General features: G+C 71.9%; 46 protein-coding genes (1 of these 46 running past the window's edge). 33 read left to right on the forward strand and 13 right to left on the reverse strand.

The window, feature by feature from the left end:
- The first annotated feature begins 119 nt into the window (after positions 1-119).
- The 16 genes from AB0L34_RS09020 (at position 120) to AB0L34_RS09095 (ending at position 14,470) form a co-directional block, all read left to right on the forward strand.
- A complete protein-coding gene (locus AB0L34_RS09020; RefSeq protein ID WP_350681930.1) occupies positions 120-464 on the forward strand; it encodes a hypothetical protein in 345 nt (114 codons plus the stop codon).
- 11 nt (positions 465-475) lie between these two features.
- Positions 476-1,084 (forward strand): glycine zipper family protein, encoded by a 609-nt coding sequence (locus AB0L34_RS09025; protein ID WP_363703227.1) that lies wholly within the window; start codon positions 476-478, stop codon positions 1,082-1,084.
- On the forward strand, positions 1,081-1,776 hold the full coding sequence (locus tag AB0L34_RS09030; protein ID WP_363703229.1) for a carboxypeptidase-like regulatory domain-containing protein: 696 nt from the start codon (positions 1,081-1,083) through the stop codon (positions 1,774-1,776). The genes AB0L34_RS09025 and AB0L34_RS09030 overlap by 4 nt, the downstream gene beginning before the upstream one ends.
- Positions 1,777-1,832: 56 nt before the next feature.
- Positions 1,833-3,110 (forward strand): phage tail sheath subtilisin-like domain-containing protein, encoded by a 1,278-nt coding sequence (locus AB0L34_RS09035; RefSeq protein ID WP_363703231.1) that lies wholly within the window; start codon positions 1,833-1,835, stop codon positions 3,108-3,110.
- A 1-nt stretch (position 3,111) separates the two neighbouring features.
- Complete coding sequence (locus AB0L34_RS09040) at positions 3,112-3,594, forward strand: phage tail protein (protein ID WP_350707380.1); 483 nt, start codon at positions 3,112-3,114, stop codon at positions 3,592-3,594.
- Between the two features lie 1,447 nt (positions 3,595-5,041).
- Positions 5,042-5,227, forward strand: coding sequence for a hypothetical protein (locus AB0L34_RS09045; protein WP_363703233.1), 186 nt, complete (start codon positions 5,042-5,044; stop codon positions 5,225-5,227).
- Entirely contained in the window at positions 5,227-5,970 is a 744-nt protein-coding gene (locus AB0L34_RS09050; RefSeq protein WP_363703235.1) for a hypothetical protein, read from the forward strand. Before AB0L34_RS09045 ends, AB0L34_RS09050 begins: the two co-directional genes overlap by 1 nt.
- Positions 5,967-7,556, forward strand: a complete 1,590-nt coding sequence (locus tag AB0L34_RS09055; protein WP_363703237.1) for a contractile injection system protein, VgrG/Pvc8 family — start codon at positions 5,967-5,969, stop codon at positions 7,554-7,556. Before AB0L34_RS09050 ends, AB0L34_RS09055 begins: the two co-directional genes overlap by 4 nt.
- Positions 7,556-7,894: a hypothetical protein gene (locus AB0L34_RS09060; RefSeq protein WP_363703239.1), complete on the forward strand. Its 339-nt coding sequence runs from the start codon at positions 7,556-7,558 to the stop codon at positions 7,892-7,894. Before AB0L34_RS09055 ends, AB0L34_RS09060 begins: the two co-directional genes overlap by 1 nt.
- The gene (locus tag AB0L34_RS09065) at positions 7,891-8,391 is read left to right on the forward strand and encodes a GPW/gp25 family protein (protein ID WP_363703241.1); all 501 of its coding nucleotides are present in this window, start codon (positions 7,891-7,893) and stop codon (positions 8,389-8,391) included. Before AB0L34_RS09060 ends, AB0L34_RS09065 begins: the two co-directional genes overlap by 4 nt.
- Complete coding sequence (locus tag AB0L34_RS09070) at positions 8,388-10,982, forward strand: putative baseplate assembly protein (protein ID WP_363703243.1); 2,595 nt, start codon at positions 8,388-8,390, stop codon at positions 10,980-10,982. Before AB0L34_RS09065 ends, AB0L34_RS09070 begins: the two co-directional genes overlap by 4 nt.
- Entirely contained in the window at positions 10,963-11,478 is a 516-nt protein-coding gene (locus tag AB0L34_RS09075) for a phage tail protein (RefSeq protein WP_363703245.1), read from the forward strand. The genes AB0L34_RS09070 and AB0L34_RS09075 overlap by 20 nt, the downstream gene beginning before the upstream one ends.
- Entirely contained in the window at positions 11,475-12,404 is a 930-nt protein-coding gene (locus tag AB0L34_RS09080) for a hypothetical protein (protein WP_363703247.1), read from the forward strand. Before AB0L34_RS09075 ends, AB0L34_RS09080 begins: the two co-directional genes overlap by 4 nt.
- Positions 12,401-12,859, forward strand: coding sequence for a hypothetical protein (locus AB0L34_RS09085; RefSeq protein ID WP_363703249.1), 459 nt, complete (start codon positions 12,401-12,403; stop codon positions 12,857-12,859). Before AB0L34_RS09080 ends, AB0L34_RS09085 begins: the two co-directional genes overlap by 4 nt.
- An 18-nt stretch (positions 12,860-12,877) precedes the next feature.
- Positions 12,878-13,651, forward strand: a complete 774-nt coding sequence (locus AB0L34_RS09090) for a hypothetical protein (protein ID WP_363703251.1) — start codon at positions 12,878-12,880, stop codon at positions 13,649-13,651.
- Between the two features lie 90 nt (positions 13,652-13,741).
- The gene (locus tag AB0L34_RS09095) at positions 13,742-14,470 is read left to right on the forward strand and encodes an HD domain-containing protein (RefSeq protein ID WP_363703253.1); all 729 of its coding nucleotides are present in this window, start codon (positions 13,742-13,744) and stop codon (positions 14,468-14,470) included.
- Positions 14,471-14,570: 100 nt separating this feature from the next.
- On the opposite strand, the gene AB0L34_RS09100 is transcribed toward AB0L34_RS09095, so the two are convergent.
- A complete protein-coding gene (locus AB0L34_RS09100) occupies positions 14,571-15,587 on the reverse strand; it encodes a DUF559 domain-containing protein (RefSeq protein WP_363703255.1) in 1,017 nt (338 codons plus the stop codon).
- A 524-nt stretch (positions 15,588-16,111) separates the two neighbouring features.
- Between AB0L34_RS09100 and AB0L34_RS09105 the strand changes: the two genes are divergently transcribed.
- Positions 16,112-17,041 (forward strand): hypothetical protein, encoded by a 930-nt coding sequence (locus tag AB0L34_RS09105; RefSeq protein ID WP_363703257.1) that lies wholly within the window; start codon positions 16,112-16,114, stop codon positions 17,039-17,041.
- Between the two features lie 163 nt (positions 17,042-17,204).
- Positions 17,205-17,681, forward strand: a complete 477-nt coding sequence (locus AB0L34_RS09110; RefSeq protein WP_363703259.1) for a hypothetical protein — start codon at positions 17,205-17,207, stop codon at positions 17,679-17,681.
- Positions 17,682-17,918: 237 nt separating this feature from the next.
- On the opposite strand, the gene AB0L34_RS09115 is transcribed toward AB0L34_RS09110, so the two are convergent.
- From AB0L34_RS09115 to AB0L34_RS09130, 4 genes are read right to left on the reverse strand one after another with little or no spacing between them, the layout of a single operon-like run.
- The gene (locus AB0L34_RS09115; RefSeq protein ID WP_363703261.1) at positions 17,919-20,054 is read right to left on the reverse strand and encodes a DEAD/DEAH box helicase; all 2,136 of its coding nucleotides are present in this window, start codon (positions 20,052-20,054) and stop codon (positions 17,919-17,921) included.
- 10 nt (positions 20,055-20,064) lie between these two features.
- Positions 20,065-21,378, reverse strand: coding sequence for a BREX system ATP-binding protein BrxD (gene brxD / locus AB0L34_RS09120; RefSeq protein ID WP_363703263.1), 1,314 nt, complete (start codon positions 21,376-21,378; stop codon positions 20,065-20,067).
- Entirely contained in the window at positions 21,375-24,116 is a 2,742-nt protein-coding gene (gene pglZ, locus AB0L34_RS09125) for a BREX-2 system phosphatase PglZ (RefSeq protein ID WP_363703264.1), read from the reverse strand. Before pglZ ends, brxD begins: the two co-directional genes overlap by 4 nt.
- The gene (locus tag AB0L34_RS09130; protein ID WP_363703266.1) at positions 24,113-27,865 is read right to left on the reverse strand and encodes a hypothetical protein; all 3,753 of its coding nucleotides are present in this window, start codon (positions 27,863-27,865) and stop codon (positions 24,113-24,115) included. Before AB0L34_RS09130 ends, pglZ begins: the two co-directional genes overlap by 4 nt.
- Positions 27,866-28,131: 266 nt before the next feature.
- Between AB0L34_RS09130 and AB0L34_RS09135 the strand changes: the two genes are divergently transcribed.
- The 3 genes from AB0L34_RS09135 to AB0L34_RS09145 all read left to right on the forward strand — a co-directional run bounded on the left by AB0L34_RS09135 (position 28,132) and on the right by AB0L34_RS09145 (position 32,752).
- On the forward strand, positions 28,132-29,967 hold the full coding sequence (locus AB0L34_RS09135; RefSeq protein WP_363703268.1) for a DUF262 domain-containing protein: 1,836 nt from the start codon (positions 28,132-28,134) through the stop codon (positions 29,965-29,967).
- 9 nt (positions 29,968-29,976) lie between these two features.
- The gene (locus AB0L34_RS09140) at positions 29,977-31,857 is read left to right on the forward strand and encodes a hypothetical protein (protein ID WP_363703270.1); all 1,881 of its coding nucleotides are present in this window, start codon (positions 29,977-29,979) and stop codon (positions 31,855-31,857) included.
- A 322-nt stretch (positions 31,858-32,179) separates the two neighbouring features.
- Positions 32,180-32,752 carry a hypothetical protein gene (locus AB0L34_RS09145; RefSeq protein WP_363703272.1) on the forward strand — a complete coding sequence of 191 codons (573 nt, stop codon included), beginning with the start codon at positions 32,180-32,182 and terminating at the stop codon, positions 32,750-32,752.
- A 16-nt stretch (positions 32,753-32,768) separates the two neighbouring features.
- Here AB0L34_RS09145 and AB0L34_RS09150 read toward each other — a convergent pair whose 3' ends face one another.
- The 4 genes from AB0L34_RS09150 to AB0L34_RS09165 form a co-directional block, all read right to left on the reverse strand.
- Positions 32,769-33,758, reverse strand: coding sequence for a hypothetical protein (locus AB0L34_RS09150; protein WP_363703274.1), 990 nt, complete (start codon positions 33,756-33,758; stop codon positions 32,769-32,771).
- Positions 33,713-37,297, reverse strand: a complete 3,585-nt coding sequence (gene pglX / locus AB0L34_RS09155) for a BREX-2 system adenine-specific DNA-methyltransferase PglX (protein WP_363703276.1) — start codon at positions 37,295-37,297, stop codon at positions 33,713-33,715. Before pglX ends, AB0L34_RS09150 begins: the two co-directional genes overlap by 46 nt.
- Positions 37,298-37,936: 639 nt before the next feature.
- Positions 37,937-38,479, reverse strand: coding sequence for a restriction endonuclease (locus AB0L34_RS09160; RefSeq protein WP_363703278.1), 543 nt, complete (start codon positions 38,477-38,479; stop codon positions 37,937-37,939).
- A gap of 307 nt (positions 38,480-38,786) precedes the next feature.
- Positions 38,787-39,026 carry a winged helix-turn-helix domain-containing protein gene (locus tag AB0L34_RS09165; RefSeq protein WP_357097455.1) on the reverse strand — a complete coding sequence of 80 codons (240 nt, stop codon included), beginning with the start codon at positions 39,024-39,026 and terminating at the stop codon, positions 38,787-38,789.
- A gap of 327 nt (positions 39,027-39,353) precedes the next feature.
- Here AB0L34_RS09165 and AB0L34_RS09170 point away from each other — a divergent pair, with 327 nt between their 5' ends.
- Positions 39,354-39,638, forward strand: coding sequence for a DivIVA domain-containing protein (locus AB0L34_RS09170; protein WP_363703314.1), 285 nt, complete (start codon positions 39,354-39,356; stop codon positions 39,636-39,638).
- On the forward strand, positions 39,635-39,985 hold the full coding sequence (locus tag AB0L34_RS09175; protein WP_363703280.1) for a hypothetical protein: 351 nt from the start codon (positions 39,635-39,637) through the stop codon (positions 39,983-39,985). Before AB0L34_RS09170 ends, AB0L34_RS09175 begins: the two co-directional genes overlap by 4 nt.
- Before the next feature lie 77 nt (positions 39,986-40,062).
- On the opposite strand, the gene AB0L34_RS09180 is transcribed toward AB0L34_RS09175, so the two are convergent.
- Positions 40,063-40,995: a hypothetical protein gene (locus AB0L34_RS09180; RefSeq protein WP_363703282.1), complete on the reverse strand. Its 933-nt coding sequence runs from the start codon at positions 40,993-40,995 to the stop codon at positions 40,063-40,065.
- A gap of 60 nt (positions 40,996-41,055) precedes the next feature.
- On the opposite strand from AB0L34_RS09180, the gene AB0L34_RS09185 reads away from it, so the two are divergent.
- From AB0L34_RS09185 to AB0L34_RS09205, 5 genes are all read left to right on the forward strand, one after another.
- Positions 41,056-41,583 (forward strand): hypothetical protein, encoded by a 528-nt coding sequence (locus tag AB0L34_RS09185; RefSeq protein ID WP_363703284.1) that lies wholly within the window; start codon positions 41,056-41,058, stop codon positions 41,581-41,583.
- 290 nt (positions 41,584-41,873) lie between these two features.
- Positions 41,874-42,302 (forward strand): hypothetical protein, encoded by a 429-nt coding sequence (locus tag AB0L34_RS09190; RefSeq protein WP_363703286.1) that lies wholly within the window; start codon positions 41,874-41,876, stop codon positions 42,300-42,302.
- A gap of 7 nt (positions 42,303-42,309) precedes the next feature.
- Positions 42,310-43,482, forward strand: a complete 1,173-nt coding sequence (locus tag AB0L34_RS09195; protein ID WP_363703288.1) for a hypothetical protein — start codon at positions 42,310-42,312, stop codon at positions 43,480-43,482.
- Positions 43,483-43,556: 74 nt separating this feature from the next.
- Entirely contained in the window at positions 43,557-44,084 is a 528-nt protein-coding gene (locus AB0L34_RS09200; RefSeq protein WP_363703290.1) for a hypothetical protein, read from the forward strand.
- Positions 44,081-45,043 (forward strand): hypothetical protein, encoded by a 963-nt coding sequence (locus tag AB0L34_RS09205; RefSeq protein ID WP_363703292.1) that lies wholly within the window; start codon positions 44,081-44,083, stop codon positions 45,041-45,043. Before AB0L34_RS09200 ends, AB0L34_RS09205 begins: the two co-directional genes overlap by 4 nt.
- Here the strand turns inward: AB0L34_RS09205 and pglW are convergent.
- Positions 44,993-49,384, reverse strand: a complete 4,392-nt coding sequence (pglW, locus tag AB0L34_RS09210; RefSeq protein ID WP_363703294.1) for a BREX system serine/threonine kinase PglW — start codon at positions 49,382-49,384, stop codon at positions 44,993-44,995. The genes AB0L34_RS09205 and pglW overlap by 51 nt on opposite strands.
- A gap of 55 nt (positions 49,385-49,439) precedes the next feature.
- On the reverse strand, positions 49,440-51,776 hold the full coding sequence (locus tag AB0L34_RS09215; RefSeq protein WP_363703296.1) for a hypothetical protein: 2,337 nt from the start codon (positions 51,774-51,776) through the stop codon (positions 49,440-49,442).
- Positions 51,777-51,983: 207 nt separating this feature from the next.
- On the opposite strand from AB0L34_RS09215, the gene AB0L34_RS09220 reads away from it, so the two are divergent.
- Genes AB0L34_RS09220 through AB0L34_RS09240 form a run of 5 tightly spaced genes read left to right on the forward strand, consistent with a single transcriptional unit; the run spans position 51,984 to position 56,986 of the window.
- Positions 51,984-52,715 carry an FCD domain-containing protein gene (locus tag AB0L34_RS09220; RefSeq protein WP_363703298.1) on the forward strand — a complete coding sequence of 244 codons (732 nt, stop codon included), beginning with the start codon at positions 51,984-51,986 and terminating at the stop codon, positions 52,713-52,715.
- Between the two features lie 51 nt (positions 52,716-52,766).
- Positions 52,767-53,741, forward strand: a complete 975-nt coding sequence (locus tag AB0L34_RS09225; protein ID WP_363703300.1) for an NAD(P)-dependent oxidoreductase — start codon at positions 52,767-52,769, stop codon at positions 53,739-53,741.
- Positions 53,742-53,758: 17 nt separating this feature from the next.
- Entirely contained in the window at positions 53,759-55,081 is a 1,323-nt protein-coding gene (locus tag AB0L34_RS09230) for an MFS transporter (RefSeq protein ID WP_363703302.1), read from the forward strand.
- 19 nt (positions 55,082-55,100) lie between these two features.
- Positions 55,101-55,994 (forward strand): transketolase, encoded by an 894-nt coding sequence (locus AB0L34_RS09235; RefSeq protein ID WP_363703304.1) that lies wholly within the window; start codon positions 55,101-55,103, stop codon positions 55,992-55,994.
- A complete protein-coding gene (locus AB0L34_RS09240; RefSeq protein ID WP_363703306.1) occupies positions 55,991-56,986 on the forward strand; it encodes a transketolase C-terminal domain-containing protein in 996 nt (331 codons plus the stop codon). Before AB0L34_RS09235 ends, AB0L34_RS09240 begins: the two co-directional genes overlap by 4 nt.
- Before the next feature lie 108 nt (positions 56,987-57,094).
- Here AB0L34_RS09240 and AB0L34_RS09245 read toward each other — a convergent pair whose 3' ends face one another.
- Positions 57,095-57,671: the 3' portion of an anibiotic ABC transporter gene (locus AB0L34_RS09245; RefSeq protein WP_363703308.1), read on the reverse strand. It continues 1,049 nt past the right edge of the window; the window shows 577 of its 1,626 coding nt (coding positions 1,050-1,626); its start codon lies beyond the right edge, outside the window; the stop codon is at positions 57,095-57,097.

The raw sequence follows: 57,671 nt of genomic DNA on the forward strand, positions 1-57,671 counted from the left end.
CCCCTCCCGCCCGCCGCCCGCCGGCGGCGGACCGGGCCCGTCGGAGACTCCCCGGAGCCGCCGGCCTCACCACCACCACACCCCGGTCGCACCACCGCACAACCGAAGGGAGATCGGCGATGAACGATCTCTTCACCTGGGCCGCCCTGGGCAGCCTCACCGGCGCGAGCGCCGCGACGCTGCTCGCCACCAACGTCATCGGCGGGCTGATCGGCCCGAGCGGCGACAAGGCCCGCAAGTGGATCGCGCTGGGCATCGCGCTCGCGCTGTCCTACCTCACCGCGGCGTTCGCCACGGACGCCGGCGCCGAGAAGTGGATCATCGCGTTCTTCAACGGGCTGGTCATCTTCTCCGCCGCGCTGGGCATCAACCAGCTCCCGCCCGGCAACCGGCAGGCGACCCAGGCGTCGCCGACCCAGCTCGCGCAGGGACGCGAGCCCCGCATCCTCCGCTCCTGGGTATGAGGTGAGCCGTCATGATCTACGGAATCCTCAGCACCGTCGCACACGTGGTCACCGGCGCGGTCCTCGGCCAACTGGCCGGCGGCACCGTCGGGCTGCTCATCGGCGCGGTCGCCGGCCTGCTCGTCGGCGGGATCTTCGGCTGGGCGGTCGCCTCGGCCCGGGTCTACGGCCCGGACCCGAAGGGCGTCCTCCTGTTCGTCGTCGACCACACCTGGAGCCTGCTCAACACCGTCGTCGGCGCGGTCTACCTGGCCGCGCACGTGCTCGTCGGTCACTCGCTGGACCGGCCCACCTCCCAGCACAGCTGCCGGGTCAACGTGGTCGAGGGCGTCTCCCCCCGGTACGCCACCACCATCGGCACGGTCTGCGCCGGCTCCGGGCCCGGCATCCAGCGGCACGAGGACGTGCACATCCTCCAGGCGCGCGTCCTCGGCCCGCTCTACATCCCGCTGGTGCTCGCCAACTACGTGCTGTTCACCATCGCCCCGGTCTGGCTGCTCTACCACGACCACACCAACGCACCCATCAACCGATTCACCCGGTACTTCGAGATCGGCGTCTACCCGCACGTGTGGAACGAGGCCATCGCGTACCGCGTCCAGGGGACGCCGCCGCGATGACCACGCCGGGGCGCGGCCCGATCGAGACGGCCACCGCCGAACTGGCCGCCTGGCTGGCCGGGGCGGCGGGGGAAGCCGTCCCGGTCGGTCCGCCGCGCCCCGACGACGACCCCGCCCGGCTCACGCTCTGGCCCATGGAGCTGCGCCCGGCCCGGCAGACCCGGGGCAGCGGCGGCCGCGAGCCGTACCGCTTCACCGTCCGCTACCTGCTCTGCGCCGGCGGGCCGGCGGCGCTGCCCGGGTTGGACCGGGTGCTCGCCGCCGCGACCGCCGGCGGGGAGCGCGCCGTCGTGCTGGAGGCCGGCGACCCGCGGCTCTGGGCGGCGTTCGGCACCGGACCCCGCCCGGCCCTGCTCATCGACGTGCCGGCCCAGGTCGCCCACCCGACGCCGCCGGCGCCGCCGGTGCTGCGGCCGCTGCGGCTGCGGCAGCTGGAGATGCTGGCCTTCGACGGCCGCGTGGTCGGGCCCGAGCAGCAGCCCCTCGCGGCCGTGCGGATCGAGGTCGTCGGCACGGCGTGCGCCACCACGACCGACCCCGCCGGCCGGTTCCGCGTCGCCGGGGTGCCGCACGACCCCGACCGCCCCGGTCCGGTACGGCTGCGGCTCACCGGCCGGGGGCGGGTCCTCACCGCCGAGGTCGACCCGACCGAGCCCGACATCGTCATCGTCTGCGCACCCCCGCCCCGCTGACCCCCGTTCCGGCGGACGTCCCGCGCCGCCGGCCGCGAACCGCACCGGGAGGACCGATGCCCACCTACTTCTCGCCCGGCATCTACGTCGAGGAGGTCCCCGGCGGCGCCCGCCCGATCGGACCGGCCAGCACCAGCACGGCCGCCTTCGTCGGGGTCGCCCCGGACCCCGCCGCGCAGCTCGGCAGAGCCGTCGCGGTCAACAACTGGACGGAGTTCCTGCGGCTCTACGCCGACGGGGACCGCCTGGAGAGCACCCCGCTGGCCCGGGCCGTCTTCGGCTTCCTCGACAACGGCGGCAGCCGCTGCTGGGTCGTCAACGTCGGCGCGGACGGCGAGATCACCGGCACCGGGAAGCGGCGCGGCGGCCTGCAACTGTTGGAGGCCGTCGACGAGGTCTCCATCCTGGCCGCACCCGGCTTCCACGACCCGGTCTCGCACGAGGCGCTGCTCAGCATGGCGGAGCGGACCCGCACGATGGTGGCGATCTGCGACCCGCCCCCGGACGTCACGGACATCTCGGCGCTGACCAGGGTGGCGACGCCGTCCACCGGCAAGCCGCCCAAGCCGGCCGAGGGCTCCGGCGGATCCGGTGGGTCCGGCTCGGCGGGCTCCGGCGGCCCGGGGTCCGGCTCCGGCGGGTCCGCGTCGGAGGACGAGGCGCCGACGGCGTGCCGGCCCCGGCAGTCCGACTTCGGCGCGCTCTACCATCCCTGGCTGCGGGTACGCGACCCGCTCAGCGGCGAGCTGGTGCTCACCCCGCCGAGCGGGCACATGGCCGGCATCTGGGCCCGCACGGACGCCCTGCGCGGGGTGCACAAGGCGCCGGCCAACGAGCCCGTACGCGGCGCCGTCGACCTCGCCCACCTGGTCACCCGGCCCGAGCACGACGTGCTCAACCCCAAGGGCGTCAACGTGATCCGCTACTTCCCGGGCGAGGGCATCCGGGTCTGGGGCGCCCGCACCCTCGCCGCCGAGGCCAGCGAATGGCGCTACCTCAACGTCCGCCGGCTCTGCATCGCCATCGAGCAGGCGATCGCCAACGGCACCCGGTGGATGGTCTTCGAGCCGAACGACTTCACCCTCTGGCGGTCCATCCGCCGCGACATCGGCGCCTTCCTGACCCGGGTCTGGCGCGACGGCGCGCTGCTGGGGCGTACGCCCGAGGAGGCGTTCTTCGTCAAGTGCGACGAGGAGACCAACCCGGCGGACGTCCGCGACGCGGGCATGGTCGTCGCCCACATCGGCATCGCGGTGGTCAAGCCGGCGGAGTTCGTGGTCTTCAAGCTGAGCCAGTGGGCCGGCGGCGCCGAGACCGAGACGATCGGAGGCTGACATGCCGACCACCGCCACCCCGCAGCCGGGCGCCCCGGTCGACCCGTACCGGGCCTACAACTTCAAGCTCCTCGTCAACGGCGTGACCAACGGCCACTTCACCGAGGTCAGCGGCCTGGAGATGACCATTCCCGGCGTGCCGTACCGGGAACAGGGCAACGACCGCATCCGGATGGTCCCCGGCCAGGTGGAGTACGCGCCGGTGACCCTGCACTTCGGGCTCACCGCCTCCCGGGAGCTGTGGGACTGGACGTACGCGGTGGCCCGGGGCACGGTGAGCCGGCGCAACGTCTCGATCGTGCTGCTGGACGCGGCCGGCACGGCGGAGGTGCTGCGCTGGAACCTGATCAACGCCTGGCCGACGAGGTGGCGTGGCGCCCACCTGAACACCCTCGGCCAGGAGCTGGCGATCGCGGCGCTCACCCTGCGGTACGAGAGCCTGGAACTGGAGACCGGCGGTGCCGCCGCGCCGACCACCGCGTAGCTGGCTGGCCGCCCGGCTGCGCGCGACGGCCACGGCGGTCGACGAACTGGCCCGGCTGGTCGACTCCGCCGGACCGGCCGCCCCGCCCACCCCCACCGAGCGCGACCAGCTCACCCGCCTGCTCGCATCCGGCCCGCCGTCCCCGCCCGAGGACCGGTCCCCGGCTGAGGACCGGTCCCCGCCCGGCCGACCGCCGGCCGCGGCGACGGGGACGGCGGCGCCGGCACGCCGGCCCGGCCAGCCCCCGGAGCACTGGCTGCGGGTGGTGTCCGCGCACGCCCCCGGCCTGCTGCGCGACCTCGACCTGGACCTCGGCCCGACCGGCCCCGCTCCCCCGCCGCCCGTCGACGCCGACCACGGCCCGAGCCGCACCGTCTGGCCGGACCACGGCCCGAGCCGCCCCGTTGGACCGGACCACGGCCCGAGCCGCCCCGTTGACGCCGACCACGGCGCGAGCCGCCCGGCCGGCGCGGGCCACCGCGCGACTCGCCCCGCTGACGATCCGCCGGGCGACGGACCGCCCTGGACGGCCGGTCCACGACCGCCCGCCGCCGGACCCGGGTGGGGATCGACGCGGGCTACCGTGACCCGCCCGTACCCGTCGACGTCGGGCCGCCGGGACGAGGACGCCCGGCCGGCAGAAGGCAGTTGGCGGGGCGGCGGCCGACGGCCGATCGGAGGCGCCTGGCCGGGCGGAGGCGTCCCGTCGAGCGGGCAGGGCTGGCCGGGAGACCCGTCGGCAACCGGCGGCCGGGCAGGTGGGCCAGGGGGTGGATCGGTCGGCCGACCGTCGGCGGTGGCCGACCGGCCCGTGCTCCGGCCGGCGGTTCCCCCGCGCGGGGCCGTGACGCACCCCGGCACACCGGCCGCCACCAGCCCCGCCGTCGGCAGCACGGGCCGGTGGTCGGCCGGCGACCGGGACGCCCACGGCCCGGCGGGCGCGGCACCCGACCGGGAGACGACGTGGGGCGCGGCGGGCGTGACGCCGGCCCGGCGCGCCTCGGGCGCGGCGGAAACGTCAGGAAGCCGGCCCCTGCCGAACGCCACGGACACGGCACCGCCCGGCTACCCGCGATCGGACGCGCCTGACCGCACGACGGCTGCGCACGCCGCTCCGTCCCACCCTCGCACCGCCCGGTCAGGCGACGCGGACGAACTGTCGCCCGAGATCCTGGTACGGAACGGGCGCTGGAGAAGCCGTCACGTACCAGGACCTGCGGCGTCCGGAGACGCGACCGGGGCGGGGTTGACGTGGCCGGGCGGACTGGGCGGGGCGTGGGCGGACCCACCGGCCGGGCCCGGCGCGGCCCGAGCGGGGACGGGAGCAGGAGCGGCAGCGGACGCACGAACGGGGGCGGGAACAGGAGCGGGGGCGTGCGGCGGGACGGGATGCCCGGGCGCCGACCGGCCAGGACCCGCACCCGGGCGTCCGCACCAGCGGCCGGACGTGACCGCGCCCTGGCCGGCACTGCCCGACGCCGACGGTGCGGGACCAGCGCGCGCCGGCGGGTCGGAGCGGGTCGACGGGCCGTGGCCGACGCTGCCGGACGACCGGCCGCTGTGGACGGTGCCCCCGCCCGCCCTCGACGACGAGCGCGTCCGCCGGCTGGACCGGGAACAGGCGGGTGGCTGATGGAACGGGTCGCCTTCCTCATCGACGCCACCGGCGAGCGGGTGGACTGCCTGCTCAACCCGGAGACGGTGCAGGTGACCCGGCTGGCCGGAGTGCGCCACCGGGGCGCCGCGGGCAGGCAGCTCACCGGGGCCGGGCTCGCCGACGACCCGCTGGTCTTCACCGGCGGGGGCCGCACCGAACTGGTGCTGGACCTGCTGTTCGACGTGGACTTCGCCGAGGGTCAGGTCCGACCGACCGACGTGCGGGCACTCACCCGCCCGCTGTGGATGCTCGCCGAGAACTCCGCCACCGAGCACGGCTGGCTCCGGCCGCCGCTGGTGCGGCTGGTCTGGGGCAAGACCTGGAACGTGCCGGGCGTCGTCGTCGCGGTGGCCGAGCGCTTCGACGCGTTCACCGCGACCGGCTCGCCGCACCGGTCCTGGCTGCGGCTGAAGCTGGTCCGGGTCGCCGAGGACGCCGACCGGGCGCGGGAGGGCTTCGCGGAGGAACTCGCCGCGGCGAGCACCCCGACCGCCGCGCCGGGCAGCGCCGTGGTGGCCGCCGGCGACGGCGCGACCGGGCCCGACCACTCGGGCGTACGCTTCGACCTGCTCGCCCACGACGCGCTCGGCTCGCCGCTGCGGTGGCGGCTGCTGGCCGAGCACAACCGGATCACCGACCCGCTCACCGTGCCACCCGGTACGCCGCTGGCGGTGCCGCCGCAGCCGGCCCCGGCCGCCCACCCGGCGGGTGCGCCGTGACCGCCCCGCGCGCGCTCGCCGTGCTGCTCGACGGGGCTCCGCTGCCGGACGGGGCGGCCCGCCGGCTGGTGTCGGCCCGGGTGGCGGCCCGGCTCGACCGACCGACGCAGTGCGAGGTGGCGCTGACCACCGCGCCCGGCACCGCCGCGCTCACCCCGCCGGTGCGCACCGGGGCGAGCCTGGAGCTACGCCTGGACGGTCATCCCGACGCCCTCTTCGCCGGCGAGGTCACCTGCGTCGAGGTCGAGTACGCGGCCGACGGCGTGGCGCTGCTGCGGGTGCGGGCGTACGACGCGCTGCACCGGCTGCGCCGGCGGCAGCGGCTGCGGGTGTTCGAGGCGGTGACCGCCGCCGACCTGGCCCGCGAGCTGTGCGGGGACGTCGGGCTGACCGTGCACGCCGAGGCCGACGGCCCCCGGCTGGAGCGGCTGTCGCAGCACCGGCACAGCGACCTGGAGCTGCTGCGGGAGGTGACCGGGCGGGCCGGCCTGCACGTGGTCGCCGACGGTGACCGGCTGCGTCTGCTGACCCTGGAGGGCCACGGCGAGCCGGTCGGCCTGGAGCTGGGCCGGGGGCTGCACTCGCTGCGGCTGTCGACCAACCTCGACACGGCCGGCGGGGAGAGCAGCGCGCTGGGCTGGCACCCGCAGCGGGCCGAGCCGATCAGCCAGCAGGTGGGCACGGCCCGCAGCGGCCGGCGGATCGTCGCCGACCCCGACCCGGCAGACGTGGGCGCGGAGGGCGTACGGACCGCCGTGGACCAGCCCGGGCGGGGCGACGACGAGTTGGCCGCGCTCGCCCAGGCGCGGCTGGACGCGCGGGTCGCCGCCCTGGTCACCGCCGAGGGAGTGGCCGACGTCGACCCCGCGCTGCGGCCCGGCCGGCGGATCGCGCTCACCGGCGTGCCCGCCACCGTCGAGGGGACGTACGTGCTGACCGAGGTGGTACACACCGTCGACGCCGCCGGCCAGCTGAGCCGGTTCTCCACCGCCCCTCCCCCGGCCCCGCCGGCCGGGCCGCCCGCCCCGGCCGTGGTCACCCTCGGCCGGGTCACCGACGTGGCCGACCCCGAGGAGCTGGGCCGGGCCCGGGTCGAGCTGCCCGCGTACGGGGGGCTCGACGCCGGGTGGCTGGCCGTGCTCTGCCCGGGTGCCGGCCCCGGCAAGGGCCTCGTGGCGCTGCCCGACCCCGAGGACGCCGTGCTGGTGGTGCTGCCCGGGGGCGAGCCGGCGTCCGGGATCGTGCTCGGCGCGCTGTTCGGCGCCGCCGGCGCGTACGACGCGGGGGTCGACGACGGGCGGGCGCGGCGCTGGTCGCTGCGGACGGCGCGCGGCCAGTCGATCGTGGTCGACGACGCCGCGCGGAGCCTGCGGCTGGCCACCGAGGGCGGCAGCTGGCTGGAGCTGACCCCCGAACTGGCCACCCTGCACGCCGCGACCGACCTGGTGCTCTCCGCGCCCGGCCGGGCCATGGTCGTGCGCGCCCGCAGCGTGGACTTCCTGCACGCGGAGGCGGCCGAGGACCCGGCGACCGCCGCGCAGCGGGCCCGGACGCTGGCCCGCGCCCACCACGAAGGAGGCGGCTGATGCGCTGGATCCACCGCGACTCGGTGATCAGGTGCGACCACGACGGGCGGGTCGGCAACCGGGCCTCGCAGGACTGGGTGACCGTCGCCGGCGTGCCGGTGCTGGTGGACGACGACCCGGAGGGCCGGGAGATCACCGCCTGCCCGAACTACGGGCCGACGATCAAGCCGTGCGGGAGGACCCTGCGGGTGCGGGTCGGCTACAGCGACTGGGTGCGCGTCGCCGGCCGTCGGGTGGTCCTGTCCCACCTCGACGGGTTCACCGACGGCACCCCGCCCGGCCTGGTGCACCACCGGGTACGCGACCCCCGGCAGGGCTTCCTGGGGGCGGACCGGTGAGGGCCTTCCGGTTCGTCGGCGCCGGCTTCGAGCCCGGGCGGGGCGGCGGGCTCGCGCTGACCGCCGCCGGCGGCCTCGCCATGACCGAGGGCGACGAGACCGTACGCCAGGCGTTGTTCCTGCTGCTGTCCACGACCCCGGGCGAGCGGCTGATGCGTCCCGGGTACGGCTCCCGGCTGCACCGCCTCGTCTTCGCGCCGAACGACGACACCACCGCCGGGCTGGCCATCCACTACGTCCGGGCGGCTGTCGCCCGGTGGGAGCCCCGGGTGGAGGTCCTCGACGTCGACGCCGGCCCCGACCCCGACGACCCGTGGCGGCTGGTAATCCGGCTCGACTACCGGATCCGGGCGAGCCTCGCGCCGGGGCAGTTGGTGTTCTCCGTCGACCTGCTGCCCGCCGACGACCCGGAGCGGGACGCCGCCGACGCCGGTCACCGCCCGGCCGGCGGCCCGCCACCGCCCGGCCGGGTGCCGCCGGAGGGAGAAACGTCATGACCCTGCCCGTGCCGCACCTGGACGACCGCGCCTTCCTGGACCTCGTCACCGAGGCCCGGGAGCGGATCCGGCAGTCCTGCCCGGGCTGGACCGACCTGTCCGCGCACGACCCGGGCATCGCGCTGCTGGAGGCGTTCGCGCACCTCACCGAGGTGATGATCTACCGGCTCAACCAGTTGCCCGAGAAGGCGTACGTGGCGTTCCTGAACCTGCTCGGGGTGACCCGGCACGCCCCGACGGTGGCCTGGGCGGACGTCCGGTTCACCCGGTCCGGCGGCGACCGCGGGCCGGTCCGGATCCCGGCCGGCACCCGGGTGGCCGCCGCGCGCGGGGCCGACCCCCGGCCGGTCGTCTTCGTCACCACCGAGCCGGCGCTGCTGCCGGCCGGGCAGGACGAGGTCACCGTCCGGATGCACCACTGCGAGCCGGTGGAGGCGGAACTGCTCGGGGTGGGCACCGGCCAGCCCGGTCAGGTGCTGCGCGCCGCCCGGGCGCCGCTGGCGCGCACCGCCGAGCCGCTGGACCTGCTGCTCGGCGTCGAGGTGCCGGCCGGGACGGTGGAGCTGGGCGCCGCCGCGCGGGAGCACGACGGCCGCACGTTCGAGATCTGGCGGCCGGTGGACAGCTTCGCCGGGCTCGGCCCGCAGGACAGGGTCTACCTGGTCGACCGCTGCTCCGGCACGGTCACCTTCGCCCCCGCCCTGGACCTGCGCGACCCCGCCGACCCGGCGAAGGGTCCGGTGACCGTCGCCGCCGTGCCGCCGGCCGGGCGGCAGGTGCGGCTGTGGTACCGGGCCGGCGGTGGGCCGGCGGGCAACGTGGCGGCCGGCACGCTGACCAGCCTGCGCGACCCGCTGCCCGGGGTCCGCGTCGACAACCCCGCGCCGGCGGCCGGCGGGCGGGAGACGGAGTCCATGGAGTCGGCGCTGCTGCGCGGCCCGTACGAGTTCTTCGCCCAGCAGCGGGCGGTCACCGCGCGGGACTTCGAGGTGCTCGCCACCGGCTCCGGGGCCGTGGCCCGGGCGCGGGCCTTCACCCGCGCCGCCGTCTACAGCTTCGCCCGGCCCGGCGAGGTGGAGGTGGTGCTGGTGCCGTACGTGCCGGAGGCGGCCCGGCCGGGTGGGCGGCTGCCGGTGGCGGTGCTGCGGGAGCACGAGGTGGACCAGGCCCGGGCCCGGGTCGAGGCGGACCTGGAGCGCCGCCGCGCCCTGGGCACCTCCTGCCGGGCGACCTGGGCCCGCTACAAGGCGGTGTCGGTCCGCGCCCGGGTGGTGGTGCGCCGGGAGGAGGACGTCGAGGCGGTCCGGCGGCGCATCCACGACCGGCTGCACTCCACGCTCAGCCCGCTGCCGACCCCGCTCAACCCGGCCGGCTGGGCGTTCGGCGAGCCGCTGCGCGCGTCCAACGTGTACCGGCTGCTGGAGCATGCCGAGCCGGGGGTGCGCTACGTCGAGTCGGTCCGGTTCGTCGTCGACGAGGTGCCCGACGCCCAGGTGCGTACCCTCGCCGTGGACCAGTACCAGCCGCGGACCTGGTACGCCGGGCGCGGTCCGGTGCTGTTCCGCTCCACCAACGCGGGCGCCGGCTGGGAGCCGGCCGGCCGGTTCGCCGACGGCGAGACGGTGCTGCGGGTGACGCCCGCCCCCGCCCCGGTGCGCCCCGGCATCGTGCCCCGGCCCGGCTCGGTGGCGGTCGCCACCGTCCGCGCCGACGGCGGGTCCCGGGTGCACCTGAGCACCGACCTCGGCGAGACGTGGTCGCTGCTGACCGACCTGGACTCGCGGGTGTCCGACCTGGCCTGGATCGACCGGGACGGCGCGGGCGCGCTGCTGGTCGCCACCGACACCGGCCTGTACGAGGTCTCCCTGCTGCCCGGCGCGGTGCCGTTGCAGATCCTGGTCGACCCCGGCGACGCCGACCGGGGCTTCTACGCCGTCCGCGCGTTCGTCTCCGAGCGGGGCGCGCCGGGCGTGGCGGTGGCCGCGCAGGCCGGGTTCGGGGTCTACCTGTCCACCCAGGCCGGCCGCCCGGGCAGCTTCGCCCACGTCGGGCTGGCCAACGTCGACAACCGCGTGCTCGCCGTCCAGTACGACGGCCCGGCCACCCTGCTGTGGAGCGGCGCGGGCGAGCCGGACCCGAAGAAGCCCGGGCAGGGCTGCCGCCGGGCCCGGCTGTTCGAGTCCGACGTGCAGTGGCAGGCGGTGCAGTCCGGCTGGATCGGCGGCACCTGCCGGGACCTCGCGTTCTCCGGGCCGCTCGCGGTCGCGGCGACGCAGAGCGGCGGGGTGCTGCGGCTGGACACCCTCGCCGCCGCGCCGCAGTGGGCGCCGGTGTCGGTCAACTGCGGGCTGCCGCTGCGGGACCGCACCCGGTTCGTGCCGGTGGACGCCGTCGCCGCGACCGGTGGCCCGGACCGGCTGATCCTGGCCGGCGGCGAACGCGGGGTGCACCGCAGCACCGACGCGGTCGACTGGGCGGCCAGCGCCAACCAGGCCACCGCCGACGTGGTGACCGTCCCCGACACGTGGCTGCTCTGCTCCGGCGAGCACGACATCGAGGTGGTGCGGCAGGATGCGACGCGCGGCGATTGAGCGGCTGCTGCCCGCGGCGTACCAGCGGGCCTGCGTGCCGGGCAGCGTGCTGTGGGCGCTGCTGGACGTCATGGAGGCGCTGCACGCCCCGGACGAGGCGGTGCTCGCCGACGTCGACGCGCTGTTCGACCCGTACCGGGCCCCGGACGGGATGGTCGCCTACCTGGCCCGCTGGGTGGCGATGGACCACGTGGTCGCCTCGCCCCGGCCGGACGCCCCGCCGCCGCTGCCGCTGGGGCGGCTGCGGGACCTGGTGTCCCACGGCGCGCTGCTGGCCCGCTGGCGCGGCACCCCGTACGGCCTGCGGAGGGCCCTGGAGGTGGCCACCGGGACGGGCGGCTTCGCCATCGACGAGCCCCGGGACCGGCCGTTCCACGTCGTGGTCACCGTGCCGCCGGCCGCGGCCGGGCAGCTCGCCGTGATCACCCGCATCGTCGAGGCGGAGAAGCCCGCGTCGACCACCGCCGAGATCGTCGTCGCAGAGGAGCCACCATGACCACCGAGTGGGCGGTCGTCGCCGCCGCCGAGCAGTTCACCCTGGACGCCCGCAACACCGGCGAGCTGACGTTCACCGTCTCCAACCCGGACGCGGCCCCAGACACCGTCGTCTTCGACGTGGCACCCGGCGAGGGCTCGCAGCGGTCCTGGTTCACCGTCACCGAACCGCAGCGGGTGGTGCCCGGGCAGGGCTCCGTCTCCTTCCTGGTCCGGCTGACCGTGCCGCCGGGCACCGCGCCCCGGCGCTACGACATGACCGGGTTCGCGTACTCGGCGAACACCGCGCCGGAGGAGAGTTCCCGCTCCAGCGGGCGGGTCACCTACGAGGTCCGGGCGGCCGCCCCGCCCCGGCGTACGCCGTGGCCGTGGATCGCCGCCGCGGCGGCGCTGGTCCTCGTCGTCGGCGCGGCGGTGGTCTGGCTGCTGGCCCGCGACGGGGAACCTGCGCCGGGCGAGCCGCGGGTGGTCACCGTCGAGGCGGAGAGCCTGGTGGCCGGCGCGGTGCTGGGGCCGCCGACGGGCTCGTCGGTGGCGGTGGAGGTCCAGCCCAACTGCTGCGGGGTGACCTGGTCGGAGGACGCCCAGCTGTTCTTCCAGGGCCGCGCGATCGGCGACCAGGTGAGCGTGACGGTGGAGATCCCCGCCGACGGCACCTGGCGGTTCGCCGCCGTCCGCACCACCTCGTTCGACTACGCCAACACGGTCTTCACCATCGACGGCACCCAGGTCGGCGGCGCGTTCCTCGGCTTCACCCCCGAGGTGCGGAAGACGGACTGGGTCGACGTCGGCACGGTCGCGCTGACCCGGGGGCCGCACCGGGTCACGCTCGTCGTGGTCGGCAAGACCCAGGGCACGGACCGCTACTTCGCCGGCGTGGACGCGATCCGGTTCACCGAGGTCCCCGCGCCGTCCGACGCCCGATGAGCGGCGGGCAGAAGGCGCTGCTCGCGGGACTGGGCGTGCTGCTCGTGGCGCTGTTCGCGGTCGCCGTCGGCGCCGGCCGGGACGACACCGGCGACCCGGGCGCCCCCTCCGGGCTGGTGGAGCGGCTCGGCCGGCTCGGCGGCGAGCGCGCCGCGGTGGACCCGGCGACGGTACGGGCCGACTGCGCCGAGGCCGGCCGGCTGGCCTTCACCGGCACCTGCGTGCTGCGCGTGGCCGACCCGGGCGGGCTGCGGACGCTGGTCCTGCGCAGCGCGGCCCCGTTCACGGTGGAGGCGCCGGCACCCGGGGACGCCGAGTTCACCGTCCGCGACGAGGTCACGCCGGCCGCCGACGGCACCGGGGCGGTCGCCCGGATCGCCGTCGACCGCGCCACCGACGTGCTGCTGAGCTGCCCCGGCGTCGGCGGCTGCGCCGTCACGGTCACCACGTCCTGACCCCATCGGAGGCCCGACATGGGTGAGCTGCGCAAGCCGTTCCTGCTGCTGGCGATGCTCGCCGTCGGCCTGGCGCTCGGCGTCGAGATCGGCGCCGGGCTGCTCGTCGGCGGCGGCGACGCCGGCGCGGCGCTGCGGGACAGCGCCGGGGCGCTCGACGTGCGGGTCACCGGCGTGTCCGGGGTCAGCGAGCCGTCCGGCCGGGGCACCGGCTACCTGGCGCTGGTCGACGCGGTCGCGGTCTGGAGCACCGGGCTGTTCTGCCTGAGCCTGGTGCTGCCGGACCGGGTCCAGGGCCGGGTGCAGGGCGTCGCGACGCTGGTCTTCTCGATCGTGCTGATCGTCGTGGCGTTCGTCGCGCTGCTGGTCGCCTTCGTCGAGCTGACCGTCATGGTGTCGCTGTTCCTGGCCCCGCCGTTCGGCACGCTGGCCTACCTGGCCCTGTGGGGGTTCTTCCCGGTCGGCGACGCCTCGGTGCTGCTCGGGCTGGTGCTGCTGCTCAAGCTCGCCTGGGCCGGGCTGCTCGTGGCGGCCCAACCCCGGTTTCTGCAGAACAAGGGCCTGGTGCTGCTCGCCCTCACCACGCTGCTGTGCACCGTCGTGCTGGAGTTCCTGCACCGGCTGGTGCCGGTGATCCTGGTCAGTGTCGTCGACGACCTCGGGGCGCTGGTCTTCGCCGTCGTCGCCCTCGTCTGGGGGCTGGTGCTGCTGATCGGCTCGATCCCGGCCATCGTCAAGGCGGTCCGGGTCACCGGCGCCGCCACCGAGAGCTCTGGCGGCGGCCGGGCCTGAGCCGTGCGCCGGCCCTCGTGCACGGGGCGGTGCGTCGGGCACCCGACGGCAGGGGCCCGCGACATGGTGAAGATCGGCTATAAGTGGCGCATGGAGTTTCCCGCCTACCTGGCCACCATGCCGATGCACGCGATCACCGAGATCCACGGCGAGCCCGGCCTGTTGGCCCGGTTCCGGCTGGAGCTGCGCGCGTTCGACGAGGCCGCCCGGGAGCGGCTCACCGAGGCCCTCGACCTGGCCGCCGAGCTGCACCGCGACGACCGGCGGGTACGCGAGCCCTACCTGAACCACCTGCTGCGGGTGGCGATCCGGATGATGCACCACTACCAGGTCCGCGACGTCGACGTGATCGTGGCGGGCCTGCTGCACGACGCGGTGGAGGACCACCCCGACGAGCTGGCCGGCGAGCAGGCCGGCGACGACGCGACCGCCGCCGCGCTGGCCGTCCTGGCCGAACGGTTCGGCCCGCGCGTGGCCCGCCTGGTCGGCGCGGTCACCAACCCGGCGTACGACCCGGGGCGCGACAAGCACGTGCAGTACCGGGAGCACGTGGCGGCCAGCCTGGCCCGGGAGCCGTGGGCGCGGGTCATCAAGATCTCCGACTTCACCGACAACGGGGTGGGCGTCATCCACACCGTCGGGCCGAAGGTGGCCTCGTCGGCGGCGAAGTACCGGCCGCTGGTGCCGGTCTACCGGGACCTCGTCACCCGGCCGGACACTCCCCTGTCGGCGCCGGTGAAGCGGCACATCCTCGACCAGCTCGACCTGGCCGAGGAGCGCTTCAGCGCCATCCTCGACCAACCGGTCCACCCGAGCTGACGATGCTCCGAAGTGGGGCGCGCCCTGCGGCGGCCCCACCGAGCCCCATGATCAGTTGATCGGAACCCGTCCGAATGCCTGCCTCGGCGACGGTTTCCCATCAACCGATCATGGGAGCCCGGCGTCGGGTGGCGAGGATGGCGAGGGTTTCGCGGCGAACGTCGTCAGGGTGGTGCAGCAGGCGGCGGTGGGTGAAGCGGACCACGAGGATGCCGCGGGTGGCGAGCAGGGCGTCCCGGCGCAGGTCGATTTCGCGCTCACGCGGGTCGCCGTGGGTCGTCGCGCCGTCCAGCTCGATGTTCACCTGCTCCGCCTCGGCGTACAGGTCGAGGTAGACGACGCGGCCTCCCACCCGTACCCGCGCCTGCCGACGGAACGCCGGCATGCCGGGGCCCGTGAAGACCCGGTCGTGGCCCCAGATCTCCAACGGGCTGCGGCAACCTGCGGCGAGCCGGTCCAGCAGCCCGCGCAGGGTGGCCCGGTCCGCCAGTCTCGGCGCGCCCTCCAGCGCCGCACCGATCCGTTCCGGCGTGGTCAGTCGGTCGTTGACGGCGCGGATGATCGTGCCGGCGCGCTCGACCTTGGGCAGCAGCGGCCAGGCGACGACCAGCGACCGGTCCAGCCGGGTGACCGGCGCGCCGTTTCGGACCAGCGCGTACGGGGGCTGTGGGGCGAAGCGGCGCCGGTGATGCACGAGCAGGTGCGGGCGGTTGCGCAGCCCGGACGTGATCGGCACGTCGATGTGCAGCGGCTCGCCCGTGGGTTGCCGCCGCAGGCCCCACACGTCGAGCGCGGTGAGGTGGCTCAGTGCGCCCCGCCCGTCGGCGTACGCCAGCGCCGCCCGTCTGGCCAGGGCCGGCGCGATCCGGGCGAGCGGCGGCGCGGTCGACCGGGTGAGCGGTGCGGTGTCGACAGCGCTGCGGGCTCCTGCGGTCGGTGAGGTGCGCTGCGGAGTCTCGACCAGGGTGGCGTCGACGTAGACGCCGGGCAGCAGCCGGAGCAGGCGGCCGGAGCGGCAGGCGCTCTCCAGCGCCGAGCGCGGTCGGCACCGGAGCACGTCGTCCCGGGTCACCAGCCCACCACCGCGCTCGACCAGCGCCTGGATGACGGAGTCCATGCCCCGACGGTGCCGCGCCGTCCGCTCCCCCACCAGCGCGACCGGCACCGGTGTGGACAACACGGCCGCCTGTGGACAGGCGCCGCAGGGGCGGCTGACTGTGCTATGGACCAGGCCGAACGCCACCTCGTGCTCGTGCGCTCCGGGATGCTCGCGGCGGGCCCGGCAGGCCGCCAGGGCCGCATGTCGATGGGCTCTCGGAGCAGCGGGCAGGGCTGGCTGTGACATGCCGATCGCCGTGACGGCCCCGCCGCGGAGGCACCGGATAGCATGCAAAATGCCCGGATAGCCGCACTTGTCAAAATATCGTGATTGGACGCTCTCACATCCGCGCGGCGGGAGCCGGTCGGGCCGCCGCCTTGTTAACTTCAGGACGGATCACCACGTCACGGACGACGAGTCGATGCCGCTCATCGCCCTGACGTTCGTCGGTCAGGAGCCCTTCCCCGCCCAGACCGCACCAGAGGGAGCCGTCCAGCCTGGCCGCTCACGCAGAGGAACTCCGCGACGAGGGGAGGGCCGACATGACCGACACCTCCAGCCCCGAGTCGACACCCTCCGAAGGCTGGAAGAAGCGCGGCAGCCGCGCGCTCGGGGCCGTGCGGAAGGCGGGCAAAGACGTCGGCGAGTGGTCGAAGAAGCGCTGGAAGAGCCTGCACGCCACACTCCAGCGGCTGGAACTCGCCCCAGCGCCGGATCCGCCCGCGCCCGGCCGGGTCGTCGACGAACTCAGGGCGGAGCCGATCATGGTGCCGGCCCGAGGCTACGTCTTCACCTTCACCGTGCAGGCCACGTTCACGTGGTCGTCCGAGGGGTTGCGTCCCGAGTTGTTGAGGTGGCACGCCCAGTCCTGCATGCCGCACGCGAGGCAGAGGTTGGCGCGTCTAGCGGCCGAGCGTTCCCGCAGCTTCGCACCGCACGCCGCCAGGGAACTGGAAGAGGAGCTGCAAAAGAGGCTGCGCACGACGAAACCGTGGTCCTACACCCGCAACGGCAGGGAGCTCACCTGTCAGCCCGACGCCTGGGTGCAACTCGACGACCGCGTCAAGGCCGCCCTCCTGCCGTCCGCGGAGGCGCGACTGAAACTGGAGCACGAACTCGACATGCACCTCAGACAAGCCCGCAGCGCCGAGCTTCTCAGCCGCAGGTGGATCACGATCCTGCAGAGGCACGTCGACGGCCTCACCGCCGACGAGGCGGCGCAGGGGCTGGAGGACGAGCCGGCCAGGGCGCTCCAGGAGATGACGGCGATGCGGAAGGCCGCCGCCCGGTGGATCGAGGAGCTGCTCGGCCACCGGTTGCGCCACGACGGCACCCGCCACGAGGAAGGCGGGTCGGACAACACGACGGACCGCCAGGACCCCACCCAGAACCGTCCCGGATGTCTCGTTGATGATCCGCTGCCCGCCGGCGAGGGCTCCGCAGTCGACTCCGCGCAACCAGGCGGTAACTGACGCCCGCGTCACGGCGATCAGCCCGTCGCCGCACATGTACCCGCTCCACCGTGAGGTGCCGTACGCCGTCTCGCTCGGCAACCACGACCTCGACGCGTAGTCGTGCAGCCCGGCGGCGACCTGCAACCCGAACCTCGGGATCGCCACCGACCGCAGCGCCGACATGTTCAACGCCCACTTCCCGCGGACGATGTTCGAGCACACACCGGCCTTCGTCGACAGCTACCCCGCCAACACCATGGACAACTCGGCCATGGAGTTCCTCGCCGGTGGCGTCCGGTGGTTGGTGGTCTCGCTGAAGTACAACCCGACGCCGGAGGAGTTGGCCTGGGCCGACCAGGTCATCGCGGCACACCCCAGGCACCAGGTGATGTTGAACGCGCACGAGTACCAGGCCGAGGTGAACCGGTCGGCGATCGGCAACCGCATCTGGAACGATCTCGCCCGCAAGCACGAGAACGTGCAGTGGGTCTTCTCGGGTCACTACACGTCCGCCGGCAACCGCACCGACCAGGGCGACAACGGCAACACGGTGTACGGCGTCCAGGCCGACTACCAGACCTACAGCCTGCCGAGGGTGACCGAGAACAGCTACCTGCGGCTGATGACGTTCGACACCTCGGCCGGGACGGTCGAGTGAAGACGTACTCGCCGTGGTGTGAGCAGACGGGCGACTGCCCCGCCTACAAGACCGACCCCAGCAACCAGTTCACCCTGACCGGCGTTTCGTTCCCGAGCCGCCGCCCCTGATCCGTCCACGGATGAGCTGCGGGACCGATCGTTCCCGCAGCTCATCGGCAGCGCCGGACCGCTCCTGACGTGGAGACCGTTCGGCCAGGACGACGTGGGTGAGACCGCCGGCAGGTGTGGCGGTGGTTCACACCGGCGGCAGATACGTCATTCGGGTGGGTTCGGAGAGCACCGAACGGGCCGCGGGCACGTCGGCGAGCCGGGCGGCCAGGGTCGCCACGGCGAGCCGCTCCGGCAGGGCAACGCTGAACTTGAGACCGGCGAGAGCCTTCTCCGTCACGTCCGGCAGGCAGATCCGATCTACCGCATCGGCCATGGCGGCTCGCACCATCTCGCGGTCCAGGTCCGGCCGCAGCCGGATCGAGGCATCGTCGTACCGCTGCGTCGGGTCAGCCAGGTCGCTGAGAGTGGCGATCAGAGTGGCGTTGGCACGGTAGCCTGCCCACGTCCACCACCGCATCTCGCCGTCGCCTTCGCGGGTGACCACCGTGCCGCCGGGATGAACGAGCGAGGTGGCTTCCTCCCGCAACTGGGCGAGCCTGGCGCTGGCCCGGCCGGTGAGGGCGACCGGCGGGTCGGCGCCGAGGAGCACGTCGCGCATCGACCGCACCATCCGGTACGACAACCCCTGCGGCGAGCCGCCGGTCATCCAGAGCGCCTTGCCGCCACCGTCGGCGGGCTCCACGAAGCAACGCCGACGTTTCCAGTCGACGTAGGTGACCCGCCAGCTCCGCCCGGCGAGCAGCAGCAACCGGGGACCCTGCACCTTCGCCGTGAGCAGCGCCGGATCGGTCCGGCCGATCTCGGTACGGCCGGAGAGCACGGTGAACTGGGGCGGGGCGGTGAACACCGCCAGCATGTCCATGAAGTGCCGACGACCGAACCGCAGCTCCGCCTCCGGCCCGATGAAGAGCATCCCGGAGTCGACGTCGAGGTAGCCGCGGTCGACGAGGTGCCGCACGATCACCTCGGCGGTCTTGTCGAAGGGCGCCAGGCCGTTCCACTCCCCCGGCCACACCTGGTCGCCGACGCGGTGCCGCTGGAGCGACAGCGCGAGCATCTGCTGGGCCACGATGTGTCGGGGCTCCGCTGGCGGCACGACGGCCTCGACCCAGCCCTGCGACCAGAGGTGGAGCAGCCCGGCGGCATGCAGCAGCCCTTCACCGTCCAACGCGAGGAAGAGGCAGTTCCGGCTGCTGCCGGGCCGCCGCCCGGTGCGGCCGATCCGCTGCAGGAAGGCGGCGACGGTACGCGGGGCGTCGATCTGGATGACCCGGTCGAGGTCGCCCACGTCGATGCCGAGTTCGAGGGTGCTGGTGGCGACGATGACGCAGTCCCGCTCCTGCGCGAACGCCTCCTCGGCCCGCCGCCGCTCGTCGACGGAGAGCGAGGCGTGGGAGAGGAACGTCGTCACGTCGAGCGCCCGCAGCCGCTGGCCGAGTTCCTCGACCAGGGCGCGGGAGTCGCAGAAAACCAGCCGCTTCTCGCCCCGGTGCAGGGCCGCGATCACCTTGGCCGCGTTGTGCACGGAGCCGACGTAGTCCAGCTCTACCTGGCCGGCGGGAGTCGGTGCCACCGTCGTGGCGCCGGCCGGCGCGCCGATGCCGGGTGCCACCACCCGCGCCGGCCGCTGGTCGCGGCCGGAGCCCTGCAGCCAGCCCAGCAGTTCGTCGGGATTTCCCACCGTCGCGGACAGGCCGACCCGCTGCACCGGGCGACCGGCCACCCGGGAGAGGCGTTCCAGGACGGCCAGCAGGTGCCAGCCCCGGTCGTCCCCGGCGAACGCGTGTACCTCGTCGACCACGATCGCCCGTAGCTGCCCGAAGAACTCGTCGTGGTCCACGGCTGCGCTGACCAGCATCGACTCCAGCGACTCCGGCGTGGTGAGCAGGACGTCCGGCCGCTCTCGGAGGATCGTCCGGCGTCGGCCCATGGTCACGTCGCCGTGCCAGAGCGCGGCGCGTCGGCCCAGCCAGCCGGTGTAGGTCTCCAGTCGGGGCAGGAGGTTGTTGAGCAGCGCCTTGAGCGGGCACACGTAGAGCACCGAGGTGCCCGACCAGTTCTCCTGCGCCATCCGCGACAGCAGCGGGAACACCGCCGCCTCGGTCTTGCCGCCGGCCGTGGGTGCGAGGAGCAGGGCGTCCTCGCCGTTTAGGAGCGGCCGCACGGCGGCGTCCTGCAACGGTCGCAGCGCCGGCCACTGCAACGTGTTGACCACGTGGTGCAGCACGACCGGATGCAGCAGCTCGGCACCACTCGCCATCGCCGGCGTCCTACAGCTCGAGCGCGACCGCGTCGGCGCTGCTCGCGTTGCGCTCGACGTCGGTCATCTCTGTGACGGTCAAGGTCAGCGCGTAGTGCTGGCGGGGGTCGAACTCGGGGAACTGGTCCACCCGGTCGAGAACCTCCCCCACCAGCTTCTTGAGGAACAGGCGTGGGGCCACCCCCACCTTGCCGCCCAGCCCGCCGGCGATCGCACGGGCCAGGTCGCCGAGATACCCGTCGCCGACGAGGCGGCGCACCCGGTCCGGCGCCGCGGATCCGTCCGCGTACAAGTCGCGCACCCGTCCGCCCAGGTCGACCAAGGAGTCAACGGTGAAGCCGGGCAGCCGGATCTGCACCGCGCGCGGGTTGTCGAACCGGGCGTCGGTGGTGAAGTCGACGGCGAGCCGCTGGGCCAGCGGCGCGAGCCGCTGCACGCCCTGCGGCCCCTCGTAGAAGGCCGGGGTGCCGGTGATGACCAGGTACAGCCCGGGGAACCGCCCCGAGTGCACCTCGTCGATGAGCTGACGCAGCGCGTTGAGGGCCTTGTCCCTGGCATCCGATCGGACGCGTTGCAGCGTCTCCACCTCGTCGAGCACGAGCAGCAGGCCGGGATGGCCGCTGTCGCGCAGCACGGCGAGGAGGCCCTGCAGGAAGCTCAGCGCGGCGAAATGGTCCAGATCCCCCTTGACGCCGGCCACTCTGCGAGCAGCGGCGGCGACGTGCGGTTGGCCGCCGAGCCAGGCGAGCACGGCGTCGGCCGTCGCCGGGTCCCCGTCCAGGGTGGCACGGCGGTAGCCGCGCAGGGCGGCGGCGAAAGCCGGGGCGCTGCGGCTCACGGTGGCGAGCCGCTGGTCCAGCAGCGCGGCAACTGCCCGGTCGAGGGCGTCGGCGTCGTCGGGCGCGACCTCTCCGGCTGCGAGGACGTCCTCTTCGAGGGCGTAGAACCAGCCGTCGACGACCGGCCGCAGCGCGCTCGGCGGGAACGTCGAGGTGCTCAGCCGCTCCGTGAGCCGCCGGTAGACGGTCTCCAGCCGGTGCAGCGGGGTCTCGTTCTCCGAGACCTGCACCTCCGCCGTGGCGAGGTTGGCACGTCGGGCGCGTTCGGCGATCCACCGGGTGAAGAACGTCTTGCCGGAGCCGTACTCGCCGCGTACGGCCTTGAAGACGGACCCGCCGGCGGCGACGGTGTCGAGATCCTCGCCGATCGCGGCGCCGAACCGGTCGAGCCCGACCGCGAACAGGTCAAGGCCCGACGAGGGCACGGCGCCCCGCCGCAGGGCGTCGACGACCTCCCGGCGGCGGGCCGGGCTGACGCCGCTCACGAGGGGCCTCCGGGCAGGCGGAACTGCTCGCGCAGCAGCCGCAGGTCCAGCCGTACCGTGCGGCCGTTGTCGGTCAGCGAGAGCACCGGGTAGTTGTCGACGTTGAAGATCCGTTGCAGGGCGTTGACGAAGCCGGTCGCGCGGGCCGGCACCTCGCCGGCCCGCTGGGCCAGCACCGCCGCCGGCAGCACGCCCTTGGCGTCGACCAACGCACGCATCGCCGCCTCGATCTTCCGCTGATCCACCCGACGCGGCGTCAGGCCGTGCTGCGCCTCGAACAACTCCGTGGCGAGCAGCGCCGCCACCGGGTCGCCGTCGCCCGCCGCCGGCGCCGCCGCGGGCGCGGTCGTCGCCTCCGGTACGTCGAACAGCGCGTCCCCGGTGACAGCCGGAGCCTTCCGGCGCGGCTTGGGTGCCGCCACCGGCGGCGCGGGAGCGAGCGGCGACGCGGCGGGTGCGATCGACCGCCACCACTCCGGCTCACGGGCCTCGACGGGCGCCCAGCCGACCGGCGGCTCGGTCACGTTCGGCAGCAGGAAGGCCAGCAGCGGGATGGTCACCTCGGCGAGCGAGGCACCGCCGTGGTAGCCCGCCTTGCTGGGTCGGTAGCGCAGCAGCGGGTCCCACAAGGCGATGATCCGCTTGCCCTCGGCGACGACGCGCGGACCGGTCAGCTCGATCTCACCCGGCCCGGTCGGGCCGGGGCCCGTGCGGTGCCGGGCGGAGGCGGCATCGGCGGCCTTGACGTGCTGGCCGCCGCGTTCCAGGACGTGCCCGTGGTCGCTGGTGACGACGATCGCGCGGCCCGAGGACCGCGCCTGGTCGAGCAGGCTGCGCAGGAACCCGATGTCGTCGAGCTGCCACCCGGCCTCGTCGCCCTCCCGGCCGTGGGCCAGCGACTCGTCCACCGTGTTGATCACCACGGCGACCACGGGTGCCGCGCCGGCCACCGCCGCCGCCAGCTCGCCGGCCAAGACCTCGCCCGCGCCGCCCCGGGCCGGACCCTTGTGGAAGATCCGGGAGCCCTTGCCCCAGCGGCCGTCGGCGAAGAGCTTCTTCTCCTGCTCCTGGTGGCCGCTGCGGAGTGCGCCGGCGAAGAGCGAGGTCCGGGAGACAGCGGTCAGGGTGGGCAGCGCCGCCACGACGCCCCGCCGGCGTCCCGCTCCGGCCCCGGCGAGCGGGTCGTACTCGACCCAGTGCTGGGACAGCTCGTCGGCGAGCTGCACCGCGACAGCGGCGCTCATCCCGTCGAGGACGACGAGCAGCACCGGCCGGTCGGCGCGGATCAGCGGCTCGACGACGCGCGGGAGGACGTTCTCCACGGTGAGCAGGCCGCCGTCGCCGCCCGGCCCGGCGGTCGCCCACGCGCCGAGGCGTCCGGCGAAGGCGCCATCGAGGTCCCGGCGACGCACCTGCGCGCGATCGTGGATCTGCCGGAACGCCTGCTGCAGTTCCGGGTGGGCGTCCTCGCCGGCCCAGACGTGGTTGAGCGCCAGGTCGACCCAGCCCCACTCGGCGATCTGCCGATCCACCCCGTCCGCGACGCTCTCGGGCGGCGCCACGTCCGTGCCGAGCCAGCGGACGAGGCGCTGCGCCATCCGGATTCGCGTGAGTCGCTCCGCCTCCGCCTCCGCCAGCCGATGCTCGGCGAGTTGTTCGACCGCCGGCTCCAGTGCGGTGTCCGCTGCGTCGTGCAGCCCGGAGAGCAGGGCTCGGGCCGCGACGCCGATCCGCTGGTTGAAGCCGGTGCGCAGGATCGGGCTGTGCCCGGCGCTGCCGGTCGCGTTGAACTGGATGAGCAGTTCCTCGGCGCGGTCGAGCACCGCGTGCCCCTGCCGCCGCACGTCCGTTTTCGGAGCGACCAGCAGGCCGGTGACCACCTGCACGGCCGCCTCGGCGAAGCCCCGCACGGTCGCGTCGTCGTTGAGGCCGCCGAAGTACTGGTCGACCCGCCCCTGGGCGCGTACGGCGTCGGCGCTGTCGGTGCTCCACAGCGCGTCACAGACCAGGCCGAGTGGCAGCGCCTCCGTGCCGTGCCCGGCAGCGATCAGCGAGAACATGGCCTTCGCCGGCCGACCGAACTGCTCCACGAGCCACCGGGCCAGCCCGTCCTGCTCCTCCTCGCGCAGCAGCCCGTACGCCTCCACCGCGCCCGGTTGGGCGCTCCACCGCAGCAGCGCGGCGACGTCGAGGGCATCCGGGCCCCCGCCCCGCCGGTCCAGGCCGAGGCGCACGGCGGCCAGGTGCCGCAGCGCGACGTCCCGGGTCAGCACGGCGGTGGCCAGCTTGGGCCAGCCCGCCGCCGGCATCGCGTCGAGCAACGCCACGCCGGCCCACGACTCCCGCTCCAGAGCGGTGTCCGACAGTTGCGCGCCGAACGCGTCCACGACGAGGTCCCACGGCTCGACCGTGATGACCCGCTGCCGGAAGATCCGGCTCCGGACGCCGTGGTGCAGCACGGACTCCGGAACGTCGGTGAGCAGCACCAGCACCTCGTCGCCGCGCTCGGCGATGAGGTGCTCCCAGACGGCGAGCGGCGAGACGCACGGCACGATCCGGGCCTGACGGCCGTCGGGCAACAGCATCGTCGGGTCGTGGGGCCACGCCGGTTCGGCGCGCACCACCATCACCGGGTACGCGTCACCGTTGCGGTGCCGGTCGAGTTGCTGCGTCACCTTCTGACGCAACGCCACCGGGCTGATCCGCAGCGCCTGTGCAGATACTGGTGCCTGAGTCACGGCACGATTCTCCAGCTCACCTCGATCGTCGCGTCCTGGTGGGCAGCCGCGAAGGCGCGAAGCTTCTCGACCGCCCGGTCGACGTCGGCCGCCGGAACGGCGACCTCGCTCCTCGGGGCGACCACCGTGCCGCCGCCGTCGCCCGGCTGGACCTTGCTGCCGGGATCGCGGACCACGACATCACGAGGCCGGTCGTCGATCGGCTCCCGGTTGCGCGTCACGCGACGGATCAACGCCACCGCGTCGGACTGGGCCCGGCGCAGGGCCGGGGACAGCGGGGCGGTCAGCTCGTCGGCCTGGCCGACCCGACGCAGCTCGGTGAGGATCGCCGCCGCCTCGGTGGCGTACGGTGCTCCAAGGCCGCTGATGATCTCGAAGTTGTCCCAGGAGACGCCGGCCAGGTCGGCCGACACCTGCGCCGCGCTCTTGATGCTCTTCCCGGTGCGGTCGGCAGGCCCACCGAGCTCGGCCCGGGCGAGGCGCTCCACGGTCTCCACCGCCGATCGCGCGTTGGACAGCCCCTCCAGCAGGTCGGCCGCGGCACGGGCGGTGCCCAGTCGACCGCTCGCCGAATCCTTGTCGATCCCCAGCCACCGCGTGTGCTGGTCGAGCCGCGCGACCAGTCCGTGTGCCGCCTCGCGATACCGGTTCGCCTGGATCGTCAGGTCGCGGCCGAACATCGCCACCAGCCGTCCCCGCCGCAACGCGATCGGCTGGACGCCGAAGATGGCGGCGGAGCGGGCGCGCGCGTTGTCCCAGTCCTCCTGGCTGGGCAGCCGTTCCTCGCGCAGGGTGTGATCTGCCCCGATCTTGCCGACCTCCGGGGCCGGGACGACCTCGCTTCCGTGGAGGTAGAAGGCACGGTCGGTCTGTTCGGCGAAGGTGGCCACGACGAGCTGCGCCACGATCGGGTCGAGGCCGCGCGCCTGCGGCTCGTCGATCCAGCGCAGCAGGTCGGCCACCCGCAACTCACCCTTGATGCCCTCGGTGGCGGCCTTGTGGTGGAAGTGCTGGGTCCACTGCCCCTCGATGACGAACGCGGCCTCGTGCATGGTGCCGAGCCCGAGCGGGTTGGCGATGCGGCGCAGCGTCTGCCGGTGGGCCCGCTCCACCTCGACGCGCCCCTCGGGCGACTCGACCGCCCGCCGGACGTGGTCGAGGACGACCTTGACGTCGGGCAGGCGTACGGCCTCGCCCTTGCGGTCGGGGTCGAAGTCCGGGTGGGCGGGGAACTGCTGGCTGAGCATCTGGTCGCCGAGGCTGCGCAGCGCGTCGTTGAAGGTGGCGCCCATGGGCAGCTTCGGCTCCAGAGCCCGGGTCAGCGACTGGAGGTGGTCGTCGAACCCGAGCTGCACGTCGGTCGGCTGCTTGCCGGCCAGCCCGTACGCCTGACGCAGCACGGCCTGCATCTTGGCCAGCAGCGCGCTGCGCTGGTTGGTCAGCGCGGTCTGCGCGCGGCGCCGGTCGTCGGGGTTGAGGTGCTCGGCGTGGCTCTCGAAACGCTGGCCCTCGAGCAGCTTGTCGATGATGACCAGCTTGCCCAGCTCGGTGCGGCGCTCGACGGTGAGGGCGGCCGGGATCCAGCAGACTGTGCGGGATGTCGTCCGGCTGATGAGTTCCTGCACCCGCTGCCGGTCGTCGGCCGGGCCGTGGCTGCCGTCGTCGAACGGGTAGTCGATGATCATGCGCCAGCCGGCGGGGTCGTTCGGGTGGAACGCCTCGTCCCGGATGTCGTGCGGGTCGCGGACGTTGCCGTAGACCAGCTCGATGGTGCGGCGGCTTCCCCGCCAGGTGAGCCCCGCCTCGGCGAAGAACGAGTCGCTCCACGGCACGCCGAGTTGCTGCCAGAGCAGCCGCTGCACGAGGTGCTTGCGGGCACCGTCGTTGTCGTAGTGCTTGGCGGTGGCGAGGACGCTGTCGACGTCGACGCCGACCAGTTCCAGGGAGACCACCGGGTCGTCGCCCTCGCCGATGCGGATCTCGGCGAACCGGCCCGCCCAGTCGGTGAGCTTGCGGCTGACCTGGGCGACCTCGCCGCCGGGGATCGGGCTGGTGATGCTGCCGTGGTTGAGCGCGGACAGCCGCCGGGCGGTCAGGTTCCGCAGCGCCGGCACGCTGGGCGCGAGTGCCGCCAGCAGCAGCGTCTTGATCAGCCGGTCGTCGCCGGTGAAGGCGCGGATCCGGCCGGTCGTCTCGGCGGGTTGGGGGTCGCCTCGGCGGGCCGCGTCGAGGTCGTCGTCGGTGAGGTCGTACTGGCCGAGCAGGTGCGGGCGCAGCTTCAGGTCGTAGAGCTTCTGGGCCATCTCGAACTCGGCCTTGAGCTTCTCGGTGAAGGGCTGGTCGCCGCCGCTGCTGATCACGTCGTAGAGGTCGCCGAGCGGCACGAGCTGACCGAGGCGCAGCGTGTCGCGACGGTCGACGAGCAGCTGGCGCATCAGCTTCAGCGCGGTACGGGAGCGCTGCAGCGCGCTGGAGACGTGCACGAGCGTGGAGAGGAACGCCGGGCTGAACGGGTACGTCGACCGGAAGGCGTCGATGTCGGCACCGCTGCCCGAGTCGGTGCCGAGCAGGGTGTCGAAGACCTCCCGGCGTACCTTCGTGGTGGCGTCGAACGCTCGGGCGATGGCATCGCCGGCCGTGGTGTCGCGGGGTTTGAGCAGCCGGCGGCGGGCGATCTCCGGGAGGTTGCGGTCCTCCAGCTTGATCACGTCGAAGCGGCCGCTGGCAAGGTTGAGGGTGTCCTGGTAGCTCAGCTCGTTGGCGCCTGTCACCTCCTCGCCGACGAGCTCGCGCAGGTCACGCTGGCGGGCGATGAAGCTGATCACCGGGATGGGCCGGCGGGTGTCGCCGCCCTCGACGAAGTTGGTGATCTTCTGGATCTCGCGGGAGACGAACTGCTGGTCGCCGATCGAGTTGGCGAGCCAGAGGATCAGTTCGTCGAGGAAGAGGATCAGGCCGTGGTAGCCGAGTTCCTTGGCGTGCCGGCTGATCTCGGTCAGGCCCCGGTCGAGCGAGACGAACGCCTCCGCGTCCTCGCGCGCGTTGCTGAAGAAGCCCTTGTTCCAGCTGGTCAGCAGGTCGTTGACGAGCTTGCGGCGCAGCTCGTCGGAGTACGCGCCGGCGAACGCCTGGTCGAGCCGCTCGGGCGTCCAGAAGGTCTCGCTCTCGCCCCACTCGTCCTCGACGTCCCCGCCCGGCAGGCCGTCGATGAACTGCGTGTCGCCGATCTTCTCCCGCAGCGAGGCGGCCTGGTCCAGCAGCGCGTCGGTGCGGTGCACCGCCGGGATGGGCGCCTCGGGGTGCAGCGCGCGGACCCGGTCGACGTAGCCGCCGAGCACCCGCTGCTCCAGGGAGCGGGCATCGAGCAGGTGATAAGGCACCAGCAGGAACTTGCGGCCGTCGAGCCAGACGCTGTGCTTCGCGACCAGCGGCGCGAACTCGTCCCGCCCCCGGGCGACGGGCTCGCCGCGCAGCAGCGCGTGCAGCACCGCCATGAAGTGCGACTTACCGGAGCCGAAGGAGCCGTGCAGGTAGGCGGCCTTCGAGGCGTGCCCCTCAACCGCGGAGCGGATCAACCCGAGCGCCTCGTCGAAGTTGCCGAGCAGCCGGTCCGTGACGACATAGTCGCGGAGGGTTGCGTCAGCGTCGGCGACGCTGTCGGCGAGCCTGAGCACGAAGTCGCTCGTGCTCGTGCGCTCCGGGATGTCGATGAACTCCCGGAGCAGCGGCGCGGGGCTGGGCGAAGACATGCTGCATACCGTACCGAGAAACGAGTTAAGCACACCCACCGAGCCGACCAGGGTTCGACGTGTGGCCGATAGGTTGACCGCGGGTGGCACTTGCCGCCGCAACTCAACAACGCAGCGGCTGTCAAATCCACGACCGCTGCCTTCGGCCCTTGTTCCGCCTCCCCAGCTTTGCAACCATGTCTGTTTCAGCAGTCGCGTCCTAGCCAGTCCCGGGACTGCACTGCGAGGGTTCATGCACGGCCCCTACCCGGAAGGCGTGTTCGACGGTGGATGCCAACACCTACTCGTTGAAGCAGATCCTGACGCAGGATCGGCGTTACGTCATTCCGACATTTCAGCGGGACTACGAGTGGACCCTGGACGGCCAGTGGGCTCTGCTGTTTGAGGATCTCGTGGAGACCTCCGATCGCCTGTTCCAGGCACGACAGCAGGCGGCAGCCAGCGGTGAGTCGCTGGCGAAGGCGGACAAGAAGGTCCCGCCGCACTTTCTCGGCGCGATCGTCTGTGACCAGTTGGCCGCCGCCGCCGGTGGCCTTGACCTACGCGCTGTCATCGACGGGCAACAGCGCCTGACCACCGTTCAGCTTGTCCTGCGGGGTGTGCTGGACGTGCTGATTGAGCACCGGTCGCCTCGCGCGAAGCAGGTGCGGCGACTGCTGGAGAACCACCCAGACATCATCGAATCACCCGAAGAGAGACACAAACTCTGGCCTCGTCGCAAGGACCGGCAGGTCTGGCCGATCGCGATGGCGGACGATCTACCCGAACAGGGCACGCACCTATACCTCCAGGCTCGGCGCTACTTCTCCCAACGCACTCGAGAGGCCGTAAAGGGTGCTGAGCCTGAGCGCTTGGACACCCTCGTCGACGCGCTGTTGGACCTCTTCAAGCTCGTGGTCATCGACCTCGAGGACAACGACGACGCCCAGGTCATCTTCGAGGTGCTCAACGGACGGCAGACTCCCCTGTCCGCTGCGGACCTGGTGAAGAATCTGTTGTTCCTGCGTGGGGAGTTGTCGGACGAGAAGGAACTGGAGAAGGTCTACGACACCTACTGGGCACCATTCGACGAACAGTGGTGGAAGACGGAGGTCGGCCGAGGGCACGCCCAACGCGGCCGGCGGGATGTCCTTCTCTCCGGATGGCTGACCGCCGTGTCCCGGTCCGAGGCGAGCGTCAGCCACCTCTACAGCCAGGTCCGAGGTTACCTGGACAGCGCGGGTCGGAAGACCGTGGACGTGCTGGCCGAACTCCACGACTTCGGACGGGCGTACCGGGTGGTCGTCGGCGCCGAGCCCGCAGAGTCGGAGTCGCTTCGCCGGTCCTACCAGAGGCTCGACGCACTCGGCATCACGACCGTAACCCCGCTGCTGATGTGGCTGCGCACTCTGCCATCCGACTACATCTCGGCGGCCAGCCATGCGTCCGTGGTACGCGCCGTCGAGTCCTGGGTCGTCCGCCGGCTTCTAGTCGGTGCAAACACCCGCGGCTACGGCAAAGTGTTCGTCGACGTACTGAGGGCTGCGGACCAGGCACCGGCCGCCGACGCGTTGCTCATCGACGCCGTACTACGGGTACTTCACGGCGTTGACGGCACACTCTGGCCCGACGACGACGAACTGGCCAAGGCGTTCGTCACCCGCAAGTTCTATGGAAACCTGACTCAGGAGCGGATCCGCCTGGTGCTCGGCGCGATCGACCAGCATCTCCGGGAGACCAACCCGAAGACAGAGCCCGCCGACTTCCAGTACGAGAAGTTGCAGATCGAACACGTCATGCCGCGGCAGTGGCGGCAACACTGGCCGTTGACCGCGACAGACGACGCCGGCCGGTTGCTCGAAACGCAGCGACGGGACGAGGCGATCCACCGGATTGGCAATCTGACCCTGGTCACACCGACCTTCAATGGTTCGGTTTCCAACGCTGGCTGGGCGGTGAAACGTCCTGAGTTCAGCCAACAGTCCATGCTCCGCATGAACGGTCCGATCGCCTCCCATGCTGATTGGTCCATCGACGCGATCGAGGAACGAGGTCGAATGCTGGCGGCTTTGGCAGCTAAGGTGTGGCCTCGCCTGCCCGCCTCGGGGAGCATGCCTTCGTAGAGGAAGGGCATGCGCGGAATCTCGGACGCCTGGAGGCCGATGCCCGTGCACTCGGAAGACGGTTTGCTGAAGACCGGCGCCGATCTGTGGCGGACCTTGGTCGAGCAGGGCCAGATCAAGGAGAGCAGCTTCGACCTCGCTCTCCGTGAGGACGTGCGGGTCACGTTGGGGCTGCCCTCGCACGGGAGCTTCCTACAGCAGCTCGTACGCCGTGGTGTGTCCGCTCAGGCGCTCCTCGAGGCCCTGCTGTCCGCGATCCAGCCCTTCAGCGCGATGCTGGTGGAATTGCTCGCCTGCTACGACAAGGTCAGGGCCCGCCTCGCCGACCAGCGCAGCCTACGGATCGTGTACGACTTCAACGCCGCGACCTCAACAGTCGTACCGCTTGAGCATTTCCGGGACCAGGTGCGTCAGTGGTCCCTCACGACCGCCCGAGTCGCCATACGGACATGGTCCGCCGATGCGCTGGGCTCGCTCTTGTCAGACTTGCAAAAATACGCAGGGCCGGACGACGACAGACTTGGCGACGTCCTCATCGGCTGGCTCCAAGCAGCGACAGGTGGTCGCCTGCCGGTGGGTCCGCCGCCGCTTCCGTCAGTAGGTGAGCCGGCAGCCGATCGCGCGCTGGAACGGGTGTGTGGCCTCGCCATGGAACTCGCGAATCAGGCTCTGCTCTCCCCGGATGACGAACGAGAGCAGAGTTTCGGGTTCCAAGGCCGGTGGATAGGGGATCTGGTCACCACGGCCGCCGCTGCTGCCAGCCGCCTTCGCGCAGATCTGGATCGCGGGGCCCCCGGCAGGGCACGGACGCTGGCCGACGCCATCCGGGTCCACTTCGACAGGCGACCAGTGGACTCGCGTGACCGACAGATCCGACAGTCCCACTTGATCGACATCTTCAACTTGCCGGTCTGGGGACAGCGTCATGCCATCTACTCAGCGTGGACCTTCAGCCGAATCGTGAGCGCTATCGGGTGGGAACGGACCGACATACATGTGGTCGACCAGGCGTTGGCCTTCTCCCGGCTCGGCACTCATCTCGCGACGATGCACGTGAGCGGTGAACGGCTGCACCTGTATGCCGAATGGCGCACCCCGCTCACCAATCCAGTTGGCCGCGGCCGGACGAGGGCTATCCAGCCCGACTTCGTCCTCCTGCACGAACCCGTGACCCACGCCTCCAGCGGGCTGCTCGTCGTCGAGTGCAAACAGTACCGAAAGGGCAAGGCATCGAACTTCGCCCACGCGTGTGCTGACTATGCCACTGGCCATCCGCAGGCCTCGGTGCTCCTTGCGAGCTATGGCCGCATTCCATCGAGCACCATCGGTCTGATACCAGCCGGCCTGCAGCCCCGCGTACGGCTCCTCGGCGACACCCGTCCGGGCTCGGCGCTCACCCACTTCACGGACGCAGTTCGCGAGGCACTCCCACCACCACCGTCCAAAACACTCATTCCCGGCACGGTGATCGCATTACGGTGGAACGACTTCCCTTGCGACCTAGATCTTCACCTGCTCCTACGGGACGCAGCTGGGGCCGTCATCGACATCATTAACTTCAGCAACCCAGGTCAGGTGGACGAGCCGCCGTGGGTCGAACATTGCCAGGACATCCAGCACGGTCACGGCCCAGAGCAGATAGTCGTCGGTGCCCGCCCGCCGCACAGCGCGGAAATCTGGGTGCACAGATACCCGACGGACCCTACGCCACTCGCCCGCAGCGACGCCGAAGTGGAGATCGTGAATGGGAATGGCATCCGCGAGCTCGTCCTTCGACTTCCTCGGCGACCTACTCTTGCCACATGGTGGCGGGTGGCGACCTTGTCCCGGCACGCGGCACCAGTCGTCCACGACGAGCTTTTGACACATGGCCCTGACACGCCGTCATAGGTTGCTGCTTGCAGACGCTTTCCAACGGATCGACGGGGTGACAGCAGGGTGAACGCAGGTCAGCCGGCAGCCTCGTAAGGTCGGTGGCCTTGGCGTTGGATGGCCGGGCAGAGCCCTGCCATCCAACCGTCCCCCGGACTCGCCGTGGGCGCACTGCTGTGACAGCCCAGCTTAAGATGCGATCAAGTGCAACGATGCATACGTTGACGGTATGCATCGATCACCGTTGCCGCTGACCATGAGCCTTGCGATCGTCGCTGTCATGGTCGGATGTACGTCCTCTCCGGCCCCGGACTCGACCGCCCCGGAAACGAGTCCATCCGTGGATCTCGAAGAGGCATGCTCCGACCCTAGGTTCACGCCGCCAAACCGGGATGAGCTCTGTGGGTCGGCGGAGGAAACTCCCCAGTTGCAGCGTGCAAAGATTGGGCAGGCGTTCGAGTACACCCAGACCTTCAGCGACAACACTCCGCCTGCCCATTGGCGCATCACGGTGACGAAACTGGTCTGCGGCATCAGGTCGATCCCTCGCGCAGCCGCCAACCCGAAGTGGCAGGGAGAATCCGACGTCCCGCAGTACATCACTGCCACCCCTGAGCCTGGTAAGGAGTTCTGCCGGGTCGATGCGACGTTGACGAACATCGGCAAGACGCCGGGCTCGTCCATGGACTTCGCAGATGTGGTGATCGACAAGGGGCAGTTTGCGTCGTCAAGCAACGACGACGAGGTAACGAGCAACCTCAACAACCTGCTCAATGAGGACACGACCACAAACCCTGGGGACACGGTCAAGGCGGCCAGAGTGTGGACTGTCCCGACCGGATCAACTCCTATCGCCGTGCTGTTCCCGTTCGAGACAGTCTTCTCGGGACCGACACACCGAATTGAGATGTAACTTCAGGGCGGGAGGGCTAGGAGGAGTGAGGAATCTCTAGTTCAAGGGGCGTGCACTCTGGCCCCGGCTCCTGCTCGACGCCGTCGGCAGCAGAGGATTCATCAATATCCACATCTACGACTTCCGCATCTACGACTCGCTGCTTCGGCTTCGCCAGTTCCGAGCCGGACAGGTGATCCTTCAGCCTCTTGGACATGGGGAGGAAGGTCGCAAGAGTAAGCCCGCCCGACACGACAGCCCCGACGAGGGGGATCGCCTTTGAGACAGTCTGTGCGAAAGTCTGCTTGGTCATCTGAACGCCAAGGTAGCTTGCCACCTTTTTGACCACTGGGTAGATAACGCCCTTGGTGAGTGCCTTCTGCGGTAGTTTCTTGACAACTTGCTTGGAGATCTCACCCGAGATTTTCCCCACGGCAGCGTTGGCCGACTGGGTGCCGAACATCACGCCCACGAAGAGGATGAGCATCCCTTTGGTCGCGTCGTCGAGCTCGTCGCTGTCGGCTGAGAAAAGGTCCGGCCAACTATAGAGGTAGGCAAGTTTTTGTGCGATTCGGAGCATATGGCCGAAGTATTGGGCCAAGTCGGCGGGCACAGTGGCGGGCAGGAACAGCAAACCGGGTATCCCAGCAGCGGCAGAGAGAACGCTGGCCTTGGCAGCCTCGTAATGGATGGAATCGTCTGCCGCCTTATCGAGGACTTCGAGAGGGATTCCCGCTGCTGCGGGGGTCTCTTCGATTGCTCGGCGAATTTCGTCCTCGGAACAGTACTTCATCAGGGCACTCTTGAGATATTCATCCCTGCTGATGCGCACGCCCGGAAGACTTGCTGCGCTCACCAGCACTGCGGAGAAGCGCGCCTCCGGGTCCTCGATCGCTTGGCTCGTGGCCACAGCATGAACCTCCCCATCTGATTCCTGTAGAAAACCGTCGCCGAGGAATGCCCCGGACGTGAATCCGCCACCTATGCCTTGGCTTTGCGGCCGCGGGTGGCCTTCGGTGGCCGCCACGACGTGAGCGCCTCGTCGGTGAGGTGCAGGCGGTTGGTGGTCTCGGCGAGGAAGCCGTCGTAGATGTCCGCCGGCGAGGCACCCCACTCCGGGTCGAACTCGCCGTGCCACTGGCGTACCCAGGGGAGGATCTCGCGCAACCCCGCGACCAGCGGCAGCAGCCGGTCGGCGGCCCAGCCGTCCTCCTGCTCGCGGGCCACGATCAGGGTGGCCAGGGCCTGGGCCTGCTCGCGATGGTCCCAGCCGGCCCAGCCGACCAGCAGCGACGGGTCACCGTCGCGGCTGGCACCCGGGTACGACACGAACCGCTCCTTGGGCACGTCGAGCTTGCCCCGGTGCTTCCAGTAGCTGCCCTTGAGGAAGTCCGCCGAGGTGTACTTCGGCGGCACCGGGATCTGCTTGCGGAACTCCCGCTTCGCCGCCTCGTCGGGCAGCGCGTCCTCCTGCCGCTGCAGGTCCCACACGTGCTCCCAGTCGGCGCGCTTGGTCAGCCCGGAGTCCTTGTAGCGCAGCGCGGCCAGGTGCGGCACGTGCTCGTCAGCGACCAGGTCGGCGACCACCTTGCCGAGATCCTGACCGGGCGCGTAGAGGTTGGCGACGGTGAGCACGTCGTCGTCGCGGCGCAGCTCGTCGGCGAGCTGGGCGGTGGTCAGCGGGCGCGGCTGCTCCAGCCCGTCGACGTGGTGGTACCACAGCTCGCGCGCCTCGCACCGGTCGAGCAGCCAGTCGCGCAGCGCCTTCGCCTGCATCGCGTCCCAGCCCTCGGTGGCCCAGCGCCGCTTGCACTCTGGCCTCTCGATCAGCCCGATGTTGCGGTTGCCCTCGATGACCGCGATCCGCCGCTCCACGACCGCCTTGTACTCCGGGGACCAGTGCGCCGGCAGCTCGGTGATCGGCGTCGACCCGTGCCGCGCGAACCACTGCGTCTCCAGGCCCTCGTCGCGCATCTTGCGCGCGAGCACAATCTCGAAGGCCCGCTGCCCGAGCTGCAGCATCGGCGGCCGGACGCTCTCCGGGGCGGTCAGGTCCTCGTCCAGCAACCCGTAGAGCGAGTAGACCTGCCAGTCCAACTCCTCCTGCAAGCAGATCATCGCGCCACGCAGGTAATACCACTCGTAGCTGGCGGCGTCCAGCCGGTCGCGGGTGGGCACCCCGGATGCCGCGACCGCCGCCGGGCTCACCGTGGCAAGCCGCTGCGCCGCGCCGTCAATCTCCCGGCTCAATTCGAGGGGGTACGCAGACGGCAGCGGAAACTCCTGCAGCTTGGTACCGGTGAACTCGTAGAACTCTTCCCACTCGTCGCCTCGGTAGCCCTCGTTGACGCCGCCATTGCCCTTGCCATGGCTTACCTGCTTGAGCCAGAAGCACGCGGTCGAGCTGTTGAGCAGCCCGAGCAGCCGCAGGTGATCGTCCTCCGACGCCCTGTCCGGCAACTTGATCACCGGCGCCGACTGCTTGAAGACCTTCCCACCGCGGTCCAACACGAAATGGGTATGCGTAGACACGAACGCAAACACAATCGACAGCGGTGTCCGATACCTCTCGGGGACCCAGCGGTACCACGTCCACCACGGATCGTCCGAGTCTGCGCGCGTCTGTCCAGCGAATCCCGTGGTAGATCCGAGGACTCGACGCAACGACCACAAATGCCTACCCCAGGTTGCCCTGATATCCAATGGCACAGGCTTGAGATCGACCCCATAGGGCACGATCGCATGATCGTCAGGAACGATGTCCCAATCACGTACGACGTCGCCGGTGACCAGCGGACGGCGCAGCAAGTCCGTGCCGGCCCGACGGAACCAGGCTGGTGGTGCAAAGAATGCCTCGTCTTGGCCGGGGAAACTCGCAAACCCGATCGCGCCATTAATCCTGCGCTGGAGCGCTGTCCGGTCGCCTGCTTCCAGGGTCACCATCAGCCCTGCTGCCCCGCCACCGCTCAGGCTCCACGGAAAGGTTTCGAGGTCTCCACGGGCAGTATCGGCGGCGCTGACCCACTGGCTCTCGGAACCAGGGTCGTCGACCTGGCCGACGATGGCCTGCCAGACGAGGCCCTCACTCGGGTTATCCGGCGCGCTCGGCTCACCGCGAATGCCCATTACCGTTCGGATCGTGCCCACTCGGCCGCGGTTAGTGTTGCGGCCAATCAGGATGACGGTTGGGGTGCCGTGTCCAGGGATGTAGGCGCCGGAGGTGTCGATGACGTGGGTCAAGTTGACCTCGACGGCGAACAGCTTTTCAATCATCTTCTTGCCGAACTCGCGCTTCATGAAGGAGTTGGCAGTGATCTGGCCGACGTACCCAGCGCCTTTGCCCTCGCCATCGCCGGGCTTCGCAAGCTGGAAGAAACGCTGCGCGAAGGGCACAGAAAGCGCATACTTGCCCGCGCACGCGTCGTACATCTCGCGGTATGCCTCGTTCAGGCCCTTGTCCTTAACGGTGATATAGGGCGGGTTGCCCACGACCACGTGGTAACTGCCGGGGCTGAGGATGCCCGAGTGCTCGTGCACGTCCTCGGTCGCGTAGGCAAACTCGGTCATCGGGTCGTCGCCGAACAGCATGGCCTGCCGCCGCTTGATCAGCGAGTCACCCACGGCGAGGTGCATTGGGAAGACGTACCCGGCCGAATCGGCAAGCGTCTTGACGCCGCACTCACGCAAGGCGGCGACAAGGAGACGGAAACGGGCGATAGCGACGGCGAAGGGGTTGATGTCGACGCCGTGGACGGCGTCGAGGGCGAGGCGTACCCGCTCGTGGGGGTCGCGGTTGGGGGCGTACTGCTCCCACTCCTTTAGCAGCCGCTCAAACGCACCGAGGACGAAGTGGCCCGAGCCGCAGGTCGGGTCGATCATCCTGACGACATCGTGGCCGAACTCGTCGATCGCCGGGGTGAGGGTCAGGTCGAGGATGAACTCCTCGACGAACTCCGGCGTCTGGAGCAGGGCGTAGGTCTTGCGGGCCGCCTCGGAGAGATCCTGGTAGAGATCGCCGAGGAAGCGGGTGTCCCACTCCGGGTCGGTGAAGTCGTGCGTCAGGCCGCCGGTCTCGCCACGTCGACGCCAGAAGGCGATCAGGCTCTTGGCCTCGTCGTGGGACAGCGGGATCTGGTAGAGCGGGTTGTGCCGCTTGTCGAAGAGTGACTTGCCGGCCTGGGTGCTGGCGATGGCGTCGAAGCCCTGGTGCAGCCAGTCGCGCAGCGTCTTGTCGGGCTGGTCGCGGAAGAACTGCGCCTCGGCCTCCTCGGCCAGCACCAACCGGTCCCCCGGTCCGGCCAGGTAGGGGTCGGGCAGCAGACCGTTGTCCTCGCAGAAGCGTACGAAGACGGTGCCGAGCACCCAGGCGACGGCGACCTGGGTCACGCGCTCGTCCCGCCAGGCCGCCCAGGTGGCGGCGGTACGCCCGACCTTGAAGGCGTGGTCGTACTCGCCACGCAGCTTGAGGCGCACCTCCTCGACCGACTCGGCCTGCTCCCGCAGGTCCTTTTCCAGGTTCTTGACCTGCTTCTGCAGGTCGGACAAGAGCAGCTTCCGGTCGATCACCCGACGACTCTAGCCGTCCCATCGACAGGACGGGGCTACCCGTAAGGTCCGTTTCCGTCGCCGGCCCGCTACCTACGGCTCCCGCGTCCAGAGCTTGGGATCGTTCACGAAGACCCCCTTGCCTTGGTGGCGACGGACGGCACGCAATGCACGACCCGGGCGGCAACGTACGCCATCACGTGTTTCAGTCATCGCGCTAGGCGAGCGTTGATCCTGTCTACCGCCTCGTCACGTGCCGAGGCGTCCGAAGACCACACCGTCGTGTTCCGGCTAGGAAGAACAATGAAAACCACCCGGCTTCCTGTCGTGGTGGTGATACGCAGCCGTGGTGGCGTATCGGCATGGGCGGTGACGCTCTCGATGTCCGCCAACGCGATCCGCGGACACGGCCCAAACCTGCTATTGGGGTGAACGTGACCGCCTCGTCGGTCAGCACGAGTGTCCCGCCGAGCAGGGCGAGCCGTCCCGCAAACGAGGTACCCGAGGAGAAGGGCAGGCTCGCCACCCACCGGTCGTCGCCGCTCGTCATAAGTGGATCCTCACCGGGCCGCCTGTTGGAGTCGTCATTTTTGCAAGGCGGCACCACAGAACTGCCGTCTGCCGGCAACAGTAAGGTCTGCTTCGGTCAGGGCCACTGGGTCAGTTGCCGGTCAGGCCTGGCGGCGGCGTCCGCTTCCAAGCCCAGGTCTCCAGTTCCCCCCGGTCGATCAGGACGATGCCGAGTTGTCGCGCGAGCCGAACCCCGTCGCCGGCGGTGAAGAGCCCGTTCGTGACGATCATGCACAGCTCACCGCCGTGCACCTCCCGGCAGGTGCCGGCGAACCGCTGGATGGCGGCGCTGCCCACCCGGTTCGTCAGGCTCTGTCGCTTGCACTGCACGACGACACGCCGGCCGTCCGGGGCGACCGCCGTGACGTCCGCTCCCCGATCTCCGGAGCCTCCTCGGACCTGGACATGCCGGAACCCTGACGCCGCCAGCAGCCTCGCGAACCACTGCTCGAACTCGGCGCCGGTCATCGCGTCGGTCACCGCGATGGCCCGATCGCGCTCGGCCTGCTCAGCCCGCCAGCGTGCCCGCTGCCTGACCCTGAGCACCAGCAGGGCGGTGGTGGTCGCGGCGGCCACGAACACGAGGAAGATCGACCAGTACGGGTGCTGCTGGACGAATTCGACGACCAGCACGACCAGGGCAAGGACGGCCAGCCCTCCGAGACCGACGCCCCAACCGTTGACCGACCCGCTCTGCGGACGGCCGCGCCGCTCGGACCCGCCACCGGCCCGACGCCGCCTGCGATAGTGCGCCCGGACCCTGGACCCGTTCCGGCGGACGTGAGACTTCACGTACGGCATGCGGCACCTCCGAGGGGACGAGCACTCAGTTTCCCGCCCCGATGTGACAGACAGGCCGCAATGCCATCGACACTGTCAGCTACCCGTCACTACGAAGACAACCGGTTCGGTCGAGTGCCGAGTCGGCCTGTCCCGCTACCTACGGCTCCCGCATCCAGAGCTTGGGATCGTTCACGAAGACGCCTTTGCCCTGGTGCCGCCAGATCACCCGCAGCGCTTCGAGCCGCACGTAGACCTGCTTGACGGTGGACGGGCTGACCTTGTGTGTCGCGGCGAGCTGCGTGATTGAGGGCAGCTTGTCGCCCGGCTTGAGCTTCTTCGCTCTGATATCGGCGACGATCTCGTCGGCGATGCGGATGTAGTCGGCGGTGATTGGCATGACTCCCCCTGCGTGGCACGCCAATTCGATCACGCAACGACACCTGGCAACAACTCATCGTTTGACTCGGGTGACTGGGACAGCTAAGTTGATGACCGCCTCTCCCCTTGCGTGGCAACAAGGCGTAGAGGCATCCCCCTGGTCGGGGCGGGTGCCCGTGCCCGTCCCGACCCGCCGGGCTGCTCTGCTGTCGTACCGCTGAATCGAGCTGCGGCGGCCGAGCGGGCGGGTCGTCCGCGGCCCCACGCGGACGACCCGCCCTTCCAGACCCACCGCGCGGAGCCTGCGCGCTCCCGCCTGCCCGCAGAGAGGATCGTCGTGGCTCAGATGTATCGAGGCGGCCAGGCCTACCCGGCCGGTTATCCGGGCCGGTTGACGCCGCACGAGGTGCGGACCCGCGAGTTCGCCGCGCGGCGGCGCGGCGTCGACCCGGTGGAGGTACGCGAGTTCCAGGCCCGGGTGGCCGACGAACTGGCCATGCTCAACGAGGCGGTACGGCTGCTCAGCCAGGAGAACGACCGGGTCAAGCGGGCGCTGCGCGACTGGCAGACCATGCACGCGCGGGAGTGCCGGGCACCGCAGGAGTACCAGCACAACTCCGGTCACTGGTGACCGCGCTCCCATCCCCCGGCGATCTGCTCGTCGTCGACGGCCGGGCCTCCGTGCAGTTCGCCGGGGACCGCGCCCTGACCTTCCGCGTCGTCTCGGTCTCCGACCAGCCGACGTACGCCGGCTGGATCTGGCTGACCGGCTACGTCCTCGACCGTCGCGGCAACGCGACCGCCAAGCGCGAGATCTACGTCCAACTCGCCGGCCTCCACCCGGCCCGCCCTCCCGACCCCACGGCCCGCCGCACCCCACGCTCCCGCCGGGCCTCGTCCCCTGCTCGGCGGCGTGATCAGGACAGCGCCGCGACCCGCGCCCGCTCAGGGCTGCGTGCTGGGGCCGAAGCCGGGTGACGCCATCGGCGCAATGGGTGGCACGGTAGTGCCAGCAGGTGCCGTCCACCTCGAGGCGACCCACACCGGTAGGGCCGCTACCTCGGCGGCTGACGATCGGGGGTGGCCGGCCGCCGCTGCGGGTGAACGGTGGCGTTGCCGGCCGGTGCGGACGCACCAACCACCAACTGGTGCGCGACCCGGAGCGCCGGCGCCACGGTCTCGTACAGGTAGGGAACGCCGTTGAGCCCTCCCCACCGGTAGCTGCCCCGCGCGGAGGGGTTGGTGAACGCCGCGACGAGGGTGTCGACGCCCGCGATTCGCACCCGTTCGAGGCGTGGGGCAAGGTTCCGACGCCGACTCATCAGCTCAGTGAGCACCTTGCCAACCTGGACGCCCTGCACGATGCACAGCGTCGGCTCCAGGATCTGGATCGTCGCTGCCAGGTGCGGGAGACAGTTGCGGCTCATGGTCGCGTTGCTCAACGACCTCTGTCCGTCGGCCGTGGCCGAGCAGAGTCGCAGGTTCGCCATGGCGTACGCGTCGAAGAGATGCACGGGTTGCCGTACCCCGCTCAGGTAAAGTTGCTCGCCTCCGCGGTCGCTGCCCGGCTCCCGCCCCACGGCGAGCCGGAGCGCACTGGCAGTGCCCTTCATGTGCGGATTCCGGCGGTTGAACGGCAGCTCGGCGGACTCCATGACCTCGGCGTGGCGCTGTTCAAGAGTCACGTGCTCTCTCGGTCGCACCGTGTCCATGGCGACGACCAAGATGCGGCACGGCACTCCGCCCAACGTGAGGTCGTAGTGACGGCCGACGTGCGAGAGCTGCCCGGCGGCGAAGGACACCTCGGGCCGTGGTGCCCCGCGTCCGTCGAACAGGACGCTCCGCCGACAACTGCCCAGCTTCCGGCAGACGCACTCACCCGACGAGCCGAGCACCTGCGCGCTCATGTACTGGCGCAGCCTCTCGACGCGCCTGGCTGTGGCGAGAGTGTCGCTTGCCGCGACGCGCTGCCGTGCGGAGGTCGTCATGACGAGAAGTTAGCGACGCGTGACTGGTCAGGCCAGCGCGCAACGCGAAGAATCAACCTCGTGACCGGGACCTTGCGCCAACTGGCCGCCTTGCTGCGGGCTCGCGACGCACTGGACGCCCAGATCGCGGCGCTCACCGGGCGATCGGCGCGGCCGGGTGACATCGGCGAGTTCATCGCCGCACAGGTCTTCGACATCGAACTGGTCGGTACGGCGACACAGGCCGGCTACGACGGCATCTTCCGATCCGGTCCGCTCGCCGGCCGGACCGTGAACGTCAAGACCTACGGCGACGCCTTCGCCGGCATCGACATCAGCCCGCACACCTGCGACTTTTACCTGGTCCTCAGCGGGCCAGCCCGGCCCCCGGGCGCCGTGCGGCACCACCGATGGCGGATCTCCGCTGCGTACCTTCTGGATGCCCGACGCCTGCTCGAAACCCTGACGGCCAGGCGCGTGAAGATCGAAACCGCGACGAGCATTCGCAGAGGCGACCTCGACGTCGCCCAGGTCTTCCCCACCGCCGGGGCGAACGCCCCGATACGCCTCACACCAGAGCAGGCCGCGCTGCTGTCGCTGTTCGGGTAGCCCGCTCCCACCACTCGGCCGCCGGCGACGAATAACCGTGCGAAGCGGGGACGGCTGGTCGCACCGCCCGGAGCGGACTGTCGTGATATCGACACACGCGAGGCGCGCCCACGATCAGCTTCCACACCGACCGGTGCACAAGCAATAGACGATTCCCCGCAAACGTCGATTCATCGTCAGCGTGATCAATATCGGGAAGAGCGAACCGTCCTTGACAGGCATTTTGGCGTTGGCATACTGGGCCGTGACCGCTCCCCCGGCGTGCGCAATCACAACAGATGCGGTGATCCATGGACGACCTGTCGGCAGCAGGCCTGGCCGCCGCAGCGAGCGCGGCTCTCATTCAGGCCATGGTCTCGGACGTGTGGCTCGACGTGAAAGCCCACGCGGCACGCATTCTCGGTCGCGACGAGACGGATTCGGTGGCCCGCGCGGACCGGGTCCTGGAGGATTCGCGCGAACGGCTGGTCGCTGCTCCACCGGAGCGCAGGGATGAGGCGTCCGTTCTGGAGGCGGCCCGGTGGGAGGGTCGGTTGCAGGCCCGGCTCGACGAGGACCCGGGCTTCGCCGTCGCGGTACGGGACCTGCTCGCGGCGGTCCGGGCGGCCGGCGGCCCCGTCGACCAGTCCGCCACGGTGCAGCAGAACGTGACCGCCGGCCGGGACGCGTACACCGCAGGCCATGATCTCACCGTGGATCGCCGCGATCGAACACCATGAGCGACGCGTGACCGTGCCCCAGCAGGACGTCAGCGCGCGGCGTGACGGCTATGTCGCAGGCCGGGACCTGCACCTGCATGTGGCGGGGCAACAGCTCAGCCTCTATCCGGAGGAACGCTTCGCCACGCCGCTGACCTACGATCGCGCGCGGCCGATCTTCGTGCAGTATCTGAATCCGGAGATCCGGTCCTGCTACGGCCGCCCGCCGACGGCCAGTTTCACCGAAACGGATCTGTCGCAGGCGCTGCACGCGACGCGGCTGGCCGTGCTCGCCACCGACGAGCACCTGATCCTTCCGGCGTCGTACCTGTTCGAGGTACCGAGCCTGTCGGTCTTCCTGACCCGGATCAGGTCGCTCGTGGTTCGCGGCACGGTCCACTACTCGTCGCACATCGCCGACCTCGACTCGTACGTGGAACACAAGGCCGTCGAATACCGCAGCGACGTCCGCAACCCCTACGAGCTGACCCCGCACCGCAGCCTCACCGACGGCCTCGTGTGGCGACCCCGCTACGCGCAGAACACCGCCACCGACATCGGCGAGAGCTGGCGCGCCGCGCTGGAGCCGGACGGTCAGTTGGCCGGAACCCTCGCCGGCATCGCCCGCCGCTGGCCGGTCCGGCTGGGTGACGTCGAAACGCACCTGCGGGAGGTGCCGGAACGGCTCGACGGGCAGGCGTTCATCAGCCGGTTCGTCCGCGCGACCGTCCCGGTGACGCTGGAGGCCGAGGAACGGGCCAGGGTCGACATGTTCCTGTCCCGCGAATACCTCGCCAGCTACCTCCGCGACCTCGACGCCGCCATCGTCGCCGACTTCGACTTCGGCGACTTCTCCTGCGGGGTACGGCAGATGCAGGCGCCCCTCGCGGACCGGGTGCTCTCCGCCCGCTCGTTCGACCTCGGCCTTCGTTGGCTCGGCATCCACGAATTCGTCCACCGCGGCGCCCGCTGGCGCGACCTGCTCTCCCTGCGCTCCACCGCCGAGTTCGGCGCCGTCGCCACCGCCACGCAACACCCGGTGCTCCGGGCGCGGCTCCGCGAGGCGGTTATCCGAGGGCGGAAGCGCATCAAGTTCCAGAACGCGGCGACCGTGCAGCAGGCACACACCGTGGTGTCCGTCGTCGCCAGCAAGCTCGATGTCACGTTGAACCAGACGGATCCCGACCGAAGGGCACGATGATGGTGATTTCCGTTTACTGTTCCGGATCGATCATTAAAGGGGCTGGCGACCAGCAACGTCTCTGCTGGACGGATGTGGAGCGGGAGGAGGTCGCGGGCGGCGCTGCTCCCTGCGACGTCGTCTTCCTCAACCCCGACGACCCGATACCGGACGCGGGCAACACGCTGGGCCAGTTCGGCCGGGACATGTACCAGGTGATGGTGGCGACGGCGGTCGTCGTCGACGCACGGGTACGCCGCGGCATCGGCATCGGGGTGGAGATGGCGGCGGCGGTCACGTTGGGAACGCCGGTGGTCGTGGTCGCTCCCCGCAATTCGCAGTACCGCAGCGACGTCCTGGAGTATCGCGGTGTGCGGGTGACCGACTACGTGCACCCGCACGTGGCGGCGCTCGCCACCGAGGTGGTCGACGACTTCGCCACCGCCGGTCGTGCCCTCGTGTCGCTGGCCGAGCGCCCCAAGGCGGCCCAACCTCGCCCTGCCTGGTTGTCCGCCGCGCTCGACGAATACGAGAACAACGTGCTCGACATCGACAGGCCGATGCTCGACGCGCTACGAAGGATCAGGGCCTGCGGGTCGCGAGTGCCCAGCACGACGGCATGATCGAGGACACGGGGTCCAGCGCCGTCGAGCCGATCGGCGCCAGGACCGGTGTGACCGGTCTCCACCTGGTGCACAACCGGCACCTGGAAGCGCTGCTGTTCGACCGCAACCTGACGGACCTGCCGTTCCGGCGGGCCTGCCTCGCCGGCAGCCGGGAGTTCGTCCGGCACATCCGGGACGAAATCGACGGCACCGACATCGCCGAGCTGGTCATCCTGAGCAAGGGCCTGGTCTACCAACTCGCGGAGGCGGTCGCCCTGGAGGCCGGCCGGAACCTGCCGGCGAACCTGGTCTCCACGAGCAGGGTGGCCGTGGCCCCGGACGACGCCACAGTCGAGGTGTCCTACGCGCGTTTCGACGCCGGCGGCTCGACGCTGCTGATCGGCGACACGGTCGCCTCCGGCGCGACGATCGTGGCGGCGCTGCGGGAATACCGGCGGTTCCACCCGGTCCGCCGCCTGTACGTGCTGTCGTACGCCGGCGCGTTGCACGGTGCGGCCCGCATCGCGGACTACTGCGCCGACAGCGGGATCGAGTGCACCATGCTCTTCGGCCTGGCCGCGTTCGGGCTCGCCGAGAACGGGTTCGACCTGTCCTTCCTGCATCCCGCGACAGTCACCAGGGACGCCTACCGCGAACGGGCCCGACGGCAGTTCGGCGGCAAGCCCGTGTCAGCCGTCGGCTGGGACTTCGGCTCGCAGGCCATGGCGCCGGGTAAGTACCGCCAGCTCTGCTGGGTCGAGGCCGGCGTGTGGGGGCTGCACGGCTCCCCGGCCCTCGCCGTCGCCCGCGCGCCGGAGAACATGGAAGCCCTCGCGCACGAGGCCCCTGCCTACACGGGCACGACCTTTCAGGCGCCCGGCAACGACGTGGCCCGGAGCGTCGAGCCTACGGCGGACGGCCGTGCCTCAGGCGGTGACTGCGCTGCGGTGGGCGTTGACGACCCAGGCGTCCGGTAGGGCGATCCACTCGTTGTCGCCCACCCGCACCACCACACCGTCCAGCTTGGGCAGCAGCGAAGGGTCCTCCATCGGGCAGAGCAGCCACACGTCGCCCGCCCCGCCACGCGCCGCGTCAACCAGCTCGTAGATCCGGTCCACCGCCCGGTACCGCGCCAACACCGCCGCGTCGTGCAGCAGCACCGGCCCCTCGCCGGCCCGCAACTCCGCGCGCAGTTCGGGCGCGGCGAGCTGCCACGCCTGTTCCACGTACTCGCCCAGCTTGATCGCCGCCCGGGAGCCGGGCTCCGCGACGTCCGCGCCGAGCACGGTCTCCCAGGTCGGCTTCGGGCGGGCGTCGACCAGGGCGTGCAGGTGGTCCAGGAAGCGGGCCGCCACATTCACCGGCCGGGCGTCGAAGCGCCGGACCAGTTCCTCCCGGGCCGGGGCGTACCGGTTGAGGCGTACCGTCAGGGCCCGGAAGCCGCCGGCGGACCTGGCCCCCGTCAGCCGCTCCTCTGCCCGCATCGCCGCCGCCAGCTCCGGCGACTCGGCCGTCCACCGGCTCGGCGCGGCCGTCGCCGACGGGCGGCGCTGCACGATCGACATCGAGGACGAGGCGTTGCGAGGCGGCGGCGGGACGTACCGGTCGCGGTCCCAGCGCAGCTCGAAGCCGGCTTCGGCGAGCAGCCGGTCCAGTTTGGGGTGCGGCGGCAGCGGATCCAGCTCCGGGAACCGCGCGGCCACCCGGTCGGCGACCTGCGTCGGGGTGAGCCCGCGCCGCGCGTCGGGCCCGGTCGCCGGGGGCACCACGCCCGCCTGGGCCAGCCGCAGCGCCCGGACCGGGTCGAGGTCGCGCGGGTAAAGCTCCAGCCGCGCGGTCGCGGCGGCCCGCTCCGAGGCCACGGCGGCGAGCAGCACCCGACGCCGATCGTCGATCGCGTCGGCCGCCCCGCCGGGCGCGGTCACCGCCGCGAGGGTACGCAGCACGGTCGCCGGGCTCGGGAGCACCTCGCTGGCGGCGAGCCTGTCGGCGGCCTTGCCGAGCGCGTCGGCGTAGTCGAGCAGGGCCGGCGCGGCCGGGGTGTCCGGGGCGTCGTCCTCGCCCGCCTCGAGGGCCACCAGCAGCCGCTCGCCATGCCGGCGCAGCAGCAGGCGCGGCTCGTCGGCGAGGGCGTCGACCTCCACGGCGGCCCGCACCGCGGCGAGCGCCACCGCCCGGCGCAGCGCATCGCCGGTGCGCACCGAGCCACGGCTGCCGAGCAGCGCCGTGGCCAGCTCGCCGACCCCCATCACCCGGCCGCCGCCGCGCAGCAGCTCGATGATCTGCGTACGCACGCTGCCGACAACGGGAATGTCGTGCCAGCGTTTGCGCTGCTTGCCGAGGATCTGCGCGACCCGGCCGGAGGTGACGCCCAGCGCGGCGGCGACCTGCGGCTGCTGCGGCCAGGGCGGCAGCGCCGGCAGCGCGCCGGACTCGTCGGGCAGGTGCAGCAGCAGTCGGGTGCCCTCGATCTCGGTGCCGTTGCGGCCGTTCTTCGCCGGTAGCAGCAGCGTGACGATCGCGTCCAGGCCGACGCGTACCAAATCGGCGTCGCCGTGGCTGTCGGCGGTCTCGGTGGCCACCTCGGCGCTGGCCGCCCTGCGGGCGGCGGGGGTGGTGGGGATGGTCTCCCGCTCCCCCAGCCGGTTTCGCCACTCCTTGACCCGGCGCTGGAGCTCCTTGCGGGTCCGCGCGCCGAGGCCGGGGAGGGTGGCGAGCCTGTTCGCCACGGTGAGCAGCTCGCCGACGGTGGTGGCCTCCAGCCGGTGGGCTGCGGAGACGGCGCGTGGGGTGAGGCCGGCGGCCTCCAGCGCGGTGGCCCGGGTCGCCTTGGTCGCGGCCTCGTCGCGGGCCGCCTCGGCGGCCTTCTCGTCCGGCTCGTCGGCCTCGATCTCCGGGTGGTCGGTGCCGACGGGGGCGCTCGCGTCGGAGCGGCGGAACACCTGGTGCCAGGCGTCGCGCATGTCCTTGAGCGAGGCGAACCGCTCGCGGTGGTTGCGGTGCAGAGCCTGATGGAAGAAGTCGACCAGATCGTCGCGGATCGCCGGGTCGAACGCCTCCACGGCCAGCACCGGCGGTCCCTCGGTGAGCTGCGGCTCCGTGCCGCCGTCGCCCCAGACCGGCAGCTCCCCGGAGGCCATCTCGTGCAGGGTGACCGCGAGGGCGTACCACTCGGCGTGCTTGTCGTAGACCGTGCGGTTGGCGGCGCCCAGAAACGGGTCCAGGTAGCGGGGGGTGCCGGCGGCGATCTCCTTGACCGAGACGCCGGCCAGGGAGAAGTCGAAGAGCACCAGCTGCCGGGTGCGGTTGGGGCGGATCCGGATGGCGATGTTGTCGGGCTTGATGTCACGGTGGTAGACGCCCTCGCCCTCCAGGTAGTCGAGGGCACCGAAGAGGTAGTCGCTGTAGGTCTCCAGCTCGTCGACCGTGAGCCGGCCGTCGTCGCGCAGCTTGCGGGCCAGGGTCAGCTCGCCGGCGTGCTCCAGCACCACGACGGTGCGGTTGCCGAGCTGCAGCGGCTCGGGCCGGGCCAGTCGGATCACCCGGGAGTCGGTGAGCGGGCCGAGCACCCGGGCCTCGTGGGCCAGCCGGGCGCCCTTCTCGTCGGAGAGGCCGACCTTGAGCACCTCGTCCTTGCCGGTGCGGTCGTTGTGCGCGAGGAACGCCCGGCACGTCGAGCCGGTGCCCAGGCTCTTCTTGATCGTCCATTCGCCGACCCGGTCGCCGCCGCGCGCCTCCAGCGGGTCGACCTGCTCGGGCTCCGGCTCCTCGGGATGCACCGAGGCGGGCGGCGGGGCGGTCAGCTCGTCCTCGACCACCTGCAGCATCTCGACGAACTCGGCGACGGTGGTGAGCCGCTGGGTCGGCACCGGGGCGGTGGCCGCCTGGATCAGCTCGTCGGCGAAGAGGCTGATCCCGTCGGCCACGGCAGTGGCCCGCAGCCCGTTGTCGCGGGCCAGCCGGGAGAGCAGCTCGGGGCGCTTCGCCGCCGGCGGTTCGCCGGTCAGGATCAGGTACGCGAGGGCACCCAGCCCGAAGACGTCCATCGCGACCGCGTCGGGGTTCGGGGCGGTCAACTCGGGTGCGAGATACGCCTCGGCGGAACGCTCGATGTGTGAGGCGGCGTGCGAGGAGTGGGTCACCGGGTCGCCGCTGCTACCACCGGCGGTGTCGGTGCCCCGGGTCGCCGCCTGCCAGTCGCTGAGCTGCAGTTGCGGGGTCAGCCAGGCCTCGTCCTCGCTGCCGCCCCGGCGCCGGCGCCCCGGGCTGACCAGCACGCTGCGGGCGGACAGGGCCCGGTGGTGCAACCGCCGGCGGTGCGCGTACGCCACGGTCTCGGCGAGCTGACGGATCATGGCGAGCCGGCTCAGCGCGTCGAGGCGGTCGCCGTACTGGGCCATGTAGTGGTCCAGCCGGATCGAGCGGGGGTCGTACCGGAAGATCAGTGCCGGTCCGGCCTCGTGCGACTCCATCGAGTCGACCCGCACGATGCCCGGGTGGTTGATGCCGTGCAGGACGGTCATCTCGCGTTTCGCGGCGCGTTCGATGCTGGCCCGCTCGGTCTGCACGGCGTTGCGTTCGACCAGGTAGATACGGATCCGCCGGTGCTCGCGTTCCAGCTCGCGGTGGCGGGCGTGATGGTCCTGCCACGTCGGGCCCAGGTCGAACGGGCGGGTGTCCAGCTCCCACGACCCGATCTGGTAGTGCTTGCGGCTGCGGGCGATGCCGACGGCCTTGAGCAGCTCCGGCAGCGCGGCCGACGTCTCCTTGGTGACCCGCTGTCGCTCGTCCTGCGGCGGGCGCGTGAGCAGTGTGCCGACGGTGGGCAGCGGGCCGGGCTGGTGGCCGGGGGCCGGCTCGGGACCGTGGATGCCGTGCAGGTGATGCTCGGCGAGTTTGACGATCAGGCCGGGCTTCGAGAGGAAGACCGCCGCCTGCACGAACGGGATCTTGACGGGTGTGCCCTTGCGCTGCGTCGCCGCCACCTGGAGCAGGGACTTGAGCTTCTTGGCCTTGAGGTCCGCCAGGTGCAGCGGGTTGTCGAACGTACGGGTGCCGCTGGGGCCGCGCAGGATCCAGTTGGAGCCGCTGGAGGTGAGCTCGCCGTTGAGGCTCTTGATCTCGATCAGGTAGAGACCGCCCGGGCCGGCCACCAGCAGGTCGACCTCGTAGGGGTGGCCGGTCTGGGCGGTGAAGGTGAAGTTCGACCAGGCGCGGTAGGGCTCGGTGTCGGGCAACAGCGCCTGGACGTGCGCCAGCGCCTCCCGCTCGTGCGTGAACTGCGACGGCGTGATCGTCGTCCACCGGCCCTCCTGCATGCGGACGATCCTAGGGGCAGGTCAGCAGGTGGCGGGAACCCCCGTTCGCCGCGGGTCAGCGGGCGGGCGGCGGGCTCCCGGGCAGCGGCAACTCCTCGGCGTAGCGGTCGACCAGGTCCCAGACGCGGGGGTCGGTCCAGTAGCCGGAGTGACGGCCGAGGACGGGTGGCTGCTGGCCGTGCACGTACCAGGCGGTCGGTGGGTCGGTGAGCATCTGGTCGACCTCGTTCGCCGGGTCGTCCGGGAAGATCGGGCCGCCGATGAAGTCGGTCTCGTAGTAGAAGTTCCGCCACCGCCATACCGTGGGCCGGTCCGCGCCCAGCGCGCCGTCGGCGAAGTAGGCGGGGAAGCCCCACGCGTACAGCTTGGTCAGCGGGCTGCCGAAGGTGACCAGCGCGACGTGACCGGCGGGCCGGCCCTCGTGCTGCGGCCGGCTCTTCTCCTGCAGGAGCGCGGCGACCGCCATGACGGTGCCCTGGCTGTGCGCGGCCAGCACCACCGCGCCGCCGTGGTCGTGGACGCGCCACAGCCGGCGTTGCAGGTCCGGCACGGCGCGTTCGGTGTACGACGGCGGGGCGAGCGGATGGTAGGCGCGGGGCCAGAAGGTGCCGATGTCCCACAGCACGCCGAGGTGGCGGCGGTCCGCCAGCCCGCGCCAGCCCCGCAGCATCAGGGTCAGCACCGCCACCGGCGCCCCGGCGGCGAGCCAGGTCGACACGGTGAGCGCGCCGCGCGGCGCCCACGGCAGCGAGTGGTGGACCACGGCGGTGACCAGCACGTACCCGAAGACGGCGAGGGCGGCGACGGTCAGGAGGCTGAACAGCAGGTCGACGTCCCGGGCCAGCACGGCCAACTGCCGGCCCCGGGCGATCCGGGCCGTCCAGCCGCCGGGCCATGCTCGGTTGCGGCGCGCCGGCTCATTCAGGGCGGACGCGTCCCAGGCGCTCGGCGGATCCGGTGTCGACAGTGCGGCGTACTCGTCGTGGATGCGCCGGCGGCGGTCGGGGCCGGCCGCCCGCCACAGCACCACCGCCTGCACCAGCGCGAAGCCCACCACGATCGCGATCGGCAGCAGCGTCAGGTAGGGCGTGAGGGCGTAGACCATGTCGTAGACGTAGAGCCGGTCGGGGCGGCCGTCGCCGGTGCCGGGGTTGGAGACCGTGCCGAGCAGGTCGGCGACGCGGATCATCGTGCCGACCCCGACCGCGTTGAGCACCACCGCCGCCAGCACGGTCAGCGCGAACGGGCCGGCGTAGCGGAACGCCCCGCGCCGGTGGCCGTTGACGGCGGCAGACGCGAGCACGGCCGCCGTCGCGCCGAGGCAGAGGGCGTACGTCCAGTCCACCGCCGTCTGCATGCCCGGCAGCGGCGCCCACCGGTCGGCCCCGGGCGGGGCGACCGCCGGCTGTGCCAGCGCGACGACCACCGCCCCGGTCACCGCCAGCAGGCCGAGACCGGTGACGGAGAGCGCCGCCGCCCGCCCGATCCGGGCCGGCGTCAGCAGGAGCACCGCGCCCAGGCCGGCCGCCGCCGCGAGCCAGGTCACCAGGGTCGCCAGTCCGTCGTACGCCGGCGCCACACCCGCCGCCAGGGGGATCGACCGGGCGGTGTACGCGGTGATCCAGCCGACGAAGCCGCAGGCCGCGCCCAGGTGCAGCAGCGCGAGCCGGGCGACGCTGCCGCCGCCGTTCCAGAAGTCGGGGTCGGTCAGGCCCACCCCGGGCCGGGCGGGCGTCACGTCGCTCATCGCCCGCGGCGACTCACCCCGTTGCGGCGGCGGCACCCGCTCGTAGCGGGACAGCGACCGGCCGCTGAGGGCCAGCAGCCCGATCGCGACCAGCAACGGCACGAGGGCGCCGACGAGGACCCGCCGCGCCGGATGGTCGACGAACACGTCCGTGTGCAGCCACCGCAGCCACCACCGGTCGGCGCAGGCGACGCGGGCACCGCACTGGTAGGCGACGACGTCCATCGTGGTCATCGCGACGAGCAGCAGCAGGTTGACCGTCAGGCCCAGCGCCGCCCAGCGGACCACGGCGCGGTGCACCCGGAACCGGAGCGCGCCACGCCACGCCGTCGGCGTGCACATCCAGCCCGCGACGTTGACCAGCGTGAACGGCAGCAGCAGCAACCACAGCGCGCGGGTGGCGCTGCGCGACGTCAGCCCACCCCAGGAGTACGCCTCGACGTGGCGCCCCTTGACGTCGGCGGTGCGGAAGAAGCCGGCCACCCCGTCGCCGGAGACGAGTTGCGGTGCCACGTCGGCGAGGAGGTTCTCCGGTGTCGTGCCCCCGACCCCGTGCAGCCGCAGTTCCGTCACGCCGTCGAGCGCGACGGCCGGTGGCACCAGACCCGAGGGCCGCGCCACCGGACGGGCATCGTGCTTCTGCACCGGCATCTCGAACCGACCCCAACGGCAACTACCCCAAGTCACGGACAGACTACTCCATGCGTTCGACCCACCCTCGGCCGGCGGTGGCGCCGGGGCACCCCCGCCCCACACCCAAGACAGAAAGGTTGGACCAATTTGTTGACGCGCACGTAACGCCGACATAACCTCGGGGCATTGGTACGACCAATCTCACACGGAGGTGGGCGGATGGGCACCGACCTGGCGCTGCTGGTGCAGAGCCTCGCCGAGCGGGCGAACCCCGAGCCGCAGACCGGCCGCCTCCGGCTGCCCACCGAGCGCGAACTGGTCGCGTCGCTGGACGTCAGCCGGGGCGCGCTGCGGGAGCAACTGTCGATGCTGGAGATCCTCGGCTTCCTCGACCGTACGCAGGGCCGGGGCTCCTACCTCGACGTGCCCGACGCCAGCTTCATCCAGCTCTACTTCGACCTCTGCCGGCAGCTCGGTCACCTGAGCAACGACCAGTTCACCTCCGCGCGGGAGATGCTGGAGGTGTCGGTCGCGGAGGCCGCCGCCCGGATGGCCACGGCCGACGACGTCGACGCCCTGCGGGGCCTGGTCGACGAGATGGTCCAGGCCAGCGCCGCCGGTGAGGACGACCGCGCCCTGGAGGCGGACGTGGAGTTCCACCGCCGGCTCTACCGGATCGTCGACAACCCGATCTTCACACTGCTGCACGACGGCCTGAGCCACGCGCTGCGCAGCGAGGTGGTCGAGCGCCGCCGGCGCGCCGTCGAGCGGGAACCCCTCCAGACGGGCAAGACCCGGGTGATCGACACCGTGCACTACGGGATCGTGGAGGCGATCGGCGAGCGCGACGGCGAGGGCGCCCGGATCGCGATGCGCCGGCACTTCACGGTCTGGTCCTCCCTCACCGCCTCCCCGGACGCCGGTGCGCCGGACGGAAAGCCCGGCCGGTAGGCCCGGCCGGTAGGCCCGACGCCTACCGCCCACAGAACCGCACACCCACCCGTGACGCGGCGATCCCGGCCGCGCACCGGGTGGCTGCTACCCGAAAACAGCCTGACCGCACAGGGCGCCACCCGGCGCCGGACCGGAGGGACAGCGATGAGCAACCCCAGCGTCGTCTTCGTCGGCATCGGCGCCATCGGGCTGCCGATGGCGAGCCGCCTGGTCGCCGCCGGCCACCCCGTGACCGGCGTGGACCCGGTGCCGGCCGCCCGGGAACGGGCCGCGACCGCCGGACTGACCGCCGTCGACCGGTTCGTCGCCGCGCCCCGAGCGGACTTCGTGGTGGTCATGGTCGCCACCCCCGCCCAGCTCGCGGACCTGGTCACCGAGGCGGTCGCCACGGACCTGACCGGGCAGCGGTGGATCGTGATGAGCACCGTGGGCCCGGACGCCGTACGCCAGGAGGCCGACCGGCTCTCGGCGGCCGGTGCGCGGGTCGTCGACGTGCCCGTGACCGGCGGGGTGGCGCGGGCCCGCACCGGCGAGCTGACCCTGTTCGCCTCCGGTGCCGCGGCCGACGTCGACGCCGCCCGGGTCGTGCTCGACCGGTTCGGCACCGTCCGGCCGGTCGGCGCGGCGGTCGGCGACGGCCAGGCGATCAAGGTGGTCAACCAGCACCTCTGCGCGGTGCACATCGTGGCGGCGGCCGAGGCGCTCGCCCTGGCCGGGCGGCTCGGGCTCGACCGGGAGCAGGTGCTCTCCCTGGTCGAGCAGGGCGCGGCCGGCTCCTGGATGCTCTCCGACCGCGGGCCCCGGATGCTGCAGGGCACCGACGTCGAGGTCACCAGCACGATCAACATCTTCGTCAAGGACAGCGGCCTCGTGGCCGCCGCCGCCCGTGCCGCCGATGCGGACACCCCGCTGCTGGACATCGCCCGGGCGCGCTACCAGCAGGCCGCCGACGCCGGCCTGGCGACGCGCGACGACTCGCGCGTCATCGAGACATACCCGTCCCCCACCGACCCCCATCGGTAACAGCAAGGAGCAGGACAATGAGTGCTGCCACCGGCGTGGCCACACGCCCGGACAACCCCGGCAAGGTTTCCTTCGCCTCGATGATCGGCACGGCCGTCGAGAGCTACGACTTCTTCATCTACGGCACCGCCTCGGCGGCGTACTTCGGCACGGTCTTCTTCCACACCGAGGAGAAGCTCGTCGGCGTGCTCGCGTCGTTCGCGACGCTGGCCATCGGCTTCCTCTTCCGCCCGCTCGGCGGCTACCTCGCCGGGCACTACGGTGACCGGCTGGGCCGCAAGACCATTCTGATGTGGTCGCTGGTCGTCATGGGCGTGGCGACCGTCCTGGTCGGCGTGCTGCCGACGTACGCCCAGGCGGGCGTGATCGCGCCGATCCTGCTGATCCTGCTGCGGATCGTCCAGGGCATCGGCTTCGGCGCCGAGTGGGGCGGCGCGGTCCTGATGGCCGTCGAGCACGCCCCCGCCCGGCGCCGCGGCTTCTTCGGCGCGGTGCCGCAGATCGGCATTCCCGCCGGGCTGCTGCTGGCCAACGGCGCCTTCCTGCTCAGCGAGGCGCTGTTCGAGGGCAGCTGGGTGTGGCGCGCGCCGTTCCTGTTCTCCATCGTGATGGTCGCCGTCGGCCTGTTCATCCGGATGCGGGTCGCCGAGTCCCCCGACTTCACCGAGATGAAGGCGAACAACGAGATCCGCAAGGCCCCGGCGCTGGAGGTGATCCGGCGGGACTGGCGGGTCATCCTCAAGATCGTCACGCTGCGCCTGGCGGAGACCGGCGGCTACTACGTCACCACCAGCTTCATGCTCTCGTACGTCGTGCTGGCCGAGCTGACCGACAAGCAGAACGTGCTGATCGGCACCATGGTCGGCTCCGCCCTCGGCCTCGGCAGCCACCTGCTCTTCGGCGCGCTCTCCGACCGCGTCGGGCGCAAGCCGGTCTTCCTGATCGGATCCGTCTTCACCATCGCCTTCGGCATCCCGATGTTCCTGCTGATCAACACCGGGGCGGTCATCATGGTGATCGTCGCGGTGGCCCTGGGGCTGCTGCTGAGCCACGACCCGATCTTCGCCGTCGAGTCGTCCTGGTTCTCCGAGCAGTTCCCCCGCGACGTCCGGTCCTCGGGCATCTCGCTGGGCTACAACGGGGCCTCCCTGGTCGCCGGGCTGCTGCCCTTCGGGGCGACCGCCCTCTACGGCTGGATCGGCTGGATCGGGCCGGCGGTGCTGTTCATGCTGCTCGGCGTCGTCTCCACGGCCGCCGCCGCCTTCACGCCCGAAACCGCACCGGCCAAGGTCGGCGACCCTCAGGCCACACCGGCCAAGTCCCAGCCAGCCCTCGTCTGATCCGAAGGACGTGAACGACGTGACCACCATCAGCGAACCGCGATCCGAGACCCGGCTCGCCCTGCCGGCCCGGGCCGCGCGGGTGCGCGAGGCGGCGTACCGGATGCGGCACCACATCCTCGACATGGGCGAGGCACAGGGGCAGGGCTACGTCGGGCAGGCGCTCGGCGCCGCCGACCTGCTGGCCACCGTCTACGTCGACCAGCTGCGGCACCGGCCCGACGACGTGCACTGGCCGGACCGGGACCGGTTCCTGCTCTCCACCGGCCACTACGCCATCGCGCTCTACGCCGCCCTCGCCGAGGCGGGCGTGGTGCCCGTCGAGGAGTTGCAGACGTACGGCTCGGACGGCTCGCGCCTGCCGATGTCCGGCATGGCCTCGTACACCCCGGGGATGGAGATCTCGGGCGGCTCGCTGGGGCACGGGCTGACCGTCGCCGTGGGCATGGCGCTCGGCCTGCGCCACCAGGGCCGGGCGGCCCGGGTCGTCAACTTCCTCTCCGACGGCGAGCTGAACGAGGGCTCGACGTGGGAGGCCGCCATGGGCGCGGCACACCACCGGCTGGGCCGTCTGACCGCGCTGGTCGACATGAACGCCCTCCAAGCCGACGGCAGGACGGAGTCCGTGCTCCAGATCGAGCCGGCCGAGCAGAAGTGGGCGGCGTCGGGCTGGTTCACGCAGCGGGTCGACGGCAACGACGTCGAGGCGCTGCTGGCGGCCTTCGACGCGGTCGCCGCGCAGGCCGAGTCGCACGGACGCCCCTCGGTGATCCTCTGCGACACCCGGATCGGGCGCGGCGTGCCGCTGCTGGAGACCCGCGAGAAGGCCCACTTCATGCGGATCGACGCGGACGAGTGGGAGCTGTGCCGCCAGCAGTTGACGGCAGGACACCAGGCAGGAGAGGCACGATGACCAGCGCGACGGCACCGAAGCGACTCACCACGTCGGCGATGATCGCGTCCTTCGCCGACCCCGGGCAGAAGACCGCGGACGCGCCCTTCGGCCACGCCCTGGCCGCCCTCGCCGAGCAGGACCAGCGGGTCGTCGGGCTCACCGCCGACCTGGGCAAGTACACCGACATGCACATCTTCGCCAAGGCCCACCCGGAGCGGTTCTTCCAGATGGGCATGGCCGAGCAGCTGCTGCTGGGGGCGGCGGCGGGCATGGCCGAGGTCGGCCTGGTGCCGTTCGCCTCGACGTACGCGGTGTTCGCCGCGCGGCGGGCGTACGACTTCCTCTGCCTGGACATCGCCGAGCCGAACCTGAACGTCAACATCGTCGGGGGCCTGCCCGGCCTCACCACCGGGTACGGCCCCAGCCACCAGGCGACCGAGGACATCGCGATCTTCCGGGGCATGCCGAACCTGACCATCGTCGACCCGTGCGACTCGGTCGACATCGCGCAGGCGGTGCCCCAGCTCGCCGCGAGCGACGGGCCGACCTACCTGCGCCTGCTGCGCGGCAAGGTGCCGACGGTCCTCGACGAGTACGACTACACGTTCCGGCTCGGCAAGGCGGCCGTGCTGCGCGGCGGCGCCGACGTGGTGCTCGTCTCCAGCGGCCTGATGACGATGCGGGCGTTGCAGGCCGCGGAGCGGCTGGCCCGGCACCGGGTCGACGTGGCGGTCGTCCACACGCCGACGATCAAGCCGTTCGACAGCGAGACCGTCCTGGCCGAGGTCGACAGCGACCGGCTGGTGCTCACGCTGGAGAACCACACGGTGGTCGGCGGGCTCTTCGAGACGGTCGCCTCGGCCGTGGTCCGGGCCGGGCTCGGCAGGCGGGTCGTGCCGGTCGCGCTGCCGGACGAGTTCCTGGCCGCCGGTGCCCTGCCGACGCTGCACGACAGGTACGGCCTGGCCACCGACGCCGTGGTCGGGAAGGTCCTCGCCGAGCTGGGCTGACCGTCCGCCGGCCCGCCGACCGCGGGGCGTCCGGAGGTGCCCCCGCCCGCCCGAACCGGGGAACACCTCCGGACGCCCCGCTTTCTTCGAGGGCGTTTCCGCACAGGGTCAGCTCGGGACGTCGCGGCGGCGGAAGCCGGCCACGCCGGCCGCCAGCAGCACCACCGCCACCCCCGTCAGCACGACCAGCGGCAGCGCCGCCAGGTCGACCGCCGGCACCGACGGCACGTGCGTGTACGGGGACAGGTTCAGCGCCGCCTGCGGCAGGTCGAGCACCGCGCCGAGCTGCCCGAGCAGCAGGAACCCGATCAGCGCCGCCCAGGACAGCGCCACCGACCAGCGGGGCAGCAGCCCGAACAGCGCCGTCACCACCCCGACCACCACCAGCAGGGCCGGCAGCCGCACCAGCGCCGCCCCGCCCAGCTCGGCGGTCTTCCCGAGCGGGTCGCCGGTGACCAGGCCGTAGCCGAGCCCGGTGGTGAGGCCGCCCAGCAGCACCAGGGCGAGCGCGCCGAGCGTGGCGGCGACCACCTGGGTGGTCAGCCAGCGGGTGCGGCTGACGGCCGTGGCCAGGATCGCCTCCAGCGGGCCGCCGGCCTCGTCGCCGCGCGTGCGCAGCAGCGCCTGCACGACGTACGCCCCGATGGTCAGCGCGAACAGCCCCAGCATCGCCGCCAGGTACGCG

The sequence above is a fragment of the Micromonospora sp. NPDC052213 genome, from assembly GCF_040679695.1.
Taxonomy (GTDB): Bacteria; Actinomycetota; Actinomycetes; order Mycobacteriales; family Micromonosporaceae; genus Micromonospora.

What these genes read in the sequence shown, in the direction of transcription:
- AB0L34_RS09190 (WP_363703286.1), top strand. Translation starts at nt 41,874, where the DNA reads ATGGACGACCTGTCGGCAGCAGGCCTGGCCGCCGCAGCGAGCGCGGCT.
- AB0L34_RS09100 (WP_363703255.1), bottom strand. Translation starts at nt 15,587, where the DNA reads ATGGACTCCGTCATCCAGGCGCTGGTCGAGCGCGGTGGTGGGCTGGTG.
- AB0L34_RS09230 (WP_363703302.1), top strand. Translation starts at nt 53,759, where the DNA reads ATGAGTGCTGCCACCGGCGTGGCCACACGCCCGGACAACCCCGGCAAG.
- AB0L34_RS09105 (WP_363703257.1), top strand. Translation starts at nt 16,112, where the DNA reads ATGACCGACACCTCCAGCCCCGAGTCGACACCCTCCGAAGGCTGGAAG.
- AB0L34_RS09110 (WP_363703259.1), top strand. Translation starts at nt 17,205, where the DNA reads ATGTTCAACGCCCACTTCCCGCGGACGATGTTCGAGCACACACCGGCC.
- AB0L34_RS09140 (WP_363703270.1), top strand. Translation starts at nt 29,977, where the DNA reads ATGCGCGGAATCTCGGACGCCTGGAGGCCGATGCCCGTGCACTCGGAA.
- AB0L34_RS09115 (WP_363703261.1), bottom strand. Translation starts at nt 20,054, where the DNA reads ATGGCGAGTGGTGCCGAGCTGCTGCATCCGGTCGTGCTGCACCACGTG.
- AB0L34_RS09030 (WP_363703229.1), top strand. Translation starts at nt 1,081, where the DNA reads ATGACCACGCCGGGGCGCGGCCCGATCGAGACGGCCACCGCCGAACTG.
- AB0L34_RS09060 (WP_363703239.1), top strand. Translation starts at nt 7,556, where the DNA reads ATGCGCTGGATCCACCGCGACTCGGTGATCAGGTGCGACCACGACGGG.
- AB0L34_RS09205 (WP_363703292.1), top strand. Translation starts at nt 44,081, where the DNA reads ATGATCGAGGACACGGGGTCCAGCGCCGTCGAGCCGATCGGCGCCAGG.
- AB0L34_RS09180 (WP_363703282.1), bottom strand. Translation starts at nt 40,995, where the DNA reads ATGACGACCTCCGCACGGCAGCGCGTCGCGGCAAGCGACACTCTCGCC.
- AB0L34_RS09050 (WP_363703235.1), top strand. Translation starts at nt 5,227, where the DNA reads ATGGAACGGGTCGCCTTCCTCATCGACGCCACCGGCGAGCGGGTGGAC.
- pglW (WP_363703294.1), bottom strand. Translation starts at nt 49,384, where the DNA reads ATGCAGGAGGGCCGGTGGACGACGATCACGCCGTCGCAGTTCACGCAC.
- AB0L34_RS09090 (WP_363703251.1), top strand. Translation starts at nt 12,878, where the DNA reads ATGGGTGAGCTGCGCAAGCCGTTCCTGCTGCTGGCGATGCTCGCCGTC.
- AB0L34_RS09035 (WP_363703231.1), top strand. Translation starts at nt 1,833, where the DNA reads ATGCCCACCTACTTCTCGCCCGGCATCTACGTCGAGGAGGTCCCCGGC.
- AB0L34_RS09095 (WP_363703253.1), top strand. Translation starts at nt 13,742, where the DNA reads ATGGAGTTTCCCGCCTACCTGGCCACCATGCCGATGCACGCGATCACC.
- AB0L34_RS09075 (WP_363703245.1), top strand. Translation starts at nt 10,963, where the DNA reads ATGCGACGCGCGGCGATTGAGCGGCTGCTGCCCGCGGCGTACCAGCGG.
- AB0L34_RS09070 (WP_363703243.1), top strand. Translation starts at nt 8,388, where the DNA reads ATGACCCTGCCCGTGCCGCACCTGGACGACCGCGCCTTCCTGGACCTC.
- AB0L34_RS09130 (WP_363703266.1), bottom strand. Translation starts at nt 27,865, where the DNA reads ATGTCTTCGCCCAGCCCCGCGCCGCTGCTCCGGGAGTTCATCGACATC.
- AB0L34_RS09020 (WP_350681930.1), top strand. Translation starts at nt 120, where the DNA reads ATGAACGATCTCTTCACCTGGGCCGCCCTGGGCAGCCTCACCGGCGCG.
- AB0L34_RS09040 (WP_350707380.1), top strand. Translation starts at nt 3,112, where the DNA reads ATGCCGACCACCGCCACCCCGCAGCCGGGCGCCCCGGTCGACCCGTAC.
- AB0L34_RS09165 (WP_357097455.1), bottom strand. Translation starts at nt 39,026, where the DNA reads ATGCCAATCACCGCCGACTACATCCGCATCGCCGACGAGATCGTCGCC.
- AB0L34_RS09240 (WP_363703306.1), top strand. Translation starts at nt 55,991, where the DNA reads ATGACCAGCGCGACGGCACCGAAGCGACTCACCACGTCGGCGATGATC.
- AB0L34_RS09170 (WP_363703314.1), top strand. Translation starts at nt 39,354, where the DNA reads ATGTATCGAGGCGGCCAGGCCTACCCGGCCGGTTATCCGGGCCGGTTG.
- AB0L34_RS09220 (WP_363703298.1), top strand. Translation starts at nt 51,984, where the DNA reads ATGGGCACCGACCTGGCGCTGCTGGTGCAGAGCCTCGCCGAGCGGGCG.
- AB0L34_RS09080 (WP_363703247.1), top strand. Translation starts at nt 11,475, where the DNA reads ATGACCACCGAGTGGGCGGTCGTCGCCGCCGCCGAGCAGTTCACCCTG.
- AB0L34_RS09085 (WP_363703249.1), top strand. Translation starts at nt 12,401, where the DNA reads ATGAGCGGCGGGCAGAAGGCGCTGCTCGCGGGACTGGGCGTGCTGCTC.
- AB0L34_RS09025 (WP_363703227.1), top strand. Translation starts at nt 476, where the DNA reads ATGATCTACGGAATCCTCAGCACCGTCGCACACGTGGTCACCGGCGCG.